This is a genomic window from Haloterrigena gelatinilytica (assembly GCF_013342145.1).
Classification (GTDB): Archaea; Halobacteriota; Halobacteria; order Halobacteriales; family Natrialbaceae; genus Haloterrigena; species Haloterrigena gelatinilytica.
Genome location: NZ_JABUQZ010000001.1, coordinates 1,996,808 through 2,052,698, shown reverse-complemented (window position 1 = coordinate 2,052,698; position 55,891 = coordinate 1,996,808). Strand labels below are relative to the sequence as shown.

Annotated in this window: 51 protein-coding genes and 2 pseudogenes (2 of these 53 cut by a window edge); 22 read left to right on the top strand and 31 right to left on the bottom strand. The window is 68.1% G+C overall.

Going from position 1 to position 55,891, the window contains the following annotated elements; translation table 11 throughout:
• Positions 1-986: the 5' portion of an NAD(P)/FAD-dependent oxidoreductase gene (locus tag HTZ84_RS10410; RefSeq protein ID WP_174680611.1), read on the bottom strand. Its footprint begins 376 nt before the window's first position; 986 of the gene's 1,362 nt are visible here — the first part of the coding sequence; it begins with the start codon at positions 984-986; its stop codon lies off the left edge, out of view.
• Between the two features lie 148 nt (positions 987-1,134).
• Between HTZ84_RS10410 and HTZ84_RS10405 the strand changes: the two genes are divergently transcribed.
• Positions 1,135-2,229 carry a gluconate 2-dehydrogenase subunit 3 family protein gene (locus tag HTZ84_RS10405; protein WP_254611734.1) on the top strand — a complete coding sequence of 365 codons (1,095 nt, stop codon included), beginning with the start codon at positions 1,135-1,137 and terminating at the stop codon, positions 2,227-2,229.
• Positions 2,229-3,998: a GMC family oxidoreductase gene (locus tag HTZ84_RS10400; RefSeq protein ID WP_174680610.1), complete on the top strand. Its 1,770-nt coding sequence runs from the start codon at positions 2,229-2,231 to the stop codon at positions 3,996-3,998. The genes HTZ84_RS10405 and HTZ84_RS10400 overlap by 1 nt, the downstream gene beginning before the upstream one ends.
• A gap of 126 nt (positions 3,999-4,124) precedes the next feature.
• Here HTZ84_RS10400 and HTZ84_RS10395 read toward each other — a convergent pair whose 3' ends face one another.
• The gene (locus HTZ84_RS10395) at positions 4,125-4,259 is read right to left on the bottom strand and encodes a hypothetical protein (protein WP_008896547.1); all 135 of its coding nucleotides are present in this window, start codon (positions 4,257-4,259) and stop codon (positions 4,125-4,127) included.
• Between the two features lie 132 nt (positions 4,260-4,391).
• Here HTZ84_RS10395 and HTZ84_RS10390 point away from each other — a divergent pair, with 132 nt between their 5' ends.
• On the top strand, positions 4,392-5,183 hold the full coding sequence (locus HTZ84_RS10390; RefSeq protein WP_174680609.1) for an N-acyl homoserine lactonase family protein: 792 nt from the start codon (positions 4,392-4,394) through the stop codon (positions 5,181-5,183).
• A gap of 9 nt (positions 5,184-5,192) precedes the next feature.
• Here HTZ84_RS10390 and HTZ84_RS10385 read toward each other — a convergent pair whose 3' ends face one another.
• The 7 genes and pseudogenes from HTZ84_RS10385 to HTZ84_RS10360 form a co-directional block, all read right to left on the bottom strand.
• The gene (locus HTZ84_RS10385) at positions 5,193-5,912 is read right to left on the bottom strand and encodes an ABC transporter ATP-binding protein (RefSeq protein WP_174680608.1); all 720 of its coding nucleotides are present in this window, start codon (positions 5,910-5,912) and stop codon (positions 5,193-5,195) included.
• Positions 5,912-6,108, bottom strand: a pseudogene (locus tag HTZ84_RS23260) (ABC transporter ATP-binding protein C-terminal domain-containing protein); the annotation flags it as partial. The pseudogene HTZ84_RS23260 and the gene HTZ84_RS10385, both read right to left, overlap by 1 nt.
• Positions 6,109-6,135: 27 nt before the next feature.
• Positions 6,136-6,573, bottom strand: a pseudogene (locus HTZ84_RS10380) (ATP-binding cassette domain-containing protein); the annotation flags it as partial.
• Positions 6,570-7,688, bottom strand: coding sequence for a branched-chain amino acid ABC transporter permease (locus tag HTZ84_RS10375; RefSeq protein WP_174680607.1), 1,119 nt, complete (start codon positions 7,686-7,688; stop codon positions 6,570-6,572). The gene HTZ84_RS10375 and the pseudogene HTZ84_RS10380, both read right to left, overlap by 4 nt.
• Positions 7,681-8,562, bottom strand: a complete 882-nt coding sequence (locus tag HTZ84_RS10370) for a branched-chain amino acid ABC transporter permease (RefSeq protein ID WP_174680606.1) — start codon at positions 8,560-8,562, stop codon at positions 7,681-7,683. The genes HTZ84_RS10375 and HTZ84_RS10370 overlap by 8 nt, the downstream gene beginning before the upstream one ends.
• A 2-nt stretch (positions 8,563-8,564) precedes the next feature.
• Positions 8,565-9,899 (bottom strand): ABC transporter substrate-binding protein, encoded by a 1,335-nt coding sequence (locus HTZ84_RS10365; RefSeq protein ID WP_174680605.1) that lies wholly within the window; start codon positions 9,897-9,899, stop codon positions 8,565-8,567.
• A gap of 157 nt (positions 9,900-10,056) precedes the next feature.
• Positions 10,057-11,019, bottom strand: coding sequence for an MBL fold metallo-hydrolase (locus tag HTZ84_RS10360; RefSeq protein WP_174680604.1), 963 nt, complete (start codon positions 11,017-11,019; stop codon positions 10,057-10,059).
• Between the two features lie 171 nt (positions 11,020-11,190).
• On the opposite strand from HTZ84_RS10360, the gene HTZ84_RS10355 reads away from it, so the two are divergent.
• Complete coding sequence (locus HTZ84_RS10355) at positions 11,191-11,907, top strand: O-methyltransferase (protein WP_174680603.1); 717 nt, start codon at positions 11,191-11,193, stop codon at positions 11,905-11,907.
• A 6-nt stretch (positions 11,908-11,913) separates the two neighbouring features.
• Here the strand turns inward: HTZ84_RS10355 and gatB are convergent, their stop codons facing one another.
• The 6 genes from gatB to HTZ84_RS10325 form a co-directional block, all read right to left on the bottom strand.
• Positions 11,914-13,407: an Asp-tRNA(Asn)/Glu-tRNA(Gln) amidotransferase subunit GatB gene (gene gatB, locus HTZ84_RS10350; protein WP_174680602.1), complete on the bottom strand. Its 1,494-nt coding sequence runs from the start codon at positions 13,405-13,407 to the stop codon at positions 11,914-11,916.
• Between the two features lie 84 nt (positions 13,408-13,491).
• Positions 13,492-13,665 (bottom strand): hypothetical protein, encoded by a 174-nt coding sequence (locus tag HTZ84_RS10345; protein WP_217468448.1) that lies wholly within the window; start codon positions 13,663-13,665, stop codon positions 13,492-13,494.
• Between the two features lie 126 nt (positions 13,666-13,791).
• Positions 13,792-14,766, bottom strand: a complete 975-nt coding sequence (locus HTZ84_RS10340; RefSeq protein ID WP_174680600.1) for a beta propeller repeat protein — start codon at positions 14,764-14,766, stop codon at positions 13,792-13,794.
• Positions 14,763-16,208 (bottom strand): hypothetical protein, encoded by a 1,446-nt coding sequence (locus HTZ84_RS10335; protein ID WP_254611733.1) that lies wholly within the window; start codon positions 16,206-16,208, stop codon positions 14,763-14,765. Before HTZ84_RS10335 ends, HTZ84_RS10340 begins: the two co-directional genes overlap by 4 nt.
• Positions 16,209-16,233: 25 nt before the next feature.
• Complete coding sequence (locus tag HTZ84_RS10330) at positions 16,234-17,244, bottom strand: TIGR00341 family protein (protein ID WP_174680599.1); 1,011 nt, start codon at positions 17,242-17,244, stop codon at positions 16,234-16,236.
• A gap of 50 nt (positions 17,245-17,294) precedes the next feature.
• On the bottom strand, positions 17,295-17,861 hold the full coding sequence (locus HTZ84_RS10325; protein WP_174680598.1) for a hypothetical protein: 567 nt from the start codon (positions 17,859-17,861) through the stop codon (positions 17,295-17,297).
• Between the two features lie 205 nt (positions 17,862-18,066).
• Here HTZ84_RS10325 and HTZ84_RS10320 point away from each other — a divergent pair, with 205 nt between their 5' ends.
• The 9 genes from HTZ84_RS10320 to HTZ84_RS10280 all read left to right on the top strand — a co-directional run bounded on the left by HTZ84_RS10320 (position 18,067) and on the right by HTZ84_RS10280 (position 27,827).
• On the top strand, positions 18,067-18,510 hold the full coding sequence (locus HTZ84_RS10320) for a hypothetical protein (RefSeq protein ID WP_174680597.1): 444 nt from the start codon (positions 18,067-18,069) through the stop codon (positions 18,508-18,510).
• A 263-nt stretch (positions 18,511-18,773) separates the two neighbouring features.
• On the top strand, positions 18,774-20,288 hold the full coding sequence (locus tag HTZ84_RS10315) for a permease (protein ID WP_174680596.1): 1,515 nt from the start codon (positions 18,774-18,776) through the stop codon (positions 20,286-20,288).
• 77 nt (positions 20,289-20,365) lie between these two features.
• Positions 20,366-21,772: an MFS transporter gene (locus HTZ84_RS10310; RefSeq protein ID WP_254611732.1), complete on the top strand. Its 1,407-nt coding sequence runs from the start codon at positions 20,366-20,368 to the stop codon at positions 21,770-21,772.
• The gene (locus HTZ84_RS10305; RefSeq protein ID WP_174680595.1) at positions 21,769-23,268 is read left to right on the top strand and encodes a cytochrome c oxidase subunit I; all 1,500 of its coding nucleotides are present in this window, start codon (positions 21,769-21,771) and stop codon (positions 23,266-23,268) included. Before HTZ84_RS10310 ends, HTZ84_RS10305 begins: the two co-directional genes overlap by 4 nt.
• A 185-nt stretch (positions 23,269-23,453) precedes the next feature.
• Positions 23,454-23,780: a hypothetical protein gene (locus HTZ84_RS10300; protein ID WP_174680594.1), complete on the top strand. Its 327-nt coding sequence runs from the start codon at positions 23,454-23,456 to the stop codon at positions 23,778-23,780.
• A gap of 85 nt (positions 23,781-23,865) precedes the next feature.
• Positions 23,866-24,231 carry a helix-turn-helix transcriptional regulator gene (locus HTZ84_RS10295; RefSeq protein WP_174680593.1) on the top strand — a complete coding sequence of 122 codons (366 nt, stop codon included), beginning with the start codon at positions 23,866-23,868 and terminating at the stop codon, positions 24,229-24,231.
• Between the two features lie 190 nt (positions 24,232-24,421).
• Positions 24,422-25,702, top strand: coding sequence for a Glu/Leu/Phe/Val family dehydrogenase (locus HTZ84_RS10290; protein WP_174680592.1), 1,281 nt, complete (start codon positions 24,422-24,424; stop codon positions 25,700-25,702).
• Entirely contained in the window at positions 25,699-26,946 is a 1,248-nt protein-coding gene (locus HTZ84_RS10285) for a hypothetical protein (protein WP_174680591.1), read from the top strand. Before HTZ84_RS10290 ends, HTZ84_RS10285 begins: the two co-directional genes overlap by 4 nt.
• A gap of 68 nt (positions 26,947-27,014) precedes the next feature.
• Positions 27,015-27,827 carry a DUF2182 domain-containing protein gene (locus HTZ84_RS10280; protein WP_174680590.1) on the top strand — a complete coding sequence of 271 codons (813 nt, stop codon included), beginning with the start codon at positions 27,015-27,017 and terminating at the stop codon, positions 27,825-27,827.
• Positions 27,828-27,906: 79 nt separating this feature from the next.
• Here HTZ84_RS10280 and HTZ84_RS10275 read toward each other — a convergent pair whose 3' ends face one another.
• Positions 27,907-29,982, bottom strand: coding sequence for an AMP-binding protein (locus HTZ84_RS10275; protein WP_174680589.1), 2,076 nt, complete (start codon positions 29,980-29,982; stop codon positions 27,907-27,909).
• A 2-nt stretch (positions 29,983-29,984) separates the two neighbouring features.
• On the bottom strand, positions 29,985-30,842 hold the full coding sequence (locus HTZ84_RS10270; protein WP_174680588.1) for an SDR family NAD(P)-dependent oxidoreductase: 858 nt from the start codon (positions 30,840-30,842) through the stop codon (positions 29,985-29,987).
• 181 nt (positions 30,843-31,023) lie between these two features.
• Between HTZ84_RS10270 and HTZ84_RS10265 the strand changes: the two genes are divergently transcribed.
• Positions 31,024-31,746, top strand: a complete 723-nt coding sequence (locus tag HTZ84_RS10265) for a helix-turn-helix domain-containing protein (RefSeq protein WP_174680587.1) — start codon at positions 31,024-31,026, stop codon at positions 31,744-31,746.
• 93 nt (positions 31,747-31,839) lie between these two features.
• Here the strand turns inward: HTZ84_RS10265 and HTZ84_RS10260 are convergent, their stop codons facing one another.
• Together HTZ84_RS10260 and thiC are read right to left on the bottom strand one after the other, a co-directional pair.
• Positions 31,840-32,739 carry a PhzF family phenazine biosynthesis protein gene (locus HTZ84_RS10260; RefSeq protein WP_174680586.1) on the bottom strand — a complete coding sequence of 300 codons (900 nt, stop codon included), beginning with the start codon at positions 32,737-32,739 and terminating at the stop codon, positions 31,840-31,842.
• Between the two features lie 94 nt (positions 32,740-32,833).
• Complete coding sequence (gene thiC / locus HTZ84_RS10255; protein ID WP_174680585.1) at positions 32,834-34,276, bottom strand: phosphomethylpyrimidine synthase ThiC; 1,443 nt, start codon at positions 34,274-34,276, stop codon at positions 32,834-32,836.
• Between the two features lie 265 nt (positions 34,277-34,541).
• Here thiC and HTZ84_RS10250 point away from each other — a divergent pair, with 265 nt between their 5' ends.
• Positions 34,542-34,835, top strand: a complete 294-nt coding sequence (locus HTZ84_RS10250; protein ID WP_174680584.1) for a HalOD1 output domain-containing protein — start codon at positions 34,542-34,544, stop codon at positions 34,833-34,835.
• A 121-nt stretch (positions 34,836-34,956) separates the two neighbouring features.
• Positions 34,957-35,655: a phosphoribosyltransferase gene (locus tag HTZ84_RS10245; protein WP_174680583.1), complete on the top strand. Its 699-nt coding sequence runs from the start codon at positions 34,957-34,959 to the stop codon at positions 35,653-35,655.
• Positions 35,656-35,673: 18 nt separating this feature from the next.
• On the opposite strand, the gene HTZ84_RS10240 is transcribed toward HTZ84_RS10245, so the two are convergent.
• Together HTZ84_RS10240 and HTZ84_RS10235 are read right to left on the bottom strand one after the other, a co-directional pair.
• Positions 35,674-36,297, bottom strand: coding sequence for a class I SAM-dependent methyltransferase (locus tag HTZ84_RS10240; protein WP_174680582.1), 624 nt, complete (start codon positions 36,295-36,297; stop codon positions 35,674-35,676).
• A 143-nt stretch (positions 36,298-36,440) separates the two neighbouring features.
• Positions 36,441-36,629, bottom strand: a complete 189-nt coding sequence (locus HTZ84_RS10235; protein ID WP_008896581.1) for a hypothetical protein — start codon at positions 36,627-36,629, stop codon at positions 36,441-36,443.
• Between the two features lie 268 nt (positions 36,630-36,897).
• On the opposite strand from HTZ84_RS10235, the gene HTZ84_RS10230 reads away from it, so the two are divergent.
• Positions 36,898-37,623: a sporulation protein gene (locus HTZ84_RS10230; protein WP_174680581.1), complete on the top strand. Its 726-nt coding sequence runs from the start codon at positions 36,898-36,900 to the stop codon at positions 37,621-37,623.
• A 21-nt stretch (positions 37,624-37,644) separates the two neighbouring features.
• Here the strand turns inward: HTZ84_RS10230 and HTZ84_RS10225 are convergent, their stop codons facing one another.
• From HTZ84_RS10225 to HTZ84_RS10200, 6 genes are all read right to left on the bottom strand, one after another.
• Positions 37,645-39,090: an MATE family efflux transporter gene (locus tag HTZ84_RS10225; RefSeq protein ID WP_174680580.1), complete on the bottom strand. Its 1,446-nt coding sequence runs from the start codon at positions 39,088-39,090 to the stop codon at positions 37,645-37,647.
• A gap of 103 nt (positions 39,091-39,193) precedes the next feature.
• Positions 39,194-39,946 carry a hypothetical protein gene (locus HTZ84_RS10220; RefSeq protein ID WP_174680579.1) on the bottom strand — a complete coding sequence of 251 codons (753 nt, stop codon included), beginning with the start codon at positions 39,944-39,946 and terminating at the stop codon, positions 39,194-39,196.
• 77 nt (positions 39,947-40,023) lie between these two features.
• Positions 40,024-41,187, bottom strand: a complete 1,164-nt coding sequence (locus HTZ84_RS10215; protein ID WP_174682566.1) for a segregation and condensation protein A — start codon at positions 41,185-41,187, stop codon at positions 40,024-40,026.
• Positions 41,188-41,374: 187 nt separating this feature from the next.
• On the bottom strand, positions 41,375-44,965 hold the full coding sequence (gene smc / locus HTZ84_RS10210; RefSeq protein WP_174680578.1) for a chromosome segregation protein SMC: 3,591 nt from the start codon (positions 44,963-44,965) through the stop codon (positions 41,375-41,377).
• 83 nt (positions 44,966-45,048) lie between these two features.
• Positions 45,049-45,360: a DUF7518 family protein gene (locus HTZ84_RS10205; RefSeq protein ID WP_174680577.1), complete on the bottom strand. Its 312-nt coding sequence runs from the start codon at positions 45,358-45,360 to the stop codon at positions 45,049-45,051.
• Positions 45,361-45,487: 127 nt separating this feature from the next.
• Positions 45,488-45,796, bottom strand: a complete 309-nt coding sequence (locus tag HTZ84_RS10200; RefSeq protein WP_174680576.1) for a transcription factor S — start codon at positions 45,794-45,796, stop codon at positions 45,488-45,490.
• A 174-nt stretch (positions 45,797-45,970) separates the two neighbouring features.
• Between HTZ84_RS10200 and glmM the strand changes: the two genes are divergently transcribed.
• On the top strand, positions 45,971-47,311 hold the full coding sequence (glmM, locus tag HTZ84_RS10195) for a phosphoglucosamine mutase (protein ID WP_174680575.1): 1,341 nt from the start codon (positions 45,971-45,973) through the stop codon (positions 47,309-47,311).
• 321 nt (positions 47,312-47,632) lie between these two features.
• On the opposite strand, the gene HTZ84_RS10190 is transcribed toward glmM, so the two are convergent.
• From HTZ84_RS10190 to HTZ84_RS10180, 3 genes are all read right to left on the bottom strand, one after another.
• On the bottom strand, positions 47,633-48,814 hold the full coding sequence (locus tag HTZ84_RS10190; RefSeq protein WP_174680574.1) for a DHH family phosphoesterase: 1,182 nt from the start codon (positions 48,812-48,814) through the stop codon (positions 47,633-47,635).
• Positions 48,815-49,013: 199 nt separating this feature from the next.
• Positions 49,014-49,916, bottom strand: a complete 903-nt coding sequence (locus HTZ84_RS10185; RefSeq protein WP_174680573.1) for an SDR family oxidoreductase — start codon at positions 49,914-49,916, stop codon at positions 49,014-49,016.
• Positions 49,917-50,054: 138 nt separating this feature from the next.
• Positions 50,055-50,480: a DUF5791 family protein gene (locus HTZ84_RS10180; RefSeq protein ID WP_174680572.1), complete on the bottom strand. Its 426-nt coding sequence runs from the start codon at positions 50,478-50,480 to the stop codon at positions 50,055-50,057.
• Between the two features lie 141 nt (positions 50,481-50,621).
• On the opposite strand from HTZ84_RS10180, the gene HTZ84_RS10175 reads away from it, so the two are divergent.
• Positions 50,622-51,710 carry a tubulin/FtsZ family protein gene (locus HTZ84_RS10175; RefSeq protein WP_174680571.1) on the top strand — a complete coding sequence of 363 codons (1,089 nt, stop codon included), beginning with the start codon at positions 50,622-50,624 and terminating at the stop codon, positions 51,708-51,710.
• A 456-nt stretch (positions 51,711-52,166) separates the two neighbouring features.
• A complete protein-coding gene (locus HTZ84_RS10170) occupies positions 52,167-53,048 on the top strand; it encodes a coiled-coil protein (protein WP_174680570.1) in 882 nt (293 codons plus the stop codon).
• A 162-nt stretch (positions 53,049-53,210) separates the two neighbouring features.
• On the opposite strand, the gene HTZ84_RS10165 is transcribed toward HTZ84_RS10170, so the two are convergent.
• Entirely contained in the window at positions 53,211-53,645 is a 435-nt protein-coding gene (locus tag HTZ84_RS10165) for a hypothetical protein (protein WP_174680569.1), read from the bottom strand.
• Between HTZ84_RS10165 and HTZ84_RS10160 the strand changes: the two genes are divergently transcribed.
• The gene (locus tag HTZ84_RS10160) at positions 53,644-54,966 is read left to right on the top strand and encodes a carboxylate--amine ligase (RefSeq protein ID WP_174680568.1); all 1,323 of its coding nucleotides are present in this window, start codon (positions 53,644-53,646) and stop codon (positions 54,964-54,966) included. The genes HTZ84_RS10165 and HTZ84_RS10160 overlap by 2 nt on opposite strands.
• 110 nt (positions 54,967-55,076) lie before the next feature.
• On the top strand, positions 55,077-55,891 hold the 5' portion of the coding sequence (gene sppA / locus HTZ84_RS10155) for a signal peptide peptidase SppA (protein WP_174680567.1). It continues 181 nt past the right edge of the window; only the first 815 of its 996 coding nucleotides appear in the window; the start codon lies at positions 55,077-55,079; its stop codon lies beyond the right edge, outside the window.

Below are 55,891 nucleotides of genomic sequence, written 5' to 3'. Positions count from 1 at the left end.
AGCGCTTCCCCGTCGGGAGCGTACTCCGGCGCGACCGCGCTGTGGGGGACGACGTGGTTCGGTCCGTCGTCGTCGACCGCGTTGAGCAGGAGTCGCCTCCCCGTCTCGAGGTCCACGCCGCTCGGCAGCGCGTAGTACTGGGTGACACAGCCCCGCGCGCCGGTCGGGATCGACTCGAGACCGGTCAGGTCGCGCGCGGCCGGTGGATCGGTCGCCACGACGACGGCGTCGACCTCGCCGTTCACGCCGTCGGCCAACTGGACGGTCGCGGAGTCGCCCTCGCTCGAGACCGACTCGACCTCGCGGCCGGTCTCGACGCCCCCGCCGACCTCGCGCACGCGATCGGCGAGTTGCGTCGGGATCGCTTCCATCCCCGCCGCGGGGACCGCGGCGCCGCCGGCCGCCAGCGTCCGAAACGTGTACTCGAAGACGCGACGCGAGGTCGACAGCGAGCGGTCGAGGGTGATCCCCCCGTAGAAGGGCGCGACGAAGGTCTCGACGAACCCGTCCGAGAAGCCGCGCTCGCGGAGGTAGCGCTCGATCGATTCGTCGGACTCGTTGGTTCCGTCGAAGAGCGTCTCGAGGTCCGTGCGACGCAACTCCCACCAGAGCCGGGCGACGCGAAGTCGGTCGCCCATCGTGATATCGGGGTTGCGAAGCGTCGCGGGGAGCGTCACCGGTGCGCTACGCGGGTCCGCGAGGACCGTTCTGTGTCCCGAGTGCGCGATCGTCGCCCCCGACGTGAACCGGCGCAGGTCCAGCGCCTCGAGATCGAGCTCCCGCCGGACGGCGGGATAGGCCGGAAACAGCACCTGGAAGCCCCGATCGAACCGGTAGCCGTCGCGCTCGAGCGTCCGGACGCGACCGCCGACGGTCTCGCGACGCTCGAGCAGCGTCGCGTCGACGCCGCCGCCGGCGAGGTGCCTGGCGGCGACGAGACCGGCGAGGCCCCCGCCGACGACGAGGACGCGCGGTGTCGATGTCATGGCCGATCGTTCGGCGACCGGTTACTAAGCCGTGGGGCCAAACGACTGCGGCGACGGCGGTCGATCGCCGTCGATCGCGTCGCCGACCGCCGCGGCCGTCTCCTGCAAGGACACGCGTTAACTTTCGTTTCGGAGTTCGTGGCTTCGCATGGGAGATAATGACAACCAACGGGCGGCGGGCGAGTCTGACACCCAAGCGCGGGCGAAACTGGACTTCACCCGAGACGTGTCGCGGCGGCGAGCGATGCAAATCGGCGGGTTAGCCGTCTTCGGCATGGCCGGGACGGCGGAGGCGTTCGACCCCGAGAAGTTCGACGTGGCGCCCCTCGAGAGCGTGCAGGAAGTCGAGGTCGAGGAACAGGGACTCGAGTACTTCACGATCCAGCAGGCGCGGGTCGTCCACGACCTGACGGCGCGGATCTATCCCTCCGACGACAACGGGCCGGGGGCGCCCGAAGCGGGCGTCGTCTACTTCATCGATCGGCAGATGAACTCGGCGTGGGGCCGCGGCGAGCGGTGGTACATGCAGGCTCCGTTCGCCGGGAAGAACCCGACCGATCCGTTCGAAGACGACCCGGAGGAGCCGGAAGACGTCGATCCGGAGGCGGAAGTCCCGTGGGCGGAGACGAACCCCTCGGAGACCCAGGGCTGGCAGTACGCGCTGACGCCGAACGAGGCGTACGATCAGGGCATCCACGCCGTCGAGGAGTACGTCCGGTCGGAGTCCGACGCGGATTCGTTTACGGACCTGGACGACGACCGGCAGGACGCGGTGGTCGCCGCGCTCGAGGAGGACGCGGTCGACACGTTCGACGACACCGACATCGACGCCGGCGGATTCTTCCTCTTGCTTCGACAGAACACCTTGGAGGGGATGTTCAGCGATCCGATGTACGGCGGCAACCGGGAGATGATCGGCTGGCGGCTGAAGGGGTTCCCCGGAACGCCCGGCGCGCTCGGCAGCTACCGAGGCCTGCTGCAGGAAGGCGAGTACATCGAACTCGAGGAGGGGGACTTCCGGAAGCTGGCCGACGACGTCGAATCGCTCGGGATCGGCGACGAGAACCAGGAGCCGGCGAACGACCAGAGCGAGGAGGGCCACGCCCACGTCCACGACGCGGCCGAAGCCGACTACCCGAACGTCGTCGACGAGCGGGCCGCTCGCGGGGACGTCGACCGGGAGATCACGCCGATGAGCCTCGACGACGGTGACGGCGACGCGGACGACGGGGGTGATCGGTGATGGTCCAGCAGCTCGATCCCGTCGACGTGGTGACCATCGGCGCGGGCTGGACCGGCGGCATCGTCGCCAAGGAGCTCGCGCAGAACGACTATCAGGTGGTGAGCCTCGAGCGAGGCGGAGAACGGGAGACGGAGAACTTCTTCACGGTCCACGACGAGCTGGGGTACGCGCTCCGGTACAAGCTGATGCAGGACCTCTCGAAGGAGACGATCACCTTCCGGAACGCGGTCGACGAACCCGCGCTGCCGATGCGCCGCTACGGCGCGTTCCTCCCCGGATCCGGCGAGGGCGGCGCGGGCGTCCACTGGAACGGCCAGACCTGGCGCTTCCTCCCCTACGACTTCGAGATTCGTTCGCGCACGATCGACGAGTACGGCGAGGAGAAGATCCCCGAGAACATGCAGCTCCAGGACTGGGGGATCAGTTACGAGGAACTCGAGCCCTACTACGACGCGTTCGAGTACACCGCCGGCATCGCGGGCCAGGCGGGGAACATCGAGGGTGAGATTCAGGACCTGGGCAACCCCTACGAGGGACCGCGCTCGCGGGAGTACCCGCTCCCGCCGATGATGGAGACCCCGGTCCTCGAGCGGTTCAAGGAAACGACCGCGGAACTCGGATACGAACCGTTTCAGGCGCCTTCGGCCAACCTCACGGAACAGTACACGAACCCGGACGGCGTCCAGCAGGGGCAGTGTCAGTACTGCGGCTACTGCGAGCGCTTCGGCTGCGAGTGGGGCGCGAAGGCCGCGCCGATCACCACCGTCTTGCCCGCCGCACAGGAGACGGGCAACTTCGAGCTGCGGACCCACGCCGACGTGGTGGAACTGCTGTACAACGAGGACGAACAGCAGGTCGAGGGCGTCCGGTACGTCGACCGCAAGACCGACCAGGTGTACGAACAGCCGGCCGACGTCGTCGCGCTGACCGCCTACGTGCTGAACAACGTCCGGCTCCTGTTGCTGTCGGGAATCGGCGAGCCGTACGATCCCGAGACCGGCGAGGGAACCGTCGGGAAGAACTACTGCTACCAGAACTTCCAGGCGAGCGCCCGCGGGTTCTTCGACGACGAGGAGTGGAACCTCTACATGGGCGCCGGCGCGCTGGGCGCGTCGATCGACGACTTCAACGGCGACAACTTCGACCACTCGGATCTGGACTTCCTTCACGGCGGGAACATCGCCATGAATCAGACCGGCGACCGACCGATCGCCAACAACCCGATCCCCGAGGGGACGCCCTCCTGGGGATCGGAGTTCAAGGAACAGAGCATCGACTACTATCACAGTTCGGTCTCGATCGCCGCGCAGGGTGCAGTGCTCCCCTTCCGAGAGAACTACCTCGACCTCGATCCCAACTACACCGATCAGTACGGCCGACCGCTTCTGCGGATGACCTTCGACTGGCGCGAGCAGGACCGCAACATGGTCGAGTACATCGGTCCCTACCTCGAGGAGATCATGGACGAGATGGGCGCCGATACGATCAACGCGAACACCAGTCTGGAGGGCAGTTTCGACATCACGCCCTACCAGTCGACCCACAACACGGGCGGCGCCATCATGGGGTCCGATCCAGCGGAGTCGGTCGTGAACAACTACCTGCAGTGCTGGGAGGCGAGCAACCTCTTCATCCCCGGCGCGTCGGCGTTCGCGCACAACAGCGGCTACAACCCGACCGGCACCGTCGGCGCGCTGGCGTTCCGCGCCGCCGAGGGGATCCAAGAGTATCTGGACGAACCGGAGCAGCTTGCGGCTCCCGAGTCGTAGCCGGACGACGCAGCGTTCGGCGCCGCTTTTTTCGTCGCGATCGCTCGAGGCCGCGGCTCGAGCCGCGACCGTTCGCGTCCGACTCCCCGACTCTCCGACTCGCCGACTCGCGCCCGCCGCTCGGCGTCAGACGCCGAAGACGAACCGCATCGCGAGGCCGATGAGGATCACGACGATCCCCGAAATCGTCGCGATGGGCGGGATGGGGATCAACAGGAGCACGATGCCGAGGAGGATGACGCCCGTCGATAGTTTGACCATGCGAACGAGTCGCTGCCGCGACAGGTATCGGCACGGCTGGCATCCCCACCGCCACTAAAAGCGCCGCGACCGCTCGGACCCGACCGGTCGGCGAGCAGCCACGAATAAGCGGCCGCGGTCCGTGGGGAGCGTATGGTCGACGCATCCATCACCCCGATCGACCGCGGGACGATCACCGCCGACAGCAACAACATCGTCGAGGGCTTTTCCCTGGGCACGGCCGCCGATCCGAACCCCGAGACGGTGATGGCCGACGGCCCCGTCTACAACGTCATCATCGACCACCCCGAGGCGACGATCCTCTGGGACACCGGCTCCCACCCCGACGCCGCCGACGGCCACTGGCCCGAGGAGCTCTACGCCGCCTTCGAACACAGCGGCCTGCGACCGCTCGAGGACGACCTCGCGGACGCGGGCTACGACGTCGACGACGTCGACGCGGTGATCCAGACGCACCTCCACCTCGACCACGCGGGCGGGCTCTACGCCTTCGAGGGAACCGACGTGCCGATCTACGTCCACGAGCGCGAACTGAAGTACGCCTACTACAGCGCCAAGACCGACGCGGGCGACGAGGCCTACGTCGCCGGCGACTTCGACCGCGACCTGAACTGGGAGATCGTCCACCGCGACCGCGAACAACACTTCGCGGACCTCGAGTTCGTTCGCCTCCCCGGCCACACGCCGGGGCTGCTCGGCCTCGTCCTCGAACTCGATGACATCGGGACCGTCGTCCTCGCGGGCGATCAGGCCTACACGCGAGCGAACTACCGCGACGAGCGGCCGATGGGCGGCCAACTGCTCTGGAGCAAACGCCACTGGCTCGAGAGCCTGCGGACCGTCCAGGAGATCGAACGCCGCCGCGACGCGACCGTGATCTGCGGCCACGACGGCGACGACCTCGAGACGCTTCGCGAATTGTGAGAACGAAAGTCAGTGAACGCCGACGTACGCCTCGCGGACGTACTCGTTGTCGTGGAACTCCGCGGACGTTCCGGCGAGTTCGATCTCGCCGGTTTCGATCAGCGAGAGCCGCTCGGCGTGTTTCAGCGCGAACGTCGAGTTCTGCTCGGCGAGGAAGATCGTCAGCCCCTCCTCCCGGTTCAGTTGCTCGAGCGCGTCGCCGATGTCCTGGATGATGACCGGCGCGAGCCCGAGCGTCGGCTCGTCGAGCATCAGGACGTCGGGATCGCTCATGAGCGCGCGGCCGATGGCGAGCATCTGTTGCTCGCCGCCGCTCATCGTCTCGGCCTCCTGTTCGCGTCGCTCGTCGAGTCGCGGAAACAGGTCGTAGACCACGTCGAGGTCGGCCCGAACCCCGTCGCGATCGTCGCGGAACTGGGCGCCCATCAGCAGGTTCTCGTGGACCGAGAAGTACGGGAACAGATCCCGGTCCTCGGTGCAGTAGATGAGCCCGTCCCTGACGATCTGCTGGGGCGGCACTCGAGCGAGGTCCGCGCCGTCGTACCGGATCGTTCCCTCGTACTCGGTGAAGCCGGCGACGGCGTTGAGCATGGTCGTCTTCCCGGCCCCGTTGGGGCCGATCACGCCGTAGATCTCCCCGTCGTCGATCGACAGCGAGACGCCCTTCAGTGCGTGCGACTTGCCGTAGTATACGTTGAGGTCTTCGATTTCGAGGATCGTGTCGGTCATTATATTCCCTCCCCGGCGAGGTACGCTTCCTGGACGCGTTCGTTCTCGGCGATCGCTTCGGGGGAGCCCGCCGCGAGGAAGTCGCCGTTGTTGAGCACGACGACGCGGTCGACCAGATCCATCAGGCCGCCCATGTTGTGGTCGACGACGACCATCGTCATCCCCGCCTCGCGGAAGCCCTCGATCTGACAGCTCGGCGGTTTATGATTCGGTCGAGAGCCTGGCGGACGTCGGCGTGGGGCAGTTCGCCGGGCATCTGGTCGAGTTCGTCCTCGATATCGATGCGCGCGGCGTACTCGCGGATCTCCGCCTCGCTCGCGCCGCCGTACAACGAGAAGACGCTGTTGGGCAGCGTGAACAGCTCGATGTTGTCCGCGACCGACATCGAGTCGATCGGATTCGACTCCTGGGAGACCCGCGAGAGCCCCCGATTGACCACCTCGTGGGTCGCGTCGTCGGTGATGTCCGCGCCGTCGAACCGGACCGTCCCGTCGGTGACGTCGTAGAGGCCCATGATGCAGTTGAACACCGTCGACTTCCCCGACCCGTTCGGGCCGATCAGGCCGACGATCTCGCCGCGCTCGACGGACAGCGAGAAGTCGTCGACGGCGACCAGGCCGCCGAACGTCTTCGTGAGGCCGTCGACCTCGAGGAGGGTCACTCGCGATCACCTCCGACCGCGCCGACGGCGTGCCAGATCCAGCGGAAGAGCCCGTTGCGGGCGAACACGAGGACGAGCAGGACCAGCAGCCAGAGCATGACCCAGCGCGTCGAGTGGCCGAACCACAGCCGCAGGATCTCGTCGCGCAACAGCACGAAGAGGAACGCGCCGCCGATCGGGCCGAGGACGGAGCTCATACCGCCGATGACCGCCATCGCGATCATCTCGATGCTCCGGTCGACGACGACGAAGGTCGCGGGGTCGACGTTCCCGCCGAAGTGGGCCAGCAGGACGCCGCCGATCCCCATCGTGATCGAACTGAGCGCGAACGACCAGAGCTTGAACTTCGTCGGGTCGAGCCCGGCCGCCGACACGGCGCGTTCGTTCTCGCGAATCGCGACGAGCACGGTCCCGACGTTCGATCTGGCGACGACGGTGAGCGCGGCCGCGACGAGTAACATCGGGACGAGCATGAGGTAGTACCGCTCGGTGAAGTCCCAGGTGAACACCTCGACGGCCTGGAACCCGTTTTCGCCGCCGAGGGTCTCGCTGAACCCGATCGTCAGCCGGTAGAACAGGAGCACGGCGACGAACGTGACCAGCGAGAAGTACGGCCCCGACAGGCGCAGCGAGGGCAGGCCGATGAGCAGGCCGAGCACCAGCGCCGCGAGGATCGAGACCGGGATGGTGACCCAGAAGCTCGGCACCGGACTGAGGGTGACGGCCAACAGCGCCGTCGTGTAGCCGGCCGCGGCCGACAGCGCCGAGTGGCCGAAGCTGATGTAGCCGGTGTAGCCGCTCTGGATGTCCCAGCCCATCGCGAAGATCGACCAGATGCAGGCGACCGCGAGCGTCCGCATGTAGTTGCCGACGAACAGCGGCGCCCACGTCGGAACGGTCGCGAGCGCGACGAGCGCCGCGACGAGCAGCCCCAGCTGGAGCCCCGTCACCTCGCCGACGTACGAGCCGAGGAACCGGTTGAAGAGGTTCGCGCCGGGTTGCAGCGCGCGGTCGATCGGCGAGAGGACGCGGGCGGCGGCCCGCCCGCTCGGGAGCAGGATCGTTTGCCGAACCGTACTGCGCAGCCGTCCGATCCGCCTGACGCGTTCACTCATGGACGTATTCCCTCCCGTACAGCCCCTGCGGTAACAGGAACAGTACGACCAGTAGGATGACCAGCGAGAGGATCCCGCGGAAGCTCTGGCCCAGCATCGAGACGGTCAGCGTCTCGGTGTAGCCGATCAGGTAGGCGGCGACGATCGACCCCTTGATCGAGCCGATACCGCCGATCACCACGATGATAAAGGCCAGCGCGAGCGGGTTCAGCCACATCAGCGGCGTGGCGGCCTGGTCCCCGCCGAGAAAGATCCCCGCGAGGCCCGCGAGCCCGCCGGCGATCAGCCACGTGCGGGTCCGGACGGAGTGGAGATCGACGCCGGTGAGCTGTGCCCCCCGCTCGCTCATCGACGCGGCGAGGATGGAGCGGCCGCCGTCGGTCTGGGTGATGTAGTACCACAGCAGCCCGATGGCGATCCAGGAGAGAACGAAGCCGGCGAGATCGTTGTAGGAGACGGACGTGCCCGCGATGCTGGCCTGGCCGCTGACGACCGTGTAGGCGTACGGCTGGTCGCCGAAGAGGCCGAGCGCGATCTCGGTCGTCATGGTGGCGACGACGACCGTCGCGAGGAACGTGATCACGGGATTGTCCTCGATGTAACGGACCAGTCCGGCGTACAGCCCGTACGACGCCAGCCCGATAGCGCCGACCGCGATCGGGAAGACGAGGAGTCGCGGTAACGCGACCGACTCCCAGATCACGTCGCGACTGAGGGACACGAACACGTACGCGCCGGCCATGATCAGGGCGCCGTGGGCGAGGTTCAACACGCCGCCGACGCCGAAGATCATGGTGAAGCCGATTGCGATGAGCGCGTAGAGGGCGCTGATCATCGCGCCGGTGATCAGTATCGAGAGGATCGAGTCGAGCATGCCTAGCCCATCCACTCGGGTTGTACGTGGTCTGCCGTCCGGTACTGTTCGGGGTAGACGCACTCGAGGCCGCCCCCGGGCCGCCACTGGGTGACCGGAAAGTTCGTGATCGCGTCGCCCTCGCCGCGTTCTTCCTGGACGTCGTGGGGGTACTCGTCGTCCTCGCCGTAGAACGAGATCTCGCCGGCGGTCCCCGTGTACTCCAGCCCCAGCATCGCGTCGACGATGCCGTCAAGGTCGCTCTCGTAGTCGGCCGTGCCGGCCTCCTCGACGGCCTCCCGGTAGAGGTAGATCGCGTCGTAGGTGTTGAACCCCATGTACATCGGGAGGTCGGGCGCGTCGTCGTCGCCCTCGGTGAACGACTGGTACGCGTCGACGAAGTCGAGGGTTTTGTCCGTGATGGCGGTCGTACCGGCGGCGCCCGATTGCGAGGTCGTCTCGAAGGTCGCGGTCTCCTCCGAGAGCTGGTAGAAGTCCGGTGTCATGGACGCGACGTGGATCCCCTCGATGCCGAACCCGGCCTGGCGCTGGTGCCAACTCGCGAGCATGTCCGTCGCGATGATGTGGGCGAAGAATCGGAAGACGGCGTCCGGATTTTCGGACTCGAGGTCGTCCATCACCGTGCTGAAATCGTCGATGCCGGTCGACAGCTCCGACTCGTAGACGACGTCGTAGCCGCGCGATTCCAGCTCGCCGGGCAGGTTGTTCGTGAACGGGTCCGTCCACGCGGCGTCGTCCGCGAGATAGGCGAACGTGTTCCAGCCGTGGTGGTCCGAGAGGTAGTCGGCGTAGCCGCCCATCGCCTCGGCCTGGAAGTACGAGTTGATCGGGCCGGAGCGGAAGATGTTCTTGTTCGCCTCGTAGTCCGAGCCGGTGGAGTTCTCGATGATCGCCGGCGAGGCCGACCCGGTGACGATGTACGGGACGTCGTTCTCGGCGATCATATCCATGATGTTGAGCGAGACCTCGCTGGAGAAGGTGCCGACGAGTAAATCGACGTTCTCCTGGTTGATCAACCGCGACGCCTCGTCCTGGGCCGTCGACGGATCCGTGCGCGTATTCGCGCTCACGATTTCGACGTCCTCGTCCCGGATCCCACCCTCCTCGTTGATCTCTTCGGCCGCCAGTTCGGCGCTCCGCTCGGAGCCGATCCCCTGCGTGTTCTCCAGCGGCGCGAGGTGACCGATCGTGAACCCGTCGTCGTCGCCGCCCCCGATACAGCCTGCAAACGTCGTCGCTACGGCGCCGGCACCCGCGGCGCCGATGAACCGTCGACGCCCGACGGAAATCTTACCAGTTCTATCTGATCTGAGCGTATTGTTATCGTCGTTATCCATTGGCTGTCACTCTGTTACCGATTCTCATCCACCACTTCAGATTCTCCAACAATAAAGATGAGGGTCGTTAGCAAGGAGCGAGTGAGTAGTGTAACCGTGTGAAAGTCTATCTCCTAACGGAACTAGACACCTATCGACCCGAACGAAGGCCGGCGCTTCAGACGATCTCTCGCGGGGAAACGCGCTCGGTAACCAGTCGATACGTTCCGTCTTCGAGGGTAACCGCTCCTTCGTGACGGAGGTGATCGAGGTGGGCGAAGGCCTCGCCGGGTCCGTGGAGGATGTGGATCCCCTCGAGGGCACCGAACAGGTGTTCGCTCACCGTCCAGGCGTCGGCCGGGCCGTGTTCGTCCAGCACGTCGACGACGTTCCCGGCCCGCTCGCGGTGGTGGTCGACGATCTCGCGGGCGCGGGCGGTTGGGTCCTCGATCAGATCCCGGTGGCCGGGCCAGACGCGGTCGTAGTCGCGCTCGGCCAATCGCTCGAGCGTCTGCAGGTACCGCTTCAGCGGCCGATCGACGCGGACGTCGGCGCCCCCGACGTTGGGCGTGTACACCGGCAGGAGGGCGTCGCCGACGACGGCCTCGCGGCCGCCGTCCAGTTCGAAACAGCAGAGTCCCGCCGCGTGGCCCGGCGCGTGAACCGCCTCGAGTCGACGGCCGCCGACCTCGAGGACGTCTCCGTCCGCGATCGGCGTGACGTCGGCGGGTTCGCCCTCGATGTGCGACGCCGCCTCGAGAAACTCCAGCAACTCCGTCCGGACATCTTCGGGGACGCCCCACTCCTCGAGCAGTTCCCGGCGGCGTCGCTCGACGGCGGCTGCCGCGTCGGCGTCGCCCTCGACCAGGGGCGCGTCGGCCTCGTGGACGTAGACCGTCGCGTCGCTTTCGGCCTGAATCTCACCGGCCAGTCCCGCGTGATCGACGTGGAAATGGGTCAGCACGATCGCGTCGACGTCCGCGAACGCGTCGCCGCGCTCGGCCAGTCCGTCCCGCAAGTCCTCGCGGACGCCCGGCGTCGCGATCCCGGTATCGACGAGCGCGAGGTCGTCGCCGTCCGCGAGCACGTAGGCGTTATTTCGGCCCTCGAACTCCTCGTTGCCCAGCCGTATTCGATCCATACCGGGACACAACCCCCCGGTCGTTCATAATTTTCCGGGTCGGAACCACCGTCACGTCGAGTTCGGCGATCGGAACCCCGCCCGCTCCGATCGGTCGCTTCCGGCGGGACGGCGGACGATCCGCTTGCCACCAGCGTAACGTATACCCTGGTATTCCCACACAGGAACAGTATGCCGGACATCCTGACCGACGTGACGAGCGAGTACCTCGCATCGATGGAACCGTCCGCCGACGACCGCGTCGCGGAAATGGAAGCCCACGCGGCCGAGGACGGCATTCCGATCGCCAGCCGCTCGGTCGCGACGCTGCAGGCGATCCTCGCCCGCGGGACCGACGCCGATCGCGCGCTCGAGTTCGGAACCGCCATCGGCTACTCGACGCTGCACGTCGCCCGAACCGGTACCGACGTCGTCACGACCGAGGTCGACGACGAGCGGATCGACGCCGCCGTCGATTACCTCGAGCGCGACGGCATCGACGTCACCGTGACCGACGATCCGGCGACCGTCGACGCCGAACCCACCGGAGACGGGACCGTGTTCATCGTCGAGGGCCCCGCTCTGGAGACGGTGCCTCGGCTCGACGGGCCGTTCGATCTCGTCTTCCTCGACGCCATCAAATCGGAGTACGAGGAGTATCTGGCCGAATCGCTGCCGCTGCTGACGGCGGGCGGGATGGTCGTCGCGGACAACCTCCTCCGCGGCGGTCGGGTCGCTGCGGCTGCGGCGGATACCGAGACCGAGGATATCGAAGCGGAATACGGCTCGTCGGTAGCCGCGCTTCGCGAGTTCAACGAGGTGTTCGTCGATCACGACGCCCTCGAGGCGGTCATCACGCCCCAGGGCGACGGGACCGGCGTCGCCGTCAAAACGTCGGACGCGCCGTGAGCGCGGTTACTCGAGTTCGGCTCGCAGCAACTGGTTGACGTCGCCGGGGTCGGCACTTCCCCCCGTTTTCTGCATGACCTGGCCGACGAGGAAGTTGATCGCGCCGTCGTCGCCGCTCTCGTAGTCGTCGACGGCGTCGGGGTTCTCGTCGATGGCCTCGACGACGGCCTGTTGGACCTCGTCCTCGCCGGTCTTGCCCAGACCCTCCTGCTCGACGATCTCGTCCGGCGCCGCGCCGTCGTCGAGCATCGACCGGAGGACGGTCTCGCGGGCGTTCTTCGCCGTGATCTCGTCCTCGGCGACGAGTTCGACGAGCCGGGAGACCTCCTCGAGGCGGCCCGCGATGTCCGTGATTTCCATGTCGCGGTAGTTGAGTTCGCCGAGCAGGTTGTCCGCGACCCACGTCGCCGCGAGGTCGGGGTCGAACTCGCCGGCGACGTCCTCGTAGAAGTCCGCGACCTGCTTGGTCGACGTGAGCTTCGAGGCGGCCTCCTCGCTCAGGCCGTACTCCGCCTGGAACCGCTCGCGGCGGGCCGAGGGGAGTTCCGGGATCGCGATCTCGTCCTTCCAGCCGGAGACGCGAAGCGGCGGGAGGTCGGCCTCCTCGAAGTACCGGTAGTCCTTCTCCTCTTCCTTCGAGCGCATCGAGACCGTGATACCCCGCGACTCGTCCCAGTGGCGGGTCTCCTGCTCGACCGCGCGGCCGCGCTGGATGGCGTTCTTCTGGCGGGTCTCCTCGTAGGCCAGGGCCTTCTCCGCGCCCTTGTGGCTCGAGATGTTCTTGACCTCGGTGCGGTTGGCGGCCTCGAGCGCGTCCATCCCGATCTCGTCGGTGTCGTCGCCGTCGATCTCCTCCTCGGGGATGATCGAGAGGTTGGCGTCGATGCGCAGGCTGCCGTCGCGTTCCGCGTCGAAGACGCCCAGGTACTCCAGGACTTCCTCGAGTTCGGCAAGGAACGCGCGCACCTCCGCGGGGCTGCGGAAGTCCGGCGCCGTGACGATCTCCATCAGCGGCGTCCCCGCGCGGTTGTAGTCGACGAGGGTGTACTCCGCGGAGTCGATGCCGCCACCGCCGCCGACGTGCTGGAGGCTCCCCGGGTCCTCCTCCAGGTGGGCCCGTTCGATCGCCACCGTCCGACGCTCGCCCTCGACGGAGACCTCGAGTTCGCCGTCGGCGCAGATCGGCTCGTCGTACTGGGTGATCTGGAAGTTCTTGGGCAGGTCGGGGTAGTAGTAGTTCTTCCGGTGGAACCGGGTCTCCTCGGGGATGTCGGCGTCGATCGCCTTCCCGATCTTGACGGCGGCCTCGACGGCGGCCTCGTTCAGGACGGGCAGCGCGCCCGGCAGGCCGAGACAGACCGGGCAGACGTTCTCGTTTGGCTCGTCGGTCTGTTCGGTCGCACAGCCACAGAAGATCTTCGTGTCGGTCTCCAGCTGGACGTGGACCTCGAGGCCGATGACGGTCACGAGGTCGCCCTGCTGGACGGTCTGGGCAGTCATTGACGGCGATTCGGGCCCGCGGGGGTAAAACGTAACGGGACGGACCGGCGCGGGTTCGCGGCCCGACTCGAAGTTCGCGAGCGATTACCGGTCGCGATCGAACTTCCGCTGGGTCTCCGTCAGTTCCGCCGATTCCTCGAGCATCCGTTCCGCGTCGGCTGCGCGCCGACGCTGTGGCGACGTGATCGGGTTACCTGAGCCTTCGATCCGTTCGTCGGGGTCCTCGACGGCGATCCGCTCGCGCAGACGAGCGATCACACTCGAAACATGTAGCTCCACGAATGAAATAGTACGCGACTGTCTCGTCGCACCGTTACGGGTCGCAGCGCGCGGACGTTCGGGCTGGTCCTCGGGAGTATCGCTGACCGAGACGGTCGCGAAACGTCAGTACCGCCGCTCGTAGACGGTTCCGGACTCGCCGACGACCAGTTGCGGCGACCGGGCAGTGCCGAGCGCGACCGACCGCAGTTCGTTCCCCGGTTGGAGGTCGGCGAGCTCGGTCCAGCCGTCGAAGCCGCGCTCGTAGAGCACTCCCGCCGACGAGACCGCCAGCGCGGTGTCGCGGTCTCGAGCCAGCGCTGCGATCGGCTGCTCGCCCAGCGTCGTTCGCGACCAGTCGACGCCGTTGTAGGTGTAGACGACGCCGTTGCCGCCGGCGACCGAGACGTGACCGCTGTCCGTCGCCGCGACCGCCGCGAAGTCGACTCCCGCGCCCTCGAGCCCGATGCGGCTCCACGAGACCCCACCGTCTCGCGACTCGAAGACGCCGCCGTCGGTGTCGACGACGTAGCCGTACGCCAGCGGCGTGAGGTCGACGTCGGTGACGCTCGAGCCGGTGCCGGGTTCGATCACGTCGAACCACTCGACGGTCGCACCGTCGCGCCGGCCCCGGAGGAGTTCGCCGGAGCTGTTGATGACCGTGAGCCGCTCGTCGCCGGCCAGTCCCGCGGCGGCGACCGCCGTCCACGAAGTCGTCTTCTCCTTCGGCGCGGAGAAGTCCGCGACGCGGTCGGCGACGACGTCGTACAGCCCGAGCGCGCCGCTGTCGCCGGCGACCCACATCGCCCGGCCGTTGCTCGTGACCGCCGCGGTCCGCAGCCCGTCGCCGGCGTCGCCGACGCCGTTCTCGAGGCGGACGGTCCAGTCGCCGCCGTCGCGGGCGAGGACGGTCCCGTCTTCGCCGACGGCGTAGGCGCCGTCGGCCGTCGTCACGACGTCGTACAGCGCCGCGTCGGTGGGGACGTCGACGGGGACCCACTCGCTGTCGGTATCGACGCAGCCGCCGAGCGAGACGGCGCCGATCGCGGCGCCGACGGCCGCGAGGAGGCCGCGCCGACCGTAGCCGCGGCGCGCGGTCACGGATCGCCCTCGCTCGAGTCCGGATCGGCGTCAGCGTCGCCGGGAAGCGGCGAGCGGTCGCTCTCGTCGAGACCGATCGACGGGTCCGCGTCGATCCCCTCGGTCGCGCCGCGGGCGTCGTTCGTCCGGTGGAACTCCCCGGGCGGCGTGAACGGCCCCGGGGCGGAGGTCCGCCTGAGGATGGCCGAGATGCGCACGACGTAGGCGAACAGCACGGCGAGCGGGCTGAACGCGACCGCGAGCGCGAGGCTCACGAGCACGAGCAGCCACCCTTCGAAGGCCACCGGCGGATAGCCGCTCGCGTAGATCATGATCACCAGCGACGAGAGCAGGATCGCGGCGGTACCGCTGTAGGTGATCAACCGCGACAGGCGCGCGAGCTCGCGCTGGAGGTAGATCGTCGTGAAGTACTGCCTGGTCGCGTCCGCGGTGACGAACAGCTCCTGGAGTTCGGCGAGCAGCGACGACTCGCGGGCCGACAGCTCCGCGTCGAACCGGCGCCCGAGCCGCCGCGCTTCGTTCGCGGCGCCGGCGTAGTCGTGGTCGATCGTCGGCAACACGACGGCGAACACCGACTCCGTATCGCCGGTGAGGCGAGACGAGAGCTCGCGCGTGTGGTCTCGAGTCCGCGCCGCGAATCGGCAGATCGACTCGAGGGCGGTCGTCGACGTCGCGTCGGCCCGGTCGCCGGCGGCCTCCGATGGGCCGTCTCCGCACCGTTCGGCGAGCTCGTCGGCGCGGCTGCCGAGCGTGCCGGCCAGCCGGGCGAGGAACGGCGCCGGATCGGTCGGGCTGACGCCGTCGCCCTCGGTCTGGGATTCGACGCGACTGCGGAACGCCTGGACGCCGTCGATGCGGTCGGTGAGCCGATCGGGCGTGCCGAACAGCCGCGAGATGATCAGCTGGTTGACCGCGACGACGATCGGGATGAACGAGAACAGCCCCGCGATCATCGTGCTGAACATCGTCGTGACGAACCGACTCTCGCGGACGCCGATGACGTCGCTCACGCCGAGGACGAGCGCGACGACGAAGACGCCCGCGACGAAGCCGCCGACGACCACTCGCCGGTCGCCCTCGAGCAGGAGCCAGCGCCGCCACTCGCGGCGCGACGCCGTATCGGTCAGGTAGCGGGCGCCGATCCGCCCTCCGGTCCAGAGGATTCGGACGCCGACCGCCAGCGCGGCGACCGTCAGCCGGAGGACGTAGCCGATCAGTGACAGCCCGAGCGACGGCGCGTCGCCGTCGCGCTCGGCCTCGCTTCGGTCGTCGGATTCGGACCTGCCGTCGCGGTCGTCGCCGCCTCCGTCGCGTTCGATTCGCTCGTCCGTTCCGTCGCTCGAGCGGTCGCCCTCGCGGCCGCCGTCGTCGCTCGGCGCTGTACCCGATTTCGCCGTCGTCGTCGCGTCGTTGTCGTCGTCGCGCGTGGGATGGTCAGTCATCGGTGTGAGATCGATCGTCGAACGTTCAGAGGCCGCTGGAGACGGCCTCGAGCAATCGGAGCGCGGCCAGCAACAGCGCGAGCAACAGGACGATCCGTCGAATGATGGCGCCCCGCGTCGTCCTGATTCGGGAGCGGTCGGAGGGGTGGAAGCCGACGGTCCAGAGGGTCGCGATGGCGCCGACGTTGATCGCGATGAGGTTGACGGCGACGACGACCAGCGACCCGAGCACCGCCGCGGGTTCGCCCCACGCGACGCCGACGCCGACCACGCCGATCGGCGGCATGATCGCGGCCGCGATCATCACGCCGATGAGGTCCGTGATGCCGGTCGTCGCCATCCCGAGCCCGCCGGCGATGCCCGAACAGACCGCGACGGTCACCAGCAGCGACGGCGGGAGGCCGTGACTGCCCAGTCCGAGGCTCGCCTCGAGGTCGACCGCGGCGGTGACCACCGACGACGTCCGCGCGAACGCCGCGAACGCGAGCGCGCTGGCCATCGCCACGCCGATACCGGCGAGCTGGAGTTCGACGCCGCGGACGAACAGCCGGCGCTCGTCGAGGACGGTCGCGACGCTCGAGGCCATCGCGGGACCGAGCAGGGGGGCGATCACCATCGCGCCGACCAGCACCGCCAGCGAATCCAGCAGGACGCCGGTGGTGGCGACGACGCCGCTGATCGCCGTCATCGCGGCGAAGATGACCAGCGAGGGCAACTGCGAGCGGGCCTTCGAGCGCAGTTCGCTCCGGGAGATTCGCTCGAAGGAGAGCCACTCGCCGCGTCGTTCGTTCGCGCCGTCCCACTCGCTGCCGACGATCGCCATCGGCTCCTCGACGACGACGGTGACGTTCCCGGCGACCGACCGAAGCTCGTCCACCAACGGTTCTACCGCGTGAGCGGGTGCGGGAACGGTGATCGTCCAGTCGTTGTCGTCGTCGTGACCGGCGAGGCTGTACTCGAGGTCGTGGCGATCGATGACCGCTCTGACCTCGTCGGTCGTCGACTGCGAGTCGGTGAGCACCGTCAAGAGGCGCATGTTCGACGTTCGCGTTCCGGGAGCGGTCCCCCGATTCCCGTCGCGGTCGATCACAGTATCGCGAGTGCATCGGTTTCGGGGGTGGCGTCCTCGGGGTACGTTTGCGCGAGCAGCGACCGGACGGTCTCCCTGATCGTCGCCAACCGGTCGGTGCGGCGCTCGCAGCACGACCCGCCGCACCGAGCGATCGGCCCGTCGGGCCCTTCGGCGTAGGTCAGGCGGCCGCTACACTCCGGACATCGCGGTTCGACGTGGGCGCCCATCCAGTCGACGTCGAACCCGTCGCGAGCGAGTCGGTTTCCGAGGGCACACCAGACGATAACGTCGCGCTCTTGGCGGCCCGTCGCGGTCCGCTTGAGGCGGTCGAGCGCCAGCGCGGCGCGCCGATACAGTTCGTCGCTCTCGTCGGCGTGTCGGCGGTGACACCGCCGGAAGTAGGTCAGGAGCGCGCGCCTCGAGGAGCGACGTTTCCCCGTCGTCAGTGGGGCCTCGAGGGTTGCGTTCGGCGAGAGGTCGTCGGACTGCGGGACGCGTTCGGGGCGTCCCCGGTCGTCGTAGTGGACCTCTCGCGAGAGAGATGCACCGCTGGTCGGACAGAATGCGTGTTCACCGATCATCGTTTAGGGGGGTCGATCGAACCGCAGTGGGATTCGACCGGGGACGGGCCTAGCAGTGCCAGTGGTATAAGATGACACGGTACTGAAACTCACTATAATAAATTTACGTACTCATCGGTTCCTTGAACCCACGGTCAGTTTTTTGTACAGATATCTTGGATATTTGTACAACTTATGAGTGGGTGAACCGTACGACGGATGCACCATGCCAAGTGGTGATCTCATCTCCGTCGATTCGACCGACCGTGCGCCGTGGTACTGGTACGTCTTGATCGGCTATCCCGCGTTGAGTCTGCTCGGGATCGTCTCGCTCGCCCGACTGACCGGCGGGGGTTCGGTTCTGGCCACGAGTCTCGGCAGCGTCGCGCTGCTGATCGTCGTCGCCGCCGCCGGCGCCGTCACGCTGCCCGCGATCTGGCGCGACGTCGAGTTCGTCGAGGCCCGAACCGACGCGTGGACGCCCGACCGGCAGATCTACGTCGGCGCGGCCGTCGCCGCGCCGCTGTTCCTCGGCCTGCTGTCCGGACTGGCGGCCGGGTTCGGCGTCGCGCTCGCGATCGCCCTCGTCGCCTTCCTCCTCTCGACGGTCGCCGTCTGCGTGGCCTATCTCTACAATCGCCATCGAACGGTCGGACTGATGGCTCGCTGAGGGCGACGTGCCGACGCCTCGGCCGCCACGCGACCGATCCGCCGAGACCCGCCCGCGCCCGACGCTCCGGCTCGTCGGTGCACATTCTCTAGGTTTCGTCCATATTTTTACGCCATAATCTATTAGGCTTCGGTGTCGGAAGGCCCGGACGACGCGCCCTCGGCGCGGATGACCTCCCGGCCCGCCAGCACAGCCGCCACTATCCGCCGGCGGCCCGTCCCGACGCGCCGTCCGATCGGCGACTCCGTTCTCGTTACTCCACTATGCACGCAGTCATCCACTCGGTTACCGACGCCCCCAGCCTCGTGGCCGCGCAGACGCGACTGCTCGTCTCGCTGGCGGTAGCGACGGTCGACCACGGACCGCTCCGTCCCGCCGCGGTCGCTCGCGGGCCGCCGACCGGTCTCGGACTCGTCTCCCCGGCCCCGAACGAGGGGAGCCTCGAGTTCGCGGCCCGGCTCGCCGGCCTGCTCGGCGCGGTCCTGTTACGGCTCCTCGAGGCCGCGGTCATCGCCTTCGAGATGGCCTGGGACACGTGGTGGGCGCTCGTCCTCGGGTTCACGATCACCGGCGCGGTCCAGGAGTTCGTCTCCGAGGACCGGCTCACCGACTACCTCGGCGACGACGGCTGGCGCGAGGTCGGCTACGGGGCCCTCTTCGGCGCGTCGTCCTCGAGTTGCTCGTTCTCCGCGGTGGCGACGACCCGGTCGCTGTTCACCAAGGGCGCCTCGGCCGCGGCCAGTCTGGGCGCGTTCCAGTTCGCGAGCACGGACCTCGTGCTCGAACTCGCGCTGGTCGTCACGCTCCTGCTGGGCTGGCAGTTCGCCGCGGCGGAGATCGTCGGCGGCCTCGTCGCCGTCGCCGTCCTCGCGGTGGTGTACCGGCGGTTCGTCCCCCAGTCGTGGATCGAACGCGCTCGAGCACACGCGCGGGCGCTACAGGAGATCGAGTGTGCGACCTGCGGGATGGCCGCGGATCCGACCGACGAGGAGACCGTCGCGGCCGAGTTCGACGGCGAGCGGCGACACTTCTGCTGCGGCGGCTGTCGCAACGCCTACGACCCGTCGACCGATCGCGAACCCGTTACGGCGGGCCCGGAGCTGCTCTCGGGCGACCGCTGGGCGTCGGCGACCGCGAACGCGATCCGCGAGTGGGACATGCTCTGGCGGGACGTCGTCCTCGGCTTCGCCATCGCCGGCCTGCTGGCCGCGTTCGTGCCGACCGCGTGGTGGACCGCCGTCTTCGGCGTCGGCGCCGAGGGCAGCGTCCTGCGGCTCGTCTCGAACGTCGTCCTCGGCGCCGTCGTCGGCGTGGTGACGTTCCTCTGTTCGGTCGGCAACGTCCCCTTCGCGGTCGTGCTCTGGCAGAACGGCGTCTCCTTCGGCGGCGTGCTCGCGTTCATCTTCGCGGACCTGGTGATCCTGCCGCTGGTCCGCACCTACCGGCGGTACTACGGCACCCGGATGGCCGCCGTGATCGCCGTCGCGTTCTTCCTCGCGGCGGTCGTCGCCGGCCTCGTCGTCGAACTCGTCTTCGGCGCGCTCGGCCTCGTCCCGCCCGCTGGCGCGACCGGCGGCACGGTGTCGGGGACGTACACGGCGCTGTTCAACGTCGTCGCCGTCCCGATCTTCGCCGTACAGGTGTACGTCGCCCTCGAGCCCGAGCAGCGCGTCCGCCTCGGAAACCGCCTCGCGCCCCACATCGCCGGGATCATTATCCGCACCCAGCAGTTCCTCGAGCGGATCGCCTACGCGCTCGAGGACCGCGGGCTGAAGTGAGGTCTCGACCGCCGACCGTTTGCCGCCGTTCGACCGCCGCGCGCCGATCGCGACAGCCGTCTCTCGTTCCAGTATCCATGACCCGACACCCGACAGACGCCGCCGACCGCACCGATCCGATCCGGATCGTCTGTCTCGTCGCGCTCGCGACGAGCCACGGGCTGATCCGCCTCGCCGAACGATACCTCCCCGAGTTCGTCGTCGCGATCGGCTCCGGGCCGATCGTCGCCGGCGCGCTGGTGTCGCTCGGACTGGGCGTCGCCGTCGCGGCGTCCCGGCGCTCGAGCGACGCCGACGCCGGCCCGACGCCCGACATCGCGCCCGCCGCGGCCGCGGTGGCGTCGGTGCTCGTCGCCGCGGTCGGCCTCCTCGCGTGGGCGGGTGCGCCGACGCTCGACGCCCTGCTGGGAACGCCGCTGTCGGCGCTGGGCTGGCTCGCGGTCGGGATCGTCCTCCTGCAGACGTGGCACGTCCGCGGCCCCGCGCGGAACCTGTGGCCGACCGATACGCGCGCGGCACCGCCCTCGAGCGCGGCGCCCGCCCGCGACGAGGCGTCGATCGGGCGGAGCCGTCGACGGGCGACGAACGCGGACCGTCGTCGGCGCGCTCGGCCTCGCCGCGGCGGCCGTGTTCGCGGCGGCCGCCGTCGCGAGCACCGGCGGGTCCGCACGGGCTTCGTCCTCGTCGCCGCGACCGGCGCCGCGGTCGCCCTCGTCGGCGCGGTCGCGCTGGGGTCTGCGGGGAAGCGAACGTCGCCCCTCACCGGGAGAGTGCTCGGCGATGGCCTCGCGGAGGGCGACCGAGACGGCGAGAGTGAGACGCGCAGAAACGGGACGACCACTCCTGCGCCGGCCGACGCGGAGTCCCCGCTCGGCGCGGTCAGCAGCGCCGCCTCGAGGCTGCCCGATCGCCGTCGCTGGGCGGTCATCGGCGACGCCCTCGTTCGGGTCGCCCTCGCCGGGAGCTGGCCGTTCCTGATCCTGCTGGTCGTCGAGTACCGATCGATCGGGCTCTCGATCGGCGGCCTCTCGCTGGCGCCGGCCGCCGTCTTCGGCCTGTTCGTCCTCGCGGAGGCCGCGGGCGCGGTCGTCGGCGCGGTCGCCGCCCCCGCGCTCGCCTCGCGGCTCGACCGGCGCGCGGTGCTGGCCGTCGGTCTCGCCGTCGTCTCGCTGCTCCCGATGGGCCTCGTGGCGGCCCCGTCCAGCGCCGGTATCGTCGCCGTCCTGTTCGCGCTGCTGGGCTGTCGGACGGCGATCGAACCGCTCCGGCCGACCGTCGGCGAGAGCGCTCGCGTCGCCCCGGTTCCCGGCCCGCGGCTCCCCGACGCGGTCGGGACGGCGGTGCAGGTCGCCGTCGTTCCCGCACCGCTGATCGGCGGCCTCCTGTACGCGGTCGACCCGATCTTCGCGTTTACCATCGCGACGACGGTCGGCCTGCTGGGCGTTCGCGAACTGGGGCGGGCGTTCGCGTTCGGGCGGCCGTGACCCGATCGACCGGCCGGTCGAACGTCGACCACCGACGGCTCGCCCGCTGGCACCTCGCGCTGGCGCTGGTGATGGGGCTGTGGGGCGGGCTCGACGCGCTGTTCCTGCGAACGGCGCTGGTCACTCCGACTCTCGGTCGGTTGACGGCCGAGACCTACAACGCCTTCTTCACGACCCACGGGCTGACGATGCTGTTCCTGTTCGCGCTGCCGGCGATCTGGGGCGCGGCCTACGTCGCTGTCCCTCCGCTGATCGAGGCCGACGACGTCGCCGCGCCGGCCCTCGGCGCGGTCGCGTTCTGGCTGCAGGTCCCCGCGGCGCTGTCGATCCGGGCCGGCACGATCGGCGGCATCCTCGGCGTGGCGGGCCTCGAGCCGGTCGCCAGCGGGTGGACGCTGTATCCGCCGCTGAGCGTGCTGTCGGCGAACCCGGCCGTCGACGCCCTCCTCGTCGGACTCGCGCTGGTCGCCGTCGGGACGACGCTGACGGCGTGGACGCTCCTCCGCACGATTCTGCGCGAGCGCGAGGTCCGGTGGCTCGAGGTCGACACGTTCACGTGGACGGTGCTGACCGCCGCGGCGATGTCCCTGCTGGCGTTTCCGGTGCTGGCGGCGACGGTCGCGCTCGTTCTCGCGGATCGGACGCTCGCCACCGGGTTCCTCCTCGGCGGCGGCGGGCCGCTGGTCTGGCAGCACCTGTTCTGGTTCTTCGCCCATCCGCTGGTGTACATCGTGGTGTTGCCCCCGATGGGAATCGTCAGCCACGTGCTGCCGCGGTTCGCCGGCCGGCGGCTGTTCGGCCACCGCTCGTCCGTCTACTCGACGCTCGCGATCGGCGTCGTCTCGTTCACCGTCTGGGCCCACCACATGTTCGTGACCGGAATGAGCCTCCCCGTGCGGACGGTCTTCATGCTCACGACGCTGGCGGTGGCGCTCCCGAGCTCCGCGAAACTCTGTACGTGGCTCGTGACGCTGTGGGGCGGTTCGATCCGGTACACGGCGCCGATGCTGGCGTCCCTCGCCGCCGTCGGCTTCTTCGTCGTCGGGGGCGTCACCGGCGTCTTCCTCGCCGTCGTGCCGATCAACGTCCGCTACACCGGGACCTACTACGTCGTCGCGCACTTCCACCTGCTGTTTGCCGGCTTCGTCGCGCTCGCGCTCGTCGCCGGCGCCTACTACTGGTTCCCCCTGCTCACCGGCCGACGCCTCGAGCCGGGGCTGGCCCGCCTGCACGTCTGGCTCACGGTCGTCGGCGTCGCGGTGACCTTCGGGGCGCTCCTGCTCGTCGGCCTCGCACAACTCCCCCGGCGCGTCGCGACCTATCCGGCGGCATACGCGCCGCTGCACCAGCTGGCGACCGTCGGCGCCTACGTGATCGCCGCCGGCCAGGCCGTCTTCCTCGCGAACCTCGCCCGATCGCTGTGGATCGGCGGGCCCGCCCCCGACGATCCGTGGGCCCTCGAATCGGGGCCGTCGCACACACGCGAATGGAAGTAGTCGCGTCGTCCCGTTCCGTCGCCGAGCCGACCCGAACTCCGACTCGAGTCCGCGCTCCCTGACGACCGAGTACGCCGATCGCCGCCCGCGATCGAACCGCGCCGCCGCTCGAGCGAGTCGCATCGCCCGCCAACCGCCGCAACTGCGTGCGGTCCGCAGACCTACGCAGCGCTCCACATTCACCCATGTCGACCACTGCAAGCACCGACGTCGCACTGATGCTGTTGCAACTGATCGCGCTGACCATTCCGCCGGCCGTCGTGTTGATCGAGCAGCTACGCCGCTCGGAGAACCTCGAGTGGCAGTTCCGGAAGCTGAGCTTCGGCCTCGTGGTCTCGAGCATCGGGCTGTTGATCGCCGGCGCCGTCGCCGTGTTGCTGTACTTCGTCGCGACCGTCCGGCTCCCGGTCAGTATCTACGCCGGACTGTTGCTCGTGATCCTCGGACTGCTGCCGCTCGGGGCGTTCGTCGCCGTCCTCTACCGGGAGCATCGAATCGAACACGGCCCCTGAAGCCGCCCGCTACGTCCGGACTCGGCCGGCTGCGGGTTCGACTCCCGCGCGTAGCTTCGGCGGCTTCGCCGCCGGTGACGAACCGATGCCCAGTCACCCACCGAGCGACACCGACGACAGTACCGAACCGATCTCCGACGAGCACACGGAGCCGCGGCCGCTGGCGAACCTGACCGGGTTCAAGCGCGATCAGCTGTTCGTCATCCGAATGCTCGCGGAGCGAAACCCCCACGGACTCGTCATCAAGGACAAACTCGACTGTTACTACGACGAGGAGATCAACCAGGGCCGACTCTACCAGAACCTGAGCGAACTCGTCGAAGAGGGCTACGTCGAGAAACGCCCCCTCGACGGGCGAACCAACGCCTACCGTCCGAGCACGCGGGCCAACAGGCGCCTCGAGGAACACCACGAGTGGGAGCGCCGCTGCCTCTGCTGTGAGTCCCCATGACGGTCGCGCTCCCGCGGCGATCGCACCGCGGGGTTCGCGGCCGGGCGCGAGCGATCGCGTCCGAACCGACACCGTGTCGGCCGTTCTGTGCACGCACAGTGATCGCATCGATCGAATGCTCCGAGTAATCGACCGACGATCCGACCGAGCGACCCGCTCGGTCGAACACAACCGCGTTGACTCTGACACGATGACAGCCTTTCACGACACCGACGACGAGACGACCCGAACCGATCCCGACCTCGCCGCCCCGTGGGCGTACGCGACGGCCGCGACGCGCCGTCTCGGCGTCCCCGACGGGATCGAACAGCGACTGCTCCACCCTCGCCAGCGCGAGCGGATTTCCGTGCCGTTCGAACGCGACGACGGCACCATCGACGTCTGCGAGGGGTACCGCGTTCGCCACGACAGCGTCCGCGGTTCCGTCCTCGGACCGCACCGGTACTATCCCGCGCTAAACGGGGACGACTGCGCCGGTCTCGCGGCCGCGACGACCGTCAGCGCGGCGATCGCCGACCTCCCGTTCGGCGGTGCCGCGGGCGGGATCGCGGTCGATCCGACGGCGCTGTCCCGGGACGAACGCAGCCGCCTCACCCGATCCTACGCGCGCCGAATCGCGGGCGTCGACCGCGGCGACGACGTCCTCGTTCCGGAGGTCGGTACCGACCGGCGGACGATGGCCCGGTTCGCCGACGCCGTCGCCGACGACGTCGACGCCCCCCGAACCGCGGCCGTCGCCGGCAAACCGCCGGCCATCGGCGGCCTCCGGGAGATCGATCGGGCGGGCGGTCACGGCCTCGCGCACGTGACGCGGGAGGTCCTCGAGACCGACCGCGACCGCCCGCTGACCGACGCGACGATCGCGATCTACGGCACCGCGGCCTGCGGCGTGGCGGCCGCCCGCCTGCTCGAGTTCCGGGGCGGCTCCGTCGTCGCCATGTCAAGCGATCGAGTCGGCCTCGTCGCCCCGGACGACGGCTCCGGGCTCGATACCGACCTCGTGCCCAGCTATCTCGAGCGGCCGGGCGCGCTCGCCGAGTACGACGACGGCACCGTTACCGGTACCGAGAACGTCCTCGAGTGCGACGCCGACGCGTTGGTTCTCGCGGCGCCGGCGACGACGATCACCGCCGACAACGCCGACGGGATCCGCGCCGACCTCGTCGTCGAAGGGACCGTCGGCGCCGTGACGCCTGACGGACAGCGCGCCCTCGAAGAGCGCGGTATCGACGTCGTCCCCGCCGTGCTCGCGACCGCGGGGCGACCGATCGCGGCCCACCTCGAGTGGATTCGGACCGTCGGCCGCGATCGCATGAGCGACGCGCGCGTGACCAACGAGTTCGCCTACGCGCTGACCGACGCGGTCGACGACGTGCGCGATCGCCGCGAGCGCTGCGATCTGAGTTGGCGGGCCGCGGCCTACAGCGTCGGTCTCTCTCGCGTCGCGGCGGCCCACGAGGTGATTCGGTGATCGACCGCCTCGACGACTCGCTGTCCGACGCCCTCGAGTGGCTTCAGCGGGTCGGCTCGCCCGGCACTGCCGACGACGCGAGCGAGTCGGGCGACGATCGGACCGAAGCCGACGGCGACCGCCGATCCGACGGCGACGACGGCGGTGAGGGAGACGCCGACGCCGCCGATCGAACGACCGACGCGGACGCCGGCGACGGGGCCGACGACCGCGGCGACTGGGAGGCCGTCGAGTCGCCGACGTCTCGGACCCTCCACGGCGTCGTCCACGGACAGGACGGCCCCTACGCCTGCGGCGAAGGGGGACTGCTGCTTCACCGAACCGGCGACGGCTGGCGGGTCGTCCTCGAGCGCGGCCCGGGCGTCTCGGAGAACACCCTGCGCTCGATCGCGGCGACCGACGACGGCTGTCGGCTCTGGTTCGCCGGCGACAGCGGCGCCCTCGGATTCTACGACGTGGCCGACGGCCACCTCAGCGACTACTCCGCGCCGATGGAGAAGACGAGCACCTGGGAGGCCATCGCCGTCGCGGGCCGGACGGGCGAGGAACGCGTCCGCATCGCCAACGGCTCCGGCGAGGTCCTCGACTGCACCGTCGAGGACGGCTGTCCCGTCTGGGGCGAGGTCGTCGAACCCGGCGGCGGATCGACGATCCCCGGCATCACGGCGGGGCCGGACGGGTTCTACGCGATCGACACCAGCGGCGGCGCGTACCGCGAGGCCGCCGCCGGCGACGCGACCGCCGCCGGGACCGACGGCTCGACGGAGCGCGATCCGAGAGACGGTGAACCCGAAGATACGGAACCCACCGACACCGAACCGACCGACGAGTGGGACCGGATCGGCGTCCGCAACGCGCAGGTCGACTTCCAGGACGTCCGGGCCGGCGACGAGTCGGTGTTCATCGCCGGCGCCGACGGCATCGCCTACCGGTACGATCCCGACTGCGAGAACTGGACGCCGCTGCACGTCGGACAGGGCGCGCTGCAGGCGATCCGGTCGCGGGGAACCGACACGGTAGCGGTCGCCAACGGCGGCCGGATCTACGAGCGGGCGGCGAGCGTCCGCTGGACCGAACTGGACGTCCCGACCGAACAGTCGCTGCTGGGACTCGCGCTGGCTCGCTCGAGCGCCGACAGCGACGGCCTGGGAACCGTCCCCGTCGACGTCGCGGTCGGCGCCGGCGGCGCCATCCTCGAGCGCGACCGCCGCGAGCGACCGACCGACGGTGACCACCGTGAGTGAGCGCCGACCGCGCGGCGTCGCCGTTCCCGATCCGAACTGCGTTCCGACTCCCCGCATCCGCGTACCCGATGATACCTGATACGTCACTCCCGTTCACCGATCGCATCGATCCCGACGCGCTTCCGGTCCCGGAGGTCCTCGTCCTCTCGCTGTCGGCGCTGCTGTGGCTGGTCCTCGTTCAGGGGTGGCTCCCCGGGCCGGGCCCCGTACCGGCCGGCATCGAGGCGCCGATGGACGCGCCCGGCGTTCCCGAGACGGCGGCGATGGCGAACGGACTCGGCGGCGTCGCGGCGTACCTGCTCACGTGGGGCGCGATGATGCTGGCGATGATGCTCCCGTCGCTGCTGCCCGTCGTTCGGCGGTATCGATCGGACCTCTGTGACTCCGTTTTCGTCCCGTCGATCGCCGCCTTCCTCGGCGGCTACGGGCTCGCGTGGACGCTCGTCGGGGCCGTTCCGCTGGCGGTCGCCGCTCTGGTTTCGATTCGCGACCTACTGACCGGGACCGTAATCGGCGTGAGCGCCGGTGCGGTCGCGGTCGGCGGCCTGCTCGCGTTCGCGGGCGGCTACCAGTTCACGTCGCTGAAACGCGACCTGCTCGCGCGGTGCGGGTGTTGCCGGTCGGTCCACCATCGGCCGTCCGTCGCTCGAATGGCCCGCGAGGGCCTCGAGTACGCCGCGAACTGCATCGGCTGCACGTGGCCGCTGTTCGCGCTGATGGTCGCGCTCGGGTCGATGAACCTCCTCGTCATGGTCGGCCTGACGCTCGTCGTGTCACTCGAGCGGCTCGCGGCCGACGGGGACGCCGTCGCTCGCGCCCTCGGCGTCGTGTTGCTCGGCGCCGCCGCGTTCGCGCTCCTGTTCGGGTTGCCGCCCGTCTGAACTCCGTTCGGATTCCGATAGCCGTAGCGATCGTTCGGATCGCGGTAGCGAACCTCGTCGGGAGCCGAGCGACCCGGCGCTATCTGGCCGCCTCGAGTTCCTCGAGCGCCTCGGGGTTCTCGATGCTGCTCATGTCGCCGAGATCCTCGCCCGTATACGTGGCCTCGATGGCCCGGCGGATGATCTTGCCCGATTGGGTCTTCGGGAGGTCGTCGACGAACAGGATCTCGCGCGGACGGAACGGTTTGCCAAGTTCCTCGCCGACCTGCGCCCGCAGTTCCGCCTTGAGGTCGTCCGATTCCTCCCGGCCGTCCTCGAGGATGACGTAGGTGACGACCGCCGTTCCCGTCGTCTCGTCGGGGGCGCCGATGGCGGCGGCCTGGTTGACGGCCTCGTGGTCGATGAGCGCGCCCTCGACTTCGGCGGGGCCGACCTTGCGGCCGGCGACGTTCAGCGCGTCGTCGGCCCGGCCGTGGAGGAACCAGAAGCCGTCCTCGTCCTTCTGGGCCCAGTCGCCGTGGTTCCACATCGGCGGGTCCTCGAAGGTCGACCAGTACTCGTTCAGGTAGCGCTCGTCGCCCGACCACAGCGACTTCGTCATCGACGGACAGGAGTCACGCGCGACGAGGAACCCCCGCTGGTTGTCCTCCCGGACGGAGTTCCCGTCGCGATCGACGATGTCGATGTCCATGCCCAATCCGGGTCCGCCCAGCGTGCAGGGCTTCAGCGGCTGAGTCGGCATCGGCATCAGGAAGCAGCCGCAGATTTCGGTGCCGCCGGAGATGTTGATGATCGGCGCCTCGCCGTTGCCGACGTTCTCGTAGAACCAGCGCCACGATTCGGGATCCCAGGGCTCGCCCGTCGACCCCAACAGCCGGAGCGACGAGAGGTCGTGCCCCTCGAGCCACTCGTCCCCGTGCTTCCGTAGCGCCCGGATCGCGGTCGGCGAGATGCCGAACTGCGTCAACTTGTGGCGGTCGATCATCTCCCAGAAGCGATCCGGTTCGGGGTGGTCGGGCGCGCCCTCGTACATGAAGACGGTGCCGCCGAAGGTGTGGGTGCCGATGAGCGTCCACGGCCCCATCATCCAGCCGATGTCCGAGACCCAGAAGAACCGGTCGGCGGGCTCGAGGTCCATCCCGAAGTAGACCTCCTTGGCGCACTGGACCTGCACGCCCGCGTGGGTGTGGACGATCCCCTTCGGCTTGCCCGTCGTGCCCGACGAGTAGAGGAGCATCGACTCCTGGCTCGAGTCGAGCGCCTTCGTCTCGTACTCGTCGTCGGCCGTTTCGACGGCGTCGTCCCACCACTCGTCGCGGTCGTCGCTCCAGGGGATCTCGTGTTCGCTGTGGCGGTCACTGGATCCCAGCCGGTCGAAGACGATCGTGTGCTCGACGTGCCCGGCCTCCTCGATTGCCTCGTCGGCGGCGGACTTGAGGAAGACGGGATCGCCGCGGCGGTAGAAGCCGTCGCCCGTAAAGAGCACCGAGCACTCCGAGTCCGCGATCCGAGTCGCGGCCGCGTCGACGCCGAAGCCCGAGAAGATGGGCACCGCGATCGCGCCCACCTTGAAACAGCCGTACAGAATCGAGACGACCTCGGGCACCATCGGCATGTAGAGCCCGACGGTGTCGCCGGTCTCGACGCCGCGTTCCTCGAGGGCGTTGGCGACCATGTTCGACTGTCGCCGGAGTTCGTGATAGGTCACCTCCCGGATCTCGCCGTCCTCGCTCTCCCAGATGGTCGCGACCGTGTTGCGTCGCTCCTCGTCGACCGCGGCGTGGCGGTCGAGGACGTTGTGGGCGATATTGATCTCGCCGCCGGGGTACCAGTCGGTGAACTGCGGACCACCACGGCTCGCGGTTTCACCGCTCGCTTCCGAGGCGCTTCGCGCCTCGCCGTCGTCTCTCACCGCGTCGTACTCCTCGTAGAACTCGATCCCGAGGTAGTCGACGAGTTCGTCCCAGAACCAGTCGACGCCGCTCTCGGGTTCGCCGTCGACCTCGCTCGTCGTCCGCTCGATGAGCTCGTCGTAGTCGTCGATCCCGTACGTCTCCATGAAGTCGTAGACGTTCGTCGACTCGACGAACTCCCGGCTCGGGTCGTGGACGATCTCGTCGACGTCCTCGAGCGCCGGATCTGTTGCGTCGGACATTGTTACTCGTAGGTAAGGGTCATGCCACCATCAAACAACAGGTCGCCGCCGTCCAGGTGCCGGCCGAGATCCGAGAAGCCGAGCAGGAAGAGGTTGGCGACGTCGATCGGTTCCATCATCTCCTTGACCCGGGACTGGCCGAGCATGACGTCCTCGATCACCTCGTCGACCGAGATCCCGCGCTGCTCGGCGGTGTCCTCGAGCTGGTCGGTCACCAGCGGCGTCTTCACGTAGCCCGTGCTGATCGAGTAGGCGCGGATCTCCCCCTCGCCCTCTGCGGCGATCGACTGTGTCAGGCCGCGCAGACCGAACTTCGAGACGTTGTAACCGACCTTGTCGCTGGTGACGTAGTGGCCGTGGACCGAGCCCATGTTGCCGACGCAGCCCCGCCCGTCCTCGGTCTCCCGGAAGTGCGGAATGCAGAGCTTCGAGAGGTACAGCGGCGCCCGGAGCATGATCCGGTGCATCGTGTCGTAGGTCTCCATCGGGAAGTTCTCGATCGAGTCGATGTGTTGCATCCCGGCGACGTTGGCGAGGTACTTCACGTCGCCCAGCTCGGCCGCCTCGTCGACGATCCGCTCTAAGTCGTCGTCCTCGGTCAGATCGCCGACGATCGACGTGATCTCGCCCTCGAGGCCGAGTTCCTCGCCCCGGTCGACGGTCCCGGCGAGGCCGTCCTCGTCGATGTCCGTCGCCGCGACGGTGAGGCCGTTCCCGGCGGCGGCGAGCGCGGTCGCGCGACCGATTCCGGACCCGGCGCCGGTCACGAGACAGACGTTGCGGTCGGTAAAGGCGTCGTCGTCGATCCGGTGAATCTCCTCGGCGGTCACGGTCGGTGGCGTCACCTGGTCCTGTGACATTTCGTATGGCTACCCTCGGAACGCGCTAAAAGACGCGCGTTAACATATCAACGGGCGTTCGGACGGCGCGCCGATCGACGCGACGTCACCGGTTTCGATCGGTAATCTCCGATTTCGAGTGGGTTGCGCTCGCGAACGAGTGGTAGATATTAATACTCCGTGTGTGGTTCACTCGCTAGCAATGATCGATCTCGATATCGATATGCGACAGTACGACTGCCCGTTCATCGACACGACCGACGATGTCGAGATCGCCTTCTCGGCCGTCCAGTGGCAACTCGATACCGACGACGAGCAACTCGAGACCCGACTCATCGCGCGGGGGGAGTCGACGGGCGCCCTCGAGGACGGCCTCCACGCGCTTCGAGATCACCCGAACATGCGAGAGTGTTACATCCTCTCGAAGCGGGAGAACGTCGCCGAGATCGGGACGACGATCGAGGAGACCAACGCGATGCGGACGATCCAGCGAAACGGCGGCTACATCACCGGCCCCTTCCACATCGAGGACGGCCACGAGCGGTGGCACGTCGGCTTCGACGACGACGCCGACGAGGATCACGCCTTAGCCGAACTCGAGCGCCACAACGACTACACCGTCGCGGACCGCGACCAGTTCGGTCCGACGGAACTGTTCGACCTCCTCGAGAACTCCGACAGCGCGCTCCGCCTGCTCGAGGGCTGTCGGTCGCTGACCGACACCGAACGCGAGACCTTCGAGACGGCCGCCCGGGAGGGCTACTACGAGACGCCCCGGGCGACGACCCTCGAGGAGCTCTCGAACCACTTCGACGTCTCGAAGACGGCCGTCTCGATGAACCTCCGGCGGAGCGAACGCAAGGTCCTGCAGGCGGCGCTGTCGGCGCTCGAGAACATGGACGAGACGGCGACGCAGACGCGCTGACTCCGGTCCGTCGAACGTCGGTCGCGGGAACGCAGCGCGGGCGCGGCGATGACCGTCGGTCGCGAGAGAGTCGACGACCGGCTTCCGCTCCGTTCAGGCCTCGAGGATGTCGTCCTCGTCGTCCTCGGGGACGACCAGCGAGCCGTCGAGGACCGTCACGCCGCGACCGCCGACGCGGACGTCCTCGCCGATCCGAACGCGGACCTGCCCGGGCCGGTCGACGTAGTGGCCCTGCTCGAGGCGCAGTTCCTCCGGGAAGTCGTCGTCGAACGCGCCGAATCGGTCGAGGTAGGCGCCGACGGCGCCGCTGGCGGTGCCGGTGACGGGGTCCTCGGGCACGCCGGCCCCGGGCGCGAACATCCGGCCGTGCAGGGTCGACTCCCGGCCGAGCGCGTCGAACGTGAAGAGGTAGACACCGGTCGCGTCGACCTCGTCCGTGAGTTCCTCGATCGCCCGCATATCGGGCTCGGCGCTCCCGAGATCCGAGAGGTACGTGATCGGCGCGATCAGGAAGGGGAGGCCCGTCGAGGAGACCGCCAGCGGGATATCGTCGCTCGCCCCCTCGAGGGCGGCCGCGTCGACGCCCAGCGCGTCGGCGACCCGCTCGTAGCCGACGTCGACCTCGCGGATGCGGGGCTCGTCCTGAGTCATCCAGACCGTTCCGTCCGCGTCCACCCCGATCTCGAGTTCCCCGACGTTCGTCTCGAGCGCGTAGGTGCCGGCCTCGAGGCCCTCGTCGCGGAGGTGGGCGAACGAGCCGATCGTCGCGTGGCCGCAGAGGTCGACCTCCTGGGTCGGCGTGAAGTAGCGAATCCGGTAGTCGGCCGCGTCGCTCGAGCGGAGGAACGCCGTCTCGCTGACGGCCAGTTCGGCGGCGATCGACTGCATCTGGTCGTCCGAGAGCCCGTCCGCGTCGGGGACGACGCCGGCCGGGTTCCCGGCCAGCGGCTCGTCCGTGAAGGCGTCGACCTGCAGGGTCCGAATCGTGTCCATACGACGGTGGTGGGCCGAGCAACGTATCAATCCTCGGTCATCGTCACGACGCCTCGAGCCGGTCGTCACCCCTCCGCTCGAGCGGAGCGGTCGCTCAGTCGTCGCCCGGCTGCTCGACCCGCTCGCCGTCGTCGACCGACGGCGACTCGCCGGACTCGTGGGTCCCCACGGGCGGTCGGTTGACCTCGGCGGCCGGCGAGGACTCGAGGTCGGTGCCGCCGTCCTCGTCGCTCGTCAGCGACGCCATCTCCCCGCCCTCACGGGCGTCCTGATCGATCCGCATCGAGCAGAACTCGGCGCCGCACATCGAGCAGAAGCGGGCCTCCTTGTAGTTGTCGCCGGGCAGCGTCTGGTCGTGGTACTCGCGGGCGCGGTCGGGATCGAGCGCGAGGCCGAACTGCTCGCGCCAGTCGAACTCGTAGCGGGCCTCCGAGAGGGCGTCGTCCCAGTCGCGTGCGCCCGGCCGTTCGTTGCCGACGTCGCCCGCGTGGGCCGCGATCCGGTAGGCCGCGAGGCCGTCGCGGACGTCCTCCTCGTCGGGCAGGCCGAGGTGCTCTTTGGGCGTGACGTAACAGAGCATCGCCGCCCCCGCTTGCGCGGCCATCGCGGCGCCGATGGCGCTCGTGATGTGGTCGTAGCCCGGTGCGACGTCGGTCACCAGCGGGCCGAGGACGTAGAAGGGAGCGCCGTCACAGACCTCCTGTTGGCGCTCGACGTTCTCCGCGACCTTGTGCATGGGGACGTGACCCGGCCCCTCGACCATCACCTGGACGTCGTACTCCCAAGCGCGGCGGGTGAGTTCGCCGAGCGTGTCGAGCTCCGCGTACTGGGCCTCGTCGCAGGCGTCGGCCAGACAGCCCGGCCGGAGGCTGTCGCCGAGGCTGAAGGTGACGTCGTGTTCGGCGAAGATCTCGCAGATCTCGTCGTACACCTGAAAGAGCGGGTTCTGCTCGCCGTGGGACTCCATCCACGAGGCCATGATCGACCCGCCCCGCGAGACGATGCCCGTCTTCCGGCCGTCGGTCAGCGGCAGGTGTTCGGCGAGGATGCCGGCGTGGATCGTCATGTAGTCGACGCCCTGCTCGGCCTGTTTCTCGATGACCTCGAGCAGCAGGTCTTTGGTAAGCTCCTCGGGTCCTCCGGCTCGCTTGACGGCTTCGTACAGCGGCACCGTTCCGAGGGGCACCGGCGAGTGTTCGACGTGGGTCTCCCGAATCTCGTCTAAGTCGCTCCCGGTGCCGAGGTCCATCACCGTGTCCGCGCCGTAGTGGACCGCGGTGTGGAGCTTCTCGAGTTCCGTCTCGAGGTCGCTGGTCTCCTCGCTGTTGCCGATGTTCGCGTTGACCTTCGTCGCGAACTCGCGGCCGATGATCATCGGGTCGAGCGACTCGTGGTTGACGTTCGCCGGAATCACTGCCTGTCCGTCGGCGACCCGCTTTCGGACGAACTCCGGGTCGCGGTTCTCGCGCTCGGCGACTCGTTCCATCGCGTCGGTGACCGTCCCCTCGCGGGCGGCTTCGATCTGGGTTCGCGCCATCGATAACTAGGTTGTATCATCGAGTTATATAGCGCTTGCGCTGGGAACTTCCCTTCGAACGTGACCCGAGAGACGACGGGAATCGCCGTCCGCACGATACGAGGGACCACCTCCGCTACGTCGGTCGTTCGTCCGACCGAACGCAGCAGTCCGAAGCGCTAACTGTCAGATAGCGACGCTGAGATGGCGATGAACGATAGTTACGGTTAACTCGGATTCACGTGGTTTTTTATAGTACGATGTTGGCTTCTCGCCAAGGCAATTCATGGCGACGGAACACCATCGAAACGATATCGGGGGGAACAGTTCGACGAACGAGCAGACGTACGTCTTCTCGCCAGAGAAGGCGCCGTCGCTCGCCGTGGTCGATGCCGTCGCATCCGCGTCGGAAACCGATCCCACGGCGCTCCCGCCGCTGTACGACGCGATCGAACCCGACGCGCTCGACGCGACGTTCGAGTCGTCGCAACCGGGGGCGACGCGACGCGTTTCGTTTTCCTACAACGGGTTCGACGTTACCGTCGACGGCGGGCCGGCCGTCACGGTCTCGCTCGAGTAATCGGTCGACGAGCGGTCCGTCCGGGGGGAACTGTCCTCGAGGCGCGTGCTAACGACCGGCGCGAATCGTCCGAATACGCATCGTTTAAGCGGCGTTGATCCGTGGTACGTCCTGAAACACGATGTCCGACTTACCGGACGACTTCGACTGTACGATCACTACCTGGGAGTACATCTACGGCCTCTGTCGCGACGTCAGCGACGAGGTCCGCGACGACGAGTTCGACCCGGATGTCGTCGTCGCGCTGGCCCGGGGCGGCTGGTTCGCGGGTCGGTGTCTCTGTGATTTCCTCGGACTGGACGATCTGACGAGCCTGAAGATGGAACACTACGTCGGGGCCGCCGAGAAGAGCGACGAGCCGTCCGTTCGGTACCCGATGCCCGAGGGCAGCGTCGAGGGGAAGGACGTGCTGATCATCGACGACATCGCCGACACCGGCGGCTCCATCGAGCGCGCCTACGAGTACGTCACCGACCGCGACGCCGGCGAGGTCCGCACGGCGACGCTGCAGTTGCTCGGCACCAGCGAGTACCAGCCCGACTACGTCGGCGAACACTTAGAGGAGTGGACCTGGATCGTCTACCCCTGGAACTTCATCGAGGACATGGTCGACCTCGTCTCCAGCGTCATGGAGCAGGCCGATCAGGAGTCGTTCACCCAGGAGGAGATCCGACACTATCTCGCCGAGTTCCACGGGATCGACCGCATCGAGATGGAAATCGCCCAGCCCGACCGCATCCCCGAGGTGCTGACCGAGATGGAGCGACGCGACGTCCTCGAGTCGGCCGGCCCGGGCGAGTGGACGCTGGCCGCCGACTGAGCGAGCCGTCGAGTCCGCCTACTTCTCGAGTCGCCCCGCGACGTATACCCAGCGTTCGTCCTCGCGGAGCGTCCCGGAGACTCCTCGCTCGTCGACGATTTCGAACCCCGTTTCGCGCAACTGCGTTCGCGTCGCCGCACCGGCCACGTGCCACTGCATTTCGACCCCGGTCTCGAGCCAGTCAGGGTTCTCGCCGCGCCACTCCTCCAGTCCCTCGGAGACCAGCACCCGCCCGCCGGGCCGCAGGACCCGCGCGAACTCCTCGAGGACCGTCCGGTGGTCGTCGACGGGCACGTGAATCAGGGAGTGGAGGGCGATTACGGCATCGAAGGTCCCGTCGCGAACGGGCAGATCCGTCAGGTCCCCCCGAACGAGCGACGCTATCGGTGCGTTCGCCGCTGCCAGTTCGAGTTGCTCCCGAGAGAAATCGACGCCGACAGCCGCTGCGCCTCCGTCCTCGCTTCCCCGCCGCAGAACCGGTGTCCCCTGCCCGCAACCGGCGTCGAGAAGCGTCGGCGACGCCGGCAGCGATTCGAAAAACGCCTCGAGGGCCGCCCGCTCGCGATCCGTCTCTGACCGTTCGGCGGCGTACGTTTCCGCCAGTTCGTCGTATCCCCGGCGGACGACGTCCTTGTCGACCATCGACGAGGGATTCCGAGTCCTCCCCCTTCAATCGTCGTGCCGGACGCCGACGGACGCGTCCCTCGAGACACCCTCGTCGCCGTTCGCTGCGGTCCCGTAACCGCGGCCGAGCGCCGATCAGTTGATCGCAGTCCTGACGCCGCCTACGCCCGTCGGAGCGCCGGCGGCACCTCGAGGGCGACGACCTCGTGTCGCGTCTCCCGCTGGTGGTCGGTGCCGATCGCCATCGCTTCGTCGCGGTCGTCGGCCGCGTGTTCGAACGAACAGCCCTCACACTGCACCAGGAACTGTTTCAGGCCGTCGGTCTCGGTCGGCTCCCTGTTCGTGAGCATATCCACCCGTTCACCGCGTGATCGCTTGAGCCGTTTTCCAAAAGGGTTTGGCATACAGTCACACTGGCTTGTCATCGACGGTGGGGTGTTCGGCTCCCGTCCGGGAGCTTCCTCCCGATTATCTAGTCACCGGCCGACGACAGATCACGACGCGCGACGGTCGTCCCGACGCGACCGATGCGGCGGCGCCCGGCGCGAGCGCAGTCGCCGCCGCGAGACGCGTCGCGATGGGAAGGTAGATATCAATCGACTGTGACGTAGTCGGCGTATGAAACGTCTCCTCTCGAGCCTCGGTATCGGGGCTGCAACGGTCGATACGATCCTTCCGACGACGCTCACCGCGGGCCAAACCGTCGACGCGCGCGTCGACGTCACCGGCGGAAACGACGCGCAGGAAGTCGACGGCATCTACTTCGCGCTCGAGACGCGCTACGAGACCGACGAGAGCGCGCGGACGGGGACGATCGATTCGTTCCGCATCGCGGATCCGTTCACGATCGAACCCGGCGAGGACAGGTCGTTCTCCGTGTCGATCGACGTGCCCTACCACACGCCCGTGACGATGGGAAAGACGGAGGTCTGGCTCGACACCGGCCTCGACATCGACTGGGCCGTCGATCCGGACGACACCGATCCCGTCGAAATCGAGCCGGATCCGCTCCGGCGGACGCTGTTCGACGCCGTCGAGTCGCTCGGATTCACGCTCCGAACTGCAAACTGCGAGGCCAGCGAGTCGCTGTTCTCGAACCACCGGTTCGTCCAGGAGTTCGAGTTCGTCCCCCGATCGGGTCCGTTCGCCGGCGAGCTGGACGAACTCGAGATCGTTCCGCTGCCGGAGGGCGACGACTTCGACCTGCTGGTCGAGGTCGACCGCCGCGGCGGCCTGCTGGCCGAACACTTCGACGCCGACGAGAGCCACGAGCGCCTCTCGCTCGACGCGACGACGACCGACCTCGAACGCCGGCTGCGCTCGACGATCGAGCGCAATCTCTGAGGCGTCCGTAGCGTCGAGCGCTCACTCGGCGTCGGTCGCTCGGGCCGTCCCGTCCGCCGCCTCGCCCGGTTCGTCCTCGTCGATCAGCGATCCCTTCCACGTGCCTCGCGAGAACCACGCGACGGCGGCGATAGCGCCGACGATGTCGCCGGCGACGACGCCGGTCCAGATCCCCCGCGGCCCCCACTCGGCGACGAACAGCAGGGCGTAGGTCACGGGCACGCGGACGAGCCACAGCCCCAGCACGGAGAAGACCAGCGCGGTCTTCGTGTTGCCGGCGCCGCGGAAGGCGCCCAGCACGACCTGCATGACGCCCATGAAGACGAAGCCGACCGCGGCGAACCGGAGGTAGGTGGAGCCGTAGGCGATCGTCTCCGCGCGACCCGCCTCCTCGGCAGTCACGAACACCGAGACGAACGGTTCCGGGAAGAGCGCGGCCAGCAGCGCCGCGACGGCCATGATCCCCGCGATGGTGCCGCCGGCGATCCGCGTCGCTCTCTCGGCGCGGTTGCCCTTCCCCGCGCCCAGGTTCTGGCCGACGATCGAGTCCGTCGCCTGTCCCATCCCCATCGCCGGCAGGAAGGCCAGCGAGATCAGCCGATTGCCCAGTCCGTAGGCCGCGACGACCGCCGGCTGGAAGGTGACGACCATCGCCGTCATCGCCACCAGCGCCAGCGCCGACATCGACTGCTCGAGTGCGGTCGGGACGCCCAGCCGAACGATCTCGGCGACGTACTCGAGCCGGGGCCGGAGGTGTTCCGGGCGGATCTCCGGGCCGACGTCGCCGAAGTACAGCAGGTAGAAGCCGATGGCCGTCGCCAGCCCCCGCGAGATGACGGTCGCGACGGCCGCGCCGGCGATCCCGAGGCTGGGCAGCGGCCCGACGCCGAAGATCAACAGCGGATCGATGACGAGGTTGAGCAGGACGCTGACGACCATCACCCGCATCGGCGCGCGGGTGTTGCCGTACCCCCGCATGAGCGCGGCGAAGACGAAGAAGCCGAACACGAAGGGGATCCCGAGGAAGAAGATGCGCAGGTAGTCGGCGGCCAGCGGGATGATCGCGGTCTGGGTCTCAGGATCGGCGGGCAACGCGGCCAGCATCGAGTCCGTCGCGAGGAAGCCGACGATGCCGAGCGCGACCGCGACGAGCGAGATAAACGAGATCGTCTGGCCGGCGATCAGGCCGCCCTCGCCGCTCTCGGCGCCGGTGTGCTGGGCGAGCAGGATCGAGCCCGCGGTCGTGAAGCCGCCGCCGACGGAGATCACCAGAAAGAGGAGCGGAAAGGCGAGGCTCACCGCGCCGACGGCGTCGGGCGAGAGCGCGCCGAGCCAGAAGGTGTCGCCGACGTTGTAGGTGACCTGCAACAACTGGATGACCACGAGCGGCCACGCCAGTTCGAACATCGGCCGGACGAGCGACCCGTCGGTGAGGTTGCTCGCGTCCGGCGCCGGGCCGGAGGACATACCTTACAACAAGCTTTCGAGTTACTTTATCATTCGCGAGGTGTGATACCTTCGAGCACGATCAGCGTCGATCCGTCGGTCGCCATCCTGCACCCGCTCCGACTTACGGCCGGCCGTCCTCGAAGGCGCGTTTGACCTCGAGCGCGGCCGTCCGGTCGTTCAGATCGACGCGCCGGGCGATTTCGGTTCCGGGACCGGCGTCGTCGCGCCGCCAGTCGTTCGGGTCGGTCTCGTCGGCCGTCGCGGCGCCGTCGGTCGACGTCGAGTCCGCCCGCGACGCGGTGGCTTCGACCGTCACCGAGTCGTACTCCGATTCCGGTCCGTATCCGGGTCCGCGTCCGGCGTCGCCGACCGTGTGACGGGCGGGTCCGCGTCCGGCGTCGCCGACCGTGTGACGGGCGCGGCCGGCGTCCGGTTGCTGGGTCCACCCGGGAGCGCGCCCCGCGCCCGCCCCGATACCGAGACAGTCCCGACAGATGTCGTTGCTGCCCCACGCGAGCGTGTAGAACGGGACGCCCAGAACGACGACCTGTCGAGCGTAGCGACGGTGCACGCCGTCGTCGATGACGCGCTCGCAGTGGACGCAGCGCTGGGTCCCGGACTCGAGCGGACGGTCCTCGAAGCGGTACTCGAGCCCGAACGTGTGGGCCGGATACAGCGGGAGCCCCTCGAGCGTCCAGAGGACGAACAGACTCACGCAGAACAGGACAGCCGAGTACCACATCGCGACGCGCGGTTCGGCGACGGCCATCGGCCCGGCGAACGAACCGACGAGGATCGCGACGGGGAGCAGTCGCCGTATCAGCGCGAATATCTCGACGTGGATGCGGATCGCTGCGTCGTCGGGCCGTTCCATCGACTCGACGTTCGGACAGCGACTGGTAAACGTTTGTGGCAATCAGTCACCGCGGTGTCACGAGCGGCGCGGCGGACTCAGTCGGCGATCGCTTCGTTCGCGTCCGTCTCCGCGGCGGCGTTCTGGATCCAGAGGTCGCCGAACAGTTCGTCCTGCTCGAGACGGATCCGGCCGCGGTGGGCGAGAAAGAGCAGCGCCAGGTAGGTCATCACGCGCGTCCCGCCGACGGCCTCGATTTCGGCGTAGAGCACCTCCTCGCGGCCCGCTTCGTACTGGGCCTCGAGTTCGGCCTCGACGTCGTCGATGACGGCCTCGATGTCCTCCTCGTGGGTCGTGTGGGTGACGTCGTCGCTGGTCGGCTCGTCGTCGACCCGGAAGTCGTCGTTGGCGTGGTAGTCGAGTTCCTGGACGCCCCGGTCGTACCCCTGGGGCGACTCGCTCGTGTCGTAACTGCGCGATTCCTTCCACCAGGAGTCGCGTTCGGCCGACCGCAGTTCCCGGACGAGTTCGTCCAGCGTCTCGGGCTTGCCGCGAGCCTGCTTGCGCTCGAGGCGCCGTTCCATCTCCGCCTCGAGGCTCTCGACGGGGTCGAACCCCGGCGGGTGCGCGCCGCCGTCGTCGCCCTCGGGCTCCATCGCCCCCTCGTCGGCGAAGGGGGCCTCCCACGGCGGCAGTTCCTCCTCCTCGGGCTCGTCGGTGGCGAACAGTTCGTCGCTTTTCATCCGCAGGAGGACGCTCGCGTAGAACAGCGCCCGCCCCGAGGTTCGCAGGTCGGCGTCGTCTAACGCCTCGAGGAACTTGTCCGTCACCTGCACGACGTCGATGTCCCACGGGTCGATCTCGCCGTCCTTGGCGAGTTGCACCAGCAACTCGACGGGCTCGACTTCGTCGTCCGCGTCGTCGCCCGCTTCGTCCGCGTCGGCGTCGACCTCGGCGTCCGTCGTCTCGTCCTCCGAGAACTCGAGGACCGACGACTCGGCGTCGGCGTCTCGAGGGGCAGCATCCGCACTCGAGTCCCCGGGCCGCTCGCGGTCTCCCGGTTCCCTCCGGTCACCGCTCGACTGTTCGGAGCCGCCGTCAGGCGGCTCCCTCTCCTCGTGTCCGGTGATGTTCAGGGGGATGTCGTCCCGTCCCCCGTCCGTATAGAACTCGTCGCGATCACCGCCTCGCGGGCCGTTCCGCTCCCCGCTCGGTTTCTCGGAGTCGCTTCGCGACTCCCTGCTCGCGCCTTCGGCGCTCACGGTTTCACCGTTCGCGTTCTCGAGGCCCTCACTTCGGTCGCGCCTCGCATCGCTCACATTCTCCGAGCCGCGTGGCGGCTCGCTACCTCGCGGATCACTTCGTTCCTCGCTCGGTTTCTCGGAGTCGCTTCGCGACTCCCTGCTCGCGCCTTCAGCGCTCACATTCTCCGAGCCGCGTGGCGGCTCGCTAGTCACTAACAGGCACCTCCTCACCGCTCGCGTCGGCGCCGTCGCTCAGGTCGATCCCGGTGACGGCGCTGACGTTGTCCTGTTGCATCGTGACGCCGATCGCCCGCTCGGAACGGTCGAGCATCGCCGAGCGGTGGGAGACGACGACGAACTGGGCCTCGTCGGCGAGTTCGTCGACCATCTCGCCGATGCGCTCGGCGTTGACGGCGTCGAGGAAGGCGTCGACCTCGTCTAAGGCGTAGAACGGCGCCGGGTTGTGCCGCTGGATCGCGAAGATGAAGGCCAGCGCGGTCAGGGACTTCTCGCCGCCGGACATCGCGTCCAGTCGCTGAATGGGCTTGTCGCCCGGCTGGGCCTTCATCGTCAGCCCGCCGTCGAAGGGGTCCTCCTCGTCCTCTAGGTGCAGCGTGCCGGTCCCCTCCGAGAGCTTCTCGAAGATCTCCGTAAACTGCGCGGCGATCTCGTCGTAGGAGTCCATGAACGTCGCCTTCTTCTGGGTCTCGTACTGTTCGATCCGGTCGCGGATCCCCTCCGCCTCCTCGACCAGCGTCGCCTTCGCGTCCTCGAGTTCCTCGAGGTCGCTTTTGACCTCGTCGTACTCGTCGATCGCGAGCATGTTCACCGGCTCCATCGCCTCCATGTCCGCTTGCAGGAGGTCGATCATCTCGAGGACGGTCTCGTGGTCGGGGACGTCCTCGGGATCGTAGTCGCCGACCTCCGATTCGAGGCTCTCGATCTCCCACTCGAGGTCGCCGACGCGGTTGCGACAGTCCTCGAGTTTGCTCTCGACGGCGTTGACCCGATCCTGTTGCCGGTCGCGTTCGGCCCGCGCGTCGGCGAGTTCGTCCTTGAGCTCGCTGCGCTCTTCCTTGAGTTCGGTGAGCTCCTCCTCTAACTCCGCGACGGCCTCGCGTTTGTCCTCGAGTTTCGCTTCCTTCGCCTCGATCTGCTCTTCGAACGCCTCGATCTGCTCCTCGTGTTCGGCCTTGCGGTTCTGGGCCGCCTCGATCTCGTCGTGGCGGTCCTCGATGGCGTCCTCGGCGTACTCCTTCTCCAAGCTCAGCTCGTTGAGCTTGCTGTCGAGGTCGGCGATCTGGTCCTCGCGGTCGTCGATCTCGGCCTCGAGGGCCTCGATCTGGGCGGTGAGTTCGGGGATCTTCGAGTCCTCGAGCTCCGTCTCGAGCTCCTCGATGTCGGCCTCGATCTCCTCGACCGCGGCGGTCTTCTCCTCGATCTCCCCGGAGATTTCGGTCATCCGCTCGTCGACGGACTCGCGTTCGTCCTCCAGTTCGTCGAGGTCGTCCTCGAGGGCCTCGATCTCGGCCTCGATGGTTTCGCGCTTCTCCGCGAGGTTCTCGCGTTCGTTCTCGATCGAGCGCACCTCGTCGGTCGCGTCGGTCTTGCGGTCGCGGGCGTCGTCCAGTCGCTCCTCGACGTCCCGCAGCTCCTCGCGGAGGGACTCGCGCTCCTCCTGGAGTTCGGTGATCTGCTTGGCGACGCGCTCGAGTTGGCCCTCGCCGCCGCCGGTAAAGGAGTAGCGCGAGCCGCTGCCGGAGCCGCCGGTCATCGCGCCGCTCTTCTCGACTAAGTCGCCGTCGAGGGTGACCATGCGGTAGTCGCCCATGTACGAGCGGGCCGTCTCTAAGTCCTCGACCACGAGAGTGTCGCCGAGCACGTACGAGAAGACGCCGGCGAACTGGTCGTCGAAGTCGACGAGGTTGTACGCGAAGTCGACGACGCCCGGATCGCTCGGCGCCGACGGCAGTCGGCGCTGGCTCATGTCGGTCAGCGGGAGGAACGTCGCCCGCCCCGCGTTGCGGGACTTGAGGTGGTCGATACACTGCTGGCCGACGACGTCGTCGTCGACGACCACGTTCGCGAGGCGCCCGCCCGCCGCGGTCTCGCAGGCGACGGCGAACTCGCCCGGCACCGACCCCAGCTGGGCGACGGCGCCGTGGACGCCGTTGATCCCCGCGTTGAGGATCGTCGTCACCGCGCGGCCGAAGGAGGTGTCGCCGCTCTCGCCCGCGTTGGCCTCGAGTTCGGCGTACTCCTGCTGTTTGGCCTGAATCTCGTCGTCCAGTTCGTCGACGTCGGACTGGATGCGGCGCTTCTCGCTTTTGAGGTCGTCGACGACGCCCGCGATGTTCTCGCGGTTCTTCTCGGCCTTCTCGAGTTCCCGCTCGAGATCGCTGCGCCGGCTCTCGATCTCGGGGATCTCCTCGCGTTTGTCCTCGATCGCCGCCTCCTTCTCCTCGATTTCGGTCGAGCGGCGCCGGGCCTCGTCGAGCAGGCGGTCCTGCTCGCGCTGGAGGTCGTTCTTCTCGGTCTTCGCTTCCTCGAGTTCCTCCTTACGCTCGGCGAGTTCGGCCTTCAGCTCGTCGAACTCGGTGTCGACGGCCTCGATCTCGGCCTCGAGTTCGTCGCGCTCGGCCTCCCGGTCCTGAATTTCGCTCTTGAGGGAGGCCTTCTCGAGTTTGTGCTCGCGCATCTCGTCCTCGAGGTCGTCGATCTGTTCCTGCTTGCGGTCGATCTCGACGAACGCCTCGCGGCGGTTCGATTCGGCCTCCTCGATGGCCGCCTCGCTGGCCTCGATCTTGTCCTCGAACCGGGAGATCTCGCCTTTGATCTCCTCGATCTCGCTTTTGATCCGGAGCTGTTCGTCCTCGCCCTTGCGCTCGATTTCCGCGTTGAGATCCTCCAGATCTTCCTGGAGGCGGACGACCGTTCCCTGGCGCTCGTCGAGTTCGCGCTGGAACTCCTCGAGTTCGTCCTCGAGTTCGGCGGCCGTCTCCTCGGCGTCGGCGAGCTCGTCGCGTTTCTCCTCGAGTTCGCTGGCCTTCTTGTAGCCCTCGTACTCCTCCTTCTCGCGGCGCAGGCGGCGGTAGCGCATGGCCTGCCGGCGCTCGTCGGCGAGCTGGTCTAAGCGGTCGCGTTTCTCTTCGATCCGCAACTCGGCCTCGTCGATGCGTTCCTCGACGACCTCGAGTTCCTCGAAGGCGTCCTCCTTCTTCGCGTCGAACTCGGCGACGCCCGCGATCTCGTCGATGATCTCCCGGCGGGCGTGGGGCGTCATGTTGATGATCTCGGTGACGTCGCCCTGCATGACGACGTTGTACCCCTCCGGCGTGACGCCCGCCTGCGCGAGGAGGTCCTGAATGTCCGAGAGGTTGACCGCGCGATCGTTGAGGTAGTAGTAGGAGTAGTAGTTGTCCTCGGTCTCCTTGACCCGGCGGCGGATGCGGATCTCGTCGACGTCGCCGACGTCCTCGCTCCCGGCGGCGTTGACGACCTGCGAACGGGTGAGCGTCTCGTCGGAATTATCGAGGATGACCTCGACGGTCGCCTCCCGGGGCCCGCCGGAGTTCTCGCCGTCGTCGTGACCGGGATTGTAGATGAGATCGGTCAGCTTCTCCGCCCGGATCCCGCGGGTGCGGGCCAGTCCGAGCGCGAAGAGGACGGCGTCGATGATGTTCGACTTGCCCGAGCCGTTCGGGCCCGTGATAACCGTGAAATCCTCGTAGAACGGAATTTTCGTCTTTCGGCCGAAGCTCTTGAAATTGTCCAGAACGAGTGCCTTGATATACATTCTCTTAGCGCGCCCTCCATCCCTGCGGGGAATCGTGGTCGCTACGGTCGCGATATCGGTGCGACCGAGCCGTGACCACGCGGTTATGCGACAATAATATCGTCGCTACCTGAGTCTTCCGCTTCGTCGGTCGTCGTCTCGTCGTCCGCCTCGGCGTCGGCTGCGGCCTCGGCGACCTCGTCCGGTTCGGCCTCCGCGGTCACGTCGACGTCCGGCTCGCTTTCGCCCTCGGTGGCGCGCCGATCGGGAACGCGCGTCGGCGTCTCGGCGTCGAGTTCGGCCTCGAGAACGCGAATGCGCTCCTTGGCTTCGATCAGTTCGTCCGTCAGTCCCTCCACCGTCGACTCGAGTTCCGCAACCGTCGATTCGAGCTCTTCGACGCGGTTATTCGGCATACCCTCTAGGGGTCTGTCTGGACACATAAACGTACGTCAGACAATACTAGTCGTTCTGGTACTTTCCGAACGGTCGCGACCGTCGGGCCGCGCAACGAGCCGACGACGCCGGGGCGGCCGGCGGCGCTCAGTTATCGTCTTCGCGCCACTTGTGCTCGCATTCGGTACAGATGAAGAATCGCGTCTCGGACTCGTCGGCCGAGCGGATCTGTTGCATGTACCAGTGGGCGCGGTCGTTACCGCACTCGGGACAGTGGGCGTCGGTCTCGGGCAGCGAGGTCTCGCCGGAGGACTCGATGATCTCGCTGGCCTCCTGGCTGTCGGTCACGACGTACTGATCCGCGTCGCCTTTCGGCTCCGTGTAGCCACAGCTCCCGCACTTCCAGCGGCCGTCGTCGGCTTTCATCATCGAACCGCATTCGTCACAAAATTCCATCGTTGTCCGGGATACGTCGGCCGAGCGACTTAAGCCACCCGTTCCGTTCCCCCGGCCGTCGCGTCGGCGTCACGGCCGTCGGTTTTCCTCGAGTCGCGAGATCGCGATACACCTTCTCTCACACGGGCAGTCGGGATTCCTGTTTTTATATAGCCGGTTGTGATACGCTCGGGTATGTTCGGAACGAGCGGTATCAGGGGCGCGGTGGGCGACGAGGTGACGGCCGAACTGGCGCTGTCCGTCGGCCGTGCGCTCGCTACGGAGGGGTACGAACGCGTCGTCGTCGGTCGCGACGTCCGCGAGAGCGGGACGGTTCTGGTCGACGCGCTGACCGCCGGCGTTCGCGAGTGCGGCGGCGACGTCGTCGACGTGGGCGTCGCGCCGACGCCGACGGTCGCCCGCGGCGTCGACTGGCTCGAGGCCGACGCGGGCGTCGTGATCACGGCCTCGCACAACCCGGCCACGGACAACGGCATCAAACTCTGGTCGCCCTCCGGCCAGGCCTTCGACACCGAGCGCCGCGAGACCATCGCGAGCCGCGTCGAGACCGACCGGTACGACCTCGCGGCCTGGGACGGCCTCGGGAGCCGAAGCCGGGACGACGGACTGCTCGAGCGCCACGTCGAGGCGATCGCGGACCGCGTCGACGACCTCGACGGGCTGGACGTCGTCGTCGACGTCGGCAACGGCGCCGGGAGCGTGACCGCCGACGCCCTCCTCGAGTTGGGCGCGTCGGTCCGCACCTTGAACGCCCAGCAGGACGGCCGGTTCCCTGGGCGGCCCAGCGAACCCAACGAGGAGACGCTCGGGGACCTCCAGGAACTCGTCGGCGCGACCGACGCCGATCTGGGCGTGGCCCACGACGGCGACGGCGACCGGATGGTGGCCGTCGACGAGCGCGGCCGATTCGTCCCGAAGGACCTCCTGCTCGCGCTGTTCGCCCGCGAGGCGGTCAGTACCGGCGACCGGGTCGCCGCGCCCGTGGACACGAGCCTCGCCGTCGACGACGCGCTCGCGGACGTCGGCGCCTCGGTGACCCGCACCGCCGTCGGCGACGTCTACGTCGCCGAGCGGGCGACCGAACCCGATGTCGTCTTCGGCGGCGAACCCAGCGGCGCGTGGATCTGGCCCGACGAGACGCTCTGTCCCGACGGCCCGCTGGCGGCCGCCAAACTCGCGGCGATGGCCGCCGCCGAGGGCTCGCTCGCGAATCTGGTCGACGACCTCGAGACCTACCCCATCCGCCGGACCTCGATCGAGGTCGACGACAAGGAACGGGTCATGGAGACCGTCGAGTCGACCGTCCGCGAGCGCTACGACGAGATCGACGCCTTGGACGGCGTCCGCATCGATCACGGCGACGGCTGGACGCTCGTCCGCCCCAGCGGCACCGAACCCGTCGTTCGCATCACCGCCGAAGCCCGCGACGACGAGCGCGCCGAGGCGCTGTTCGAGGACGCCCGCGAAATCGTCCTCGAGGCGAACGAGGAATCGGACGTGGCGCCCGCCGAATGAGGTACTTCACACGGCGGATACGTCGTCACGCCGTGCGCTGAACTGACGAGATACCTGTGCGGTGGCGTGCGCTGTCGATCGTATCCGAACGCGAGTGAGGATCGATCGCCACTACCTCCCGAGCGAACGAATCGGCTGGGGAGGAAGTGGAAACCCCCGTTGCCAGGAGCCACACACCGCTCGAGAAGAACCGATTCTCGAGTCACACATCGAGTATCTTCACGGTCTCACGCCCGAGTCCCAACGGTCTCGAGCACGTCACAGCCCGATCGAGTCGTGACGTTTCCCTTCTCACTCGAGTCTACGCTCGCCGACTATTGACTACCGTTCGCCCGACATCGCCGAGAACAGCCGCTCCTCGAACTCGTTCCTCGAGATGCCGTCGGAGGGGCCGATCCCGTCTATGTGATCGACCGAGACCTGGCCGCCGCCCATCCGGGCGTGGCCGCCCGCGTTCGCCATCGGAATGTCGCTGATGGCGTGGCGGAGCGTCTCGCCCATGTGGACCCGATCGTCCCGGGAGCGCCCCGAGAGGTGGATCGTCCCGTCGTACTCGCCGTAGACGACGACCGCCGTCACGCCCTCTAACTGCATCAGTTCGTCCGCGGCCTGGGGGATCGCGTCGACGTTCGAGATCTCGCCGACGCCGCAGACGGCGAAGGGTCCCTCGACGCGTTTCTCCGTGATCGCCGTCGCCTTGACCTGCAGGACGTCGTCGCTGACCTGGGGGTTGGCGACCCGATCGAGCAGGTCCTCGTCGATGGCGTCGAACAGCGCGGCGCAGGCGTCGAACTCCGCCCGCGAGCAGCCGTTGGTCAGGTGCTTCGTATCCGACTGGATGCCGTAGAGCAGCCCGGTCGCCAGCTCCGGCGAGACCTCGAGGCCGTCCCCGCCGTTCATCGACGCGCCGAGTTCGTCGAGATACTCGACGACGATGGTCGAGGCGGCGCCGTACTCCGTCCGAACGTCGGTGAACTCCGTTCCCGCGCCGTTGCCGGGGTGGTGGTCGACGACCGCGATCGGTTCGACGGTCTGGGAGCCCGCGAACCCGCGGGGCGTGTTGTGATCGACGAGGACGACGGCGTCGGCGGCCAGTTGCGAACTCGACTCGATGGCCTCGAGGTCCAGGTCGAGGACGGTCCGGAACGCCCGGTTCTCCTGGTGGCGGATCTCGCCGGCGTACTGCAGCGTCGCCTCGGTGTCGACGGTCTCGGCGATCCGAGCGACGCCCATCGCACAGGACATGGCGTCGGGGTCCGGGTTCGGGTGCATCACCACCGCGACGTGGTCGTACTCCCCCAGCAGCCGCTGGAAGCGAACGCCTGGCGGCCGCCGGAACCAGCTGACGACCCACCAGCCGCCGACGGCGACCGCGACGGTCGCCACCACGAACAGCGAGAGCATCAGCGGCTCGAGGGACTCGAGGAATTCGCGGAGCGGCCCGACCAGCGCTGTACCCGACCGGCGAAACGCGCCGCTGGTCGAGCCGTTCCGAGCGATCATACATCACCATTAAATTGAATCGACAAGAAATTTCCCCCTCGGCGACCCGAATCGATGGGTCTCGAGGCGAGTTCTCGGTCGGAGCGTCGCCAGCTACTCGGTTCTCGGTTCTCGGATCTCGGTTGGCGCGTCGCCGGCCGCTCAGCGCCCGGTCGGAGTACCGCCGGCCGCTCGGTTCCCGTCGGACGCCTCGAGTCGCTCAGAGCCCCCGCTCGCCGTCTCGGTAGGCCTCGATGGCGTCCCGGTACCCCTCGCGGTAGGTCGGATACGCGAACTCGTAGCCCAGTTCGCGCAGTTTCTCGTTGGCACAGCGCTTGCTCGTCAGGATGCGCCGCTCGCCGGCCTCGGAGACGTCGTCGTCGGCCAGCCGCTCCGCCTTCGTCCGTTTGGGCGGCTGCTCTACCCCGCACTGCTCGGCCAGCCAGTCCGCGAACGCCCACTTGCGGGCGGGTTCGTCGTCGACCACCTGGACGACCTCCCCGCGCGCGAGGTCCGCCTCGAGCAGGTAGCGGACGGCCCCCGCGGCGTCGTCGCGGTGGACCATGTTCAGGTACCCCTCCGTGACGGGTCCCTCGAGGTAGCGCTCGAGACGGTAGCGGCCGGGGCCGTAGAGACCGGCGTAGCGCGCGACGGTGCCCTCGAAGCCGTACTCGACGGGCAACTCGCGGGCGATCCGTTCGGCCTCGGCGAGCACCTCGGTCTTCTCGGTCGTGGGCTCGATCGGCGTCTCCTCGTCGACCCAGTCGCCGTCGTGGTCGCCGTGGACGCCCGTCGACGAGGTGTAGACCAGCCGCTCGGGCGAGTCCTCTCGCCCACCGAACTGCTCGATGGCCGTCCGGAGTCCCTCGACGTAGACTTCGCGGGCCGCCTCGGCGCCGCGCCCGCCGCTGCTGGCCGCGAAGACGACGGCGTCGACGTCCGGGACGGCCGCGAGCCCCTCGCGGTCGGTGACGTCCGCCTGTACGGCCTCGAAGCCGGCGTCCTCGATTGCCCCAACCCCCTCGTCGGATCGGCGCACGCCGATCGCCTCGTGACCGCGGTCGGTCAGCTGGCGACCCAACTCGAGGCCGACGTGGCCACAGCCCAGAATTGCAACGTTCATACCTCGACTCGCGGGTGAAAGACCATAATATCACTGCTCGAGGAGACGATTATCGGATTCTTCACGGCCCAGCAAACGGAGTGTGCAGCGTACGCGCCACTCCTTTCTCGTCGACGGTCGTCGATCGCCGCGTCCGACTCAGGGCGCGCCGTCGGCGATCACGTACTGGACGTGGACGAACTCCTCGAAGGACATCGGCGCGCGGCGCTCGATCTTCTGCTGGATCTCCTTCGCGTCCATGTCGATCGCGAGCTCGCTCTCGACGGCGTCGACGTCGAGGACGGCCGTCGTCATCCCCAACAGGAGGTGGTCGCAGGCGATCTCGACCATCTCGTCGGGCTCGGGCTCGCCGTCCGCGAGCGCCTGGATCTGGGCCGCCTCGAGGAGCGTGAGATCGGGCGAGTCCCCCTCGAGGAGCGCGTCGGCGGTCTCGCGGTCGACGTCGGTTCGGTCGGCGACGGCGTCGACGCCGTGCTGGGTGACGACCGCCCGGAGGTCGTCCTCGTACTCGGCGCGGAGGTCGGCGGGCGAGTCCGGGGCGTTCATCCGTTGCTCGTAGAACATGCCCGGAAGAACGGGCATCGCGTTGAAAGGTATTATTATCGAACCCGCCGGCGGCCCGTCGATGGCTGTCGGCTCGAACCACCGCGTTCGCTGCAATTGTCCACCGGAACGTTCAACTGGGCATACTTACATGAGCGTGATATGAAAGTTGCCCTGATCGGTGTTGGTCAGGCCGGTGGCAAGGTCACTGAACGGCTCGCCCGCTTCGACGCGGAGATGGGCTTCGGAGCCGTTCAGGGCGCGCTGGCCGTCAACTCCGCCGAACCGGACCTCCGGTCCCTCGAGTACGTCGACACGCAGTTGATCGGCGCCGACCGCGTCAACGGCCACGGCGTCGGCGGCGATAACGAACTCGGGACCGAGATCATGCAGGCGGACATCCAGCAGGTGATGAACGCGCTCGACGGCCGCGTCACCTCCAAAGCGGAGGGGATCTTCGTCGTCGCCGGCCTCGGCGGCGGCACCGGCAGCGGCGGCGCGCCGGTCGTCGTCCACCACCTCCAGCAGATCTACGACATCCCCGTCTACGCGCTCGGGGTCCTCCCGGGGCGCAACGAGGGCGCGCTCTACCAGGCCAACGCGGGTCGGTCGCTGAAGACGATCGTCCGCGAGGCCGACGCGACGCTGCTGGTCGACAACGACGCCTGGCACGAACAGGGCGAGAGCGTCGAGGGGGCCTTCGAGACGATCAACGAGCGGATCGCAAAGCGGGTCGGCCTGCTCTTCGCCTCCGGCGAGGCCGTCGAGGGCGTCGGCGAAAGCGTCGTCGACTCGAGCGAAGTCATCAACACGCTTCGCGCGGGCGGGATCGCCGCGCTGGGGTACGCCACCGAAGCCGCCAGCGAGGACAGCGCCGAGAACGTCAACACGGCCATGAGCGTCTCGCGGCAGGCGCTGCTGACGGGCACCAGCCTCCCGGACGCGACGACCGCCGACTCGGCGCTGCTGGTCATCGCCGGCGAACCAGACCGCATCCCGCGCAAGGGCGTCGAACGGGCCCGCCGCTGGCTCGAGGACGAGACCGGCAGCATGCAGGTCCGCGGCGGGGACTTCCCGCTCGAGAGCGACCGATTGGGCGCGCTCGTCCTGCTGGGCGGGGCGGAGCGGTCCGATCGCATTCAAGAATTCATGGAGCGCGCACGCGAGGCCGAGAAGGCCCAGGAACGCGAGGAGGAGCAGACCGATCCGGCCGAACAGTTCGCCGACGATCGACTCGAGGATCTCTTCTAGCCGCGGTTTCCGACGGACTCGAGCGAGGAGCGTTTTGCCCCGGATCCGAAACTGGTTGACAAGTGCCGACTATCCGGAGACGTCGCCGGTTGACCAGCCGACCACTCAGCGAAACGAGGGATAGCGAGCGGTGTCATTTATAAGCACTCTCGGAACCCATGACACAGTCCATCACAGTAAGAGGGAGGCCCTGCCAACGGTTTTCAGGGGGTTGTGGACCGGTAGGTTTAAATTGAAGGCACCAATAGGTACGGCTACCAGAACGCCACCGGGGCGCGTATCGCTCGACGATCGATGACAGGAAATCTTATTCACCGAGGTTTCGCAGATCGTGAGCAGATGCTGTGTACAGCCGCTCGTTTCCGTTCGACGGTACCCGTCAGACCGACGGGTGTCCCGTCTGTGAAACGGGCGAACATCCCCGGTGCGGGTATGGCACAGAGGCTTGAATAATACATGGTAGACGAATCAAAGAACATCGAACTGACGGAGGACGACCTCGAAAACAAATCGAAAGGGCAGCTCATCAAGATGGCCGGTCAACTGCGGGATCGGCGAAACGAGCTGAACCAGATGGCGTCCGAGCGGGCGTCCAAGCGCGACGACCTCAACGCGAAGACACGCGAGAAGGTCGACGAAGCTCAGGAGCACCGCGAGAAACGCGACGAGCTCAACGAGCAGGTCCAAGAGCACAAGGAAAAGCGCAACGAGCTCAACGCCGAGGCCAACGAGCTGTTCGACAAGGTCGAGAAGCTCAAGTCCGACATGGAGCTCGACGAGGGCAAGGACTTAGAGGACCTCGAGGAGGAGATCGAGGAACTCGAGTTTAAGCAACAGACCGAAGTCCTCTCGAGCGAGGAGGAGAAGGAGCTCATCGAGAAGATCGAGTCCAAGCGCGAGGAGTACGAGTCCCGCAAGGAGAAACTCGAGCAGAACGAGGATCTCGAGGAGCTCGTCGAGGAAGCCGAGGAAGTGCGATCGGAAGCCTCCCAGCACCACCAGAAGGTGACCGAGCTCGCGGACAAGGCCCAGGAACACCACAACCAGATGATCGAGGCCTATCGGGAGGCCGACGACATCCGCGACGAGGCCGACGAGATGCACGAGAAGTTCGTCGAGGCCCAGGAGGCCGCCGACCAGCACCACGAGGACTTCGTCCGCGTCCAGAAGCGCCTGCGCGAGCTGGACAAGAAGGAAGAGGAGGAGCGCAAGTCCGAGCGCGACAAGAAGAAAGAGGAGGCCAAGGAAGAGGCCGAGGAGATCTATCAGAAGTTCAAGGAGGGCGAGACCCTCGACACCGAGGACCTGATGAAGCTCCAGAAGACCGGTCTGCTCTAGATCGGTCTCGTCTACCGGCGGTTCGGTTTTCTCTCTTTGCTGCGTTTTCGACGCCGGCGCCTCGAGACGGGAGTCCGGCCAGCGCGCGCTCTCGAGAACGACCGCGCGCTGGCCGTTCACTTCGGCCGGCAGAAAATTCTCACGGCGTGTAAGCAGGGTGAGCTATTTTAGTGCCGGCCGGGGTCGGATGTAGACGAGCGCGTAATGGATACGGACACGAATCGAGTAGCCGAGCGACCGACCGGCCGCGGTACCGCCGCCGAGTTCGGTAGCGGACTCGATCCCCACGGAACGGAAGACGGGTGGCGAGACGATACGGGAGCGACGGTCGTCGATGGCCGAACGGTCGTCGCCGACGGTGATCGTTCCGAGCGAAGCTATACGAGTCTCGACGCCGTCGTCGAAACCGTCGCTGCGTCCGCCCGCAAGCCGGTAACGTCCCCGCAGTCGCGCCCGGGTCGATCCGTCGAGACCGACCGCGAACGGCGGGTATACGGTCCCTACTAGTGCACCCGTGGAATCGATCGACCGATAGCAGACCCCGATTCGAGTTAGTGAGCCTATACCGATGACAGTTGATAACAGTGCTTCGAGCATGGATCGACACGACGACGATGCGGGCGTCCTGATACCCGGCATCGATGCACCGAGTACCGTCGCCTGTCTCCGTTCGCTGCGACCGCGCGGCATCCGTACGATCGTCGGCTCCGAGTCGTCGACGACGCCGGCGTCCCGATCGACGTACTGCGACGAGTTCGTCGAGCTGCCGGATCCGGCCGACGATCTGTCCGCCTACGGCGACGCGTTGCTCGCGGTCGCCGAGCGGTCGGACGTCCGAACGATCATCCCGGTCCGCGAGGAGGACGTCTACGTCCTCGCCGATCGCAAGGCGGCGTTCGCCGACGTGATCGACACGAACTGGCCCGATTTCGAAACGCTCCGACGGGTTCAGGACCGCGTCGAACTCTTCGCCGCCGCCGACGCGGCCGACGTGGCGGTCCCGGAGACCGCGCTGTTAGACCAGTGGACCGACTGGGACCAGGAAACGATCGTAAAGCCCCGATACACGGTCGCCGCGCCCGCCTATCTCGATCCGGGCGCCGACGAGATCGAGATCGGCTCGACGGAGTACCAGCAGCCGGGGACGCCGCCGGACCTCCAGACCGTCGTCGAGCGCCGCGGGCACGTCCCGCTGGTCCAGGAGCGGATCCCCGACTCCCGCGAATTCGGCTTCTTCGCCCTCTACGACCGCGGCGACCCGGTCGCCACCTTCCAGCACTGCCAGCGCCGCGGCTGGGAGTACTGCGGCGGCCCCAGCGCCTACCGCGAGTCGGTGTACGATCCGGACCTCGAGGCGGCCGGCCGGGCGCTGCTGGACGAACTCGAGTGGCACGGCCTCGCGATGGTCGAGTTCCTCCGGGACCCCGTCGACGAGGAGTACAAGCTCATGGAGATCAACCCGCGCTTCTGGTCGTCGCTCCCGTTTTCCGTCCGCGCGGGCGCGGACTTCCCCCACTACTACTGGAAGCAGGCGATCGGCGAACCGGTCGCGTCCGACGACACCTACGAGGTCGGCATCGGCGGCCACCTGCTCCGGGGGGAGCTCAGCTACCTCCACAGCGTGGCGACCAAGGAGTACCCGATGGTCGAACGCCCGTCGCTCGCGGGCGCGGTGCGCGACGTCGCGACGTCGCTCGTCAGTCAGCCGCGGTTCGACTACGCGGTGGCCGACGATCCCATGCCGTTCGTCCGGGACGGCATCAACCTGGTCGAAGCCTACCGCGAGAGTCGATCAGCGTCGGAGTCAGCCGACGACTCGAGCGAGGCCGACGACCGCGATCCGACGGACGTACCGCCACAATCGACGCGTTCGCACGGGGCGTCGCCGTCGCAGACGTCCCAGGGACTCGACGACTGAATCGGCGCGTCGCCCGCGGCCCCGCGGGACCGCGGGCTGACAGGTCGCCGGAACCGCCAACGCTTACCGGGTACCGTACGGAGATGATCGTATGAGACGAGGTGTCCGCTGTGATCGGTAGCGAACGGATCGATCGACTGCTGATCGTCGTCGTCGGCGTCGCCGCCTTCGCCGCGGCCGGGTTCGCGCTGTTCGTCGTCTATCCGGACTCGCTGGCGGAGCTACTCGGCGTGCTCGTCGCGCTCGCGGTCGCGGCGCTCGGCGTTCGCTTCTCGAGCAATATCGCCGCGTCGCTGTACCCCGACTACGACGTCGCCGAGGTCGCCGTCGAAGGACCCATCACGCGCGACGGCGGCGGCGGGTCGCTCCCCTCGAGTCCGCGGGGGACGCCGGCCGACGACATCGTCGACCAGATCGACCGGGCCGACGAGGACGACAGCGTCGACGCCCTCCTGTTGAAGCTGAACACGCCCGGCGGCGAGGTCGTCCCCAGCGACGACATCCGGCTGGCGGCCGAGCGGTTCGACGGGCCGACGATCGCCTACGCGACCGACGTCTGCGCCAGCGGCGGCTACTGGATCGCCAGCGGCTGCGACGAACTCTGGGCCCGCGAGGGCTCGATCGTCGGCTCGATCGGCGTCATCGGCTCCCGGGTCAACGCCAGCGACCTCGCCGAGAAGGTCGGCCTCTCCTACGAGCGGTTCGCCGCCGGCGACTACAAGGACGCCGGCACTCCGCTGAAAGAGATGGACGAGGACGAACGCGCGTATCTGCAGGGGCTGATCGACGACTACTACGACACGTTCGTCGAGCGAGTCAGCGACGGCCGCGACCTCGACACGGAGTTCGTCCGCGACACCGAGGCGCGGATCTACCTCGGCGAGCAGGCCCACGACCTGGAGCTCGTCGATCGCCTCGGCACCCG

Excerpts from the sequence above, each read along its gene's own strand:
- HTZ84_RS10300 (WP_174680594.1), top strand. The coding sequence starts at position 23,454 with ATGTCGACCACTGCAAGCACCGACGTCGCACTGATGCTGTTGCAACTG.
- HTZ84_RS10310 (WP_254611732.1), top strand. The coding sequence starts at position 20,366 with ATGACCCGACACCCGACAGACGCCGCCGACCGCACCGATCCGATCCGG.
- HTZ84_RS10355 (WP_174680603.1), top strand. The coding sequence starts at position 11,191 with ATGCCGGACATCCTGACCGACGTGACGAGCGAGTACCTCGCATCGATG.
- HTZ84_RS10225 (WP_174680580.1), bottom strand. The coding sequence starts at position 39,090 with ATGTCCTCCGGCCCGGCGCCGGACGCGAGCAACCTCACCGACGGGTCG.
- HTZ84_RS10325 (WP_174680598.1), bottom strand. The coding sequence starts at position 17,861 with ATGATCGGTGAACACGCATTCTGTCCGACCAGCGGTGCATCTCTCTCG.
- HTZ84_RS10160 (WP_174680568.1), top strand. The coding sequence starts at position 53,644 with ATGGATCGACACGACGACGATGCGGGCGTCCTGATACCCGGCATCGAT.
- HTZ84_RS10205 (WP_174680577.1), bottom strand. The coding sequence starts at position 45,360 with ATGCCGAATAACCGCGTCGAAGAGCTCGAATCGACGGTTGCGGAACTC.
- HTZ84_RS10335 (WP_254611733.1), bottom strand. The coding sequence starts at position 16,208 with ATGACTGACCATCCCACGCGCGACGACGACAACGACGCGACGACGACG.
- thiC (WP_174680585.1), bottom strand. The coding sequence starts at position 34,276 with ATGGCGCGAACCCAGATCGAAGCCGCCCGCGAGGGGACGGTCACCGAC.
- gatB (WP_174680602.1), bottom strand. The coding sequence starts at position 13,407 with ATGACTGCCCAGACCGTCCAGCAGGGCGACCTCGTGACCGTCATCGGC.
- HTZ84_RS10245 (WP_174680583.1), top strand. The coding sequence starts at position 34,957 with ATGTCCGACTTACCGGACGACTTCGACTGTACGATCACTACCTGGGAG.
- HTZ84_RS10375 (WP_174680607.1), bottom strand. The coding sequence starts at position 7,688 with ATGAGTGAACGCGTCAGGCGGATCGGACGGCTGCGCAGTACGGTTCGG.
- HTZ84_RS10250 (WP_174680584.1), top strand. The coding sequence starts at position 34,542 with ATGGCGACGGAACACCATCGAAACGATATCGGGGGGAACAGTTCGACG.
- HTZ84_RS10295 (WP_174680593.1), top strand. The coding sequence starts at position 23,866 with ATGCCCAGTCACCCACCGAGCGACACCGACGACAGTACCGAACCGATC.
- HTZ84_RS10360 (WP_174680604.1), bottom strand. The coding sequence starts at position 11,019 with ATGGATCGAATACGGCTGGGCAACGAGGAGTTCGAGGGCCGAAATAAC.
- HTZ84_RS10280 (WP_174680590.1), top strand. The coding sequence starts at position 27,015 with ATGATACCTGATACGTCACTCCCGTTCACCGATCGCATCGATCCCGAC.
- HTZ84_RS10385 (WP_174680608.1), bottom strand. The coding sequence starts at position 5,912 with ATGACCGACACGATCCTCGAAATCGAAGACCTCAACGTATACTACGGC.
- HTZ84_RS10405 (WP_254611734.1), top strand. The coding sequence starts at position 1,135 with ATGGGAGATAATGACAACCAACGGGCGGCGGGCGAGTCTGACACCCAA.
- glmM (WP_174680575.1), top strand. The coding sequence starts at position 45,971 with ATGTTCGGAACGAGCGGTATCAGGGGCGCGGTGGGCGACGAGGTGACG.
- HTZ84_RS10240 (WP_174680582.1), bottom strand. The coding sequence starts at position 36,297 with ATGGTCGACAAGGACGTCGTCCGCCGGGGATACGACGAACTGGCGGAA.
- HTZ84_RS10290 (WP_174680592.1), top strand. The coding sequence starts at position 24,422 with ATGACAGCCTTTCACGACACCGACGACGAGACGACCCGAACCGATCCC.
- HTZ84_RS10200 (WP_174680576.1), bottom strand. The coding sequence starts at position 45,796 with ATGGAATTTTGTGACGAATGCGGTTCGATGATGAAAGCCGACGACGGC.
- HTZ84_RS10320 (WP_174680597.1), top strand. The coding sequence starts at position 18,067 with ATGCCAAGTGGTGATCTCATCTCCGTCGATTCGACCGACCGTGCGCCG.
- HTZ84_RS10190 (WP_174680574.1), bottom strand. The coding sequence starts at position 48,814 with ATGATCGCTCGGAACGGCTCGACCAGCGGCGCGTTTCGCCGGTCGGGT.
- smc (WP_174680578.1), bottom strand. The coding sequence starts at position 44,965 with ATGTATATCAAGGCACTCGTTCTGGACAATTTCAAGAGCTTCGGCCGA.
- HTZ84_RS10220 (WP_174680579.1), bottom strand. The coding sequence starts at position 39,946 with ATGGAACGGCCCGACGACGCAGCGATCCGCATCCACGTCGAGATATTC.
- HTZ84_RS10235 (WP_008896581.1), bottom strand. The coding sequence starts at position 36,629 with ATGCTCACGAACAGGGAGCCGACCGAGACCGACGGCCTGAAACAGTTC.
- HTZ84_RS10170 (WP_174680570.1), top strand. The coding sequence starts at position 52,167 with ATGGTAGACGAATCAAAGAACATCGAACTGACGGAGGACGACCTCGAA.
- HTZ84_RS10365 (WP_174680605.1), bottom strand. The coding sequence starts at position 9,899 with ATGGATAACGACGATAACAATACGCTCAGATCAGATAGAACTGGTAAG.
- HTZ84_RS10260 (WP_174680586.1), bottom strand. The coding sequence starts at position 32,739 with ATGGACACGATTCGGACCCTGCAGGTCGACGCCTTCACGGACGAGCCG.
- HTZ84_RS10330 (WP_174680599.1), bottom strand. The coding sequence starts at position 17,244 with ATGCGCCTCTTGACGGTGCTCACCGACTCGCAGTCGACGACCGACGAG.
- HTZ84_RS10395 (WP_008896547.1), bottom strand. The coding sequence starts at position 4,259 with ATGGTCAAACTATCGACGGGCGTCATCCTCCTCGGCATCGTGCTCCTG.
- HTZ84_RS10180 (WP_174680572.1), bottom strand. The coding sequence starts at position 50,480 with ATGTTCTACGAGCAACGGATGAACGCCCCGGACTCGCCCGCCGACCTC.
- HTZ84_RS10400 (WP_174680610.1), top strand. The coding sequence starts at position 2,229 with ATGGTCCAGCAGCTCGATCCCGTCGACGTGGTGACCATCGGCGCGGGC.
- HTZ84_RS10275 (WP_174680589.1), bottom strand. The coding sequence starts at position 29,982 with ATGTCCGACGCAACAGATCCGGCGCTCGAGGACGTCGACGAGATCGTC.
- HTZ84_RS10230 (WP_174680581.1), top strand. The coding sequence starts at position 36,898 with ATGAAACGTCTCCTCTCGAGCCTCGGTATCGGGGCTGCAACGGTCGAT.
- HTZ84_RS10265 (WP_174680587.1), top strand. The coding sequence starts at position 31,024 with ATGATCGATCTCGATATCGATATGCGACAGTACGACTGCCCGTTCATC.
- HTZ84_RS10370 (WP_174680606.1), bottom strand. The coding sequence starts at position 8,562 with ATGCTCGACTCGATCCTCTCGATACTGATCACCGGCGCGATGATCAGC.
- HTZ84_RS10185 (WP_174680573.1), bottom strand. The coding sequence starts at position 49,916 with ATGAACGTTGCAATTCTGGGCTGTGGCCACGTCGGCCTCGAGTTGGGT.
- HTZ84_RS10270 (WP_174680588.1), bottom strand. The coding sequence starts at position 30,842 with ATGTCACAGGACCAGGTGACGCCACCGACCGTGACCGCCGAGGAGATT.
- HTZ84_RS10390 (WP_174680609.1), top strand. The coding sequence starts at position 4,392 with ATGGTCGACGCATCCATCACCCCGATCGACCGCGGGACGATCACCGCC.
- HTZ84_RS10315 (WP_174680596.1), top strand. The coding sequence starts at position 18,774 with ATGCACGCAGTCATCCACTCGGTTACCGACGCCCCCAGCCTCGTGGCC.
- HTZ84_RS10165 (WP_174680569.1), bottom strand. The coding sequence starts at position 53,645 with ATGCTCGAAGCACTGTTATCAACTGTCATCGGTATAGGCTCACTAACT.
- HTZ84_RS10175 (WP_174680571.1), top strand. The coding sequence starts at position 50,622 with ATGAAAGTTGCCCTGATCGGTGTTGGTCAGGCCGGTGGCAAGGTCACT.